Origin of the sequence: Microbispora sp. CL1-1 (assembly GCF_012034195.1) — a bacterium.
Classification (GTDB): domain Bacteria; phylum Actinomycetota; class Actinomycetes; order Streptosporangiales; family Streptosporangiaceae; genus Microbispora.
On the sequence record NZ_JAATEK010000030.1, the window covers coordinates 1 to 54302 of the forward strand.

General features: G+C 71.5%; 61 protein-coding genes and 1 pseudogene (1 of these 62 running past the window's edge). 31 read left to right on the forward strand and 31 right to left on the reverse strand.

Features of this window, described 5'->3' with window-relative positions; genetic code table 11:
* Positions 1–153 (forward strand): annotated as a pseudogene (locus tag HCK04_RS42810) (ATP-binding protein); the annotation flags it as partial.
* Positions 154–280: 127 nt separating this feature from the next.
* Positions 281–1828 (forward strand): signal recognition particle protein, encoded by a 1548-nt coding sequence (ffh, locus tag HCK04_RS28325; RefSeq protein ID WP_142650445.1) that lies wholly within the window; start codon positions 281–283, stop codon positions 1826–1828.
* Between the two features lie 280 nt (positions 1829–2108).
* On the opposite strand, the gene HCK04_RS28330 is transcribed toward ffh, so the two are convergent.
* Positions 2109–2810, reverse strand: a complete 702-nt coding sequence (locus tag HCK04_RS28330) for a DUF4232 domain-containing protein (protein WP_142650446.1) — start codon at positions 2808–2810, stop codon at positions 2109–2111.
* Between the two features lie 265 nt (positions 2811–3075).
* On the opposite strand from HCK04_RS28330, the gene rpsP reads away from it, so the two are divergent.
* The 10 genes from rpsP to HCK04_RS28380 all read left to right on the forward strand — a co-directional run bounded on the left by rpsP (position 3076) and on the right by HCK04_RS28380 (position 9737).
* Entirely contained in the window at positions 3076–3531 is a 456-nt protein-coding gene (rpsP, locus tag HCK04_RS28335; protein ID WP_142650447.1) for a 30S ribosomal protein S16, read from the forward strand.
* A 1-nt stretch (position 3532) separates the two neighbouring features.
* The gene (locus HCK04_RS28340; protein WP_030511730.1) at positions 3533–3775 is read left to right on the forward strand and encodes an RNA-binding protein; all 243 of its coding nucleotides are present in this window, start codon (positions 3533–3535) and stop codon (positions 3773–3775) included.
* A 135-nt stretch (positions 3776–3910) separates the two neighbouring features.
* The gene (gene rimM / locus HCK04_RS28345; protein WP_142650448.1) at positions 3911–4426 is read left to right on the forward strand and encodes a ribosome maturation factor RimM; all 516 of its coding nucleotides are present in this window, start codon (positions 3911–3913) and stop codon (positions 4424–4426) included.
* Positions 4427–4436: 10 nt separating this feature from the next.
* Complete coding sequence (trmD, locus tag HCK04_RS28350) at positions 4437–5306, forward strand: tRNA (guanosine(37)-N1)-methyltransferase TrmD (RefSeq protein ID WP_142650449.1); 870 nt, start codon at positions 4437–4439, stop codon at positions 5304–5306.
* 153 nt (positions 5307–5459) lie between these two features.
* Positions 5460–5825: a 50S ribosomal protein L19 gene (gene rplS, locus HCK04_RS28355; RefSeq protein ID WP_030511727.1), complete on the forward strand. Its 366-nt coding sequence runs from the start codon at positions 5460–5462 to the stop codon at positions 5823–5825.
* A 108-nt stretch (positions 5826–5933) separates the two neighbouring features.
* A complete protein-coding gene (gene lepB / locus HCK04_RS28360; RefSeq protein WP_142650450.1) occupies positions 5934–6788 on the forward strand; it encodes a signal peptidase I in 855 nt (284 codons plus the stop codon).
* A 20-nt stretch (positions 6789–6808) separates the two neighbouring features.
* Positions 6809–7540 (forward strand): signal peptidase I, encoded by a 732-nt coding sequence (gene lepB / locus HCK04_RS28365; RefSeq protein ID WP_142650451.1) that lies wholly within the window; start codon positions 6809–6811, stop codon positions 7538–7540.
* Between the two features lie 78 nt (positions 7541–7618).
* The gene (locus tag HCK04_RS28370) at positions 7619–8344 is read left to right on the forward strand and encodes a ribonuclease HII (protein WP_142650452.1); all 726 of its coding nucleotides are present in this window, start codon (positions 7619–7621) and stop codon (positions 8342–8344) included.
* 54 nt (positions 8345–8398) lie between these two features.
* Positions 8399–8722, forward strand: a complete 324-nt coding sequence (locus HCK04_RS28375; RefSeq protein WP_036327164.1) for a DUF2469 domain-containing protein — start codon at positions 8399–8401, stop codon at positions 8720–8722.
* A gap of 574 nt (positions 8723–9296) precedes the next feature.
* A complete protein-coding gene (locus HCK04_RS28380) occupies positions 9297–9737 on the forward strand; it encodes a M23 family metallopeptidase (RefSeq protein ID WP_240971895.1) in 441 nt (146 codons plus the stop codon).
* Between the two features lie 127 nt (positions 9738–9864).
* On the opposite strand, the gene HCK04_RS28385 is transcribed toward HCK04_RS28380, so the two are convergent.
* On the reverse strand, positions 9865–10785 hold the full coding sequence (locus tag HCK04_RS28385; RefSeq protein ID WP_260617436.1) for a tyrosine recombinase XerC: 921 nt from the start codon (positions 10783–10785) through the stop codon (positions 9865–9867).
* Between the two features lie 325 nt (positions 10786–11110).
* Here HCK04_RS28385 and HCK04_RS28390 point away from each other — a divergent pair, with 325 nt between their 5' ends.
* The 5 genes from HCK04_RS28390 (at position 11111) to HCK04_RS28410 (ending at position 13303) form a co-directional block, all read left to right on the forward strand.
* A complete protein-coding gene (locus HCK04_RS28390; protein ID WP_142650453.1) occupies positions 11111–11464 on the forward strand; it encodes a YraN family protein in 354 nt (117 codons plus the stop codon).
* Position 11465: 1 nt separating this feature from the next.
* Positions 11466–11741: a magnesium chelatase domain-containing protein gene (locus tag HCK04_RS28395; RefSeq protein WP_205830813.1), complete on the forward strand. Its 276-nt coding sequence runs from the start codon at positions 11466–11468 to the stop codon at positions 11739–11741.
* Positions 11742–11766: 25 nt separating this feature from the next.
* Positions 11767–11982, forward strand: a complete 216-nt coding sequence (locus HCK04_RS28400; protein WP_142650454.1) for a hypothetical protein — start codon at positions 11767–11769, stop codon at positions 11980–11982.
* Between the two features lie 116 nt (positions 11983–12098).
* Positions 12099–12776 (forward strand): hypothetical protein, encoded by a 678-nt coding sequence (locus tag HCK04_RS41430; protein WP_185949051.1) that lies wholly within the window; start codon positions 12099–12101, stop codon positions 12774–12776.
* Positions 12776–13303: a hypothetical protein gene (locus tag HCK04_RS28410; protein WP_142650455.1), complete on the forward strand. Its 528-nt coding sequence runs from the start codon at positions 12776–12778 to the stop codon at positions 13301–13303. The genes HCK04_RS41430 and HCK04_RS28410 overlap by 1 nt, the downstream gene beginning before the upstream one ends.
* 62 nt (positions 13304–13365) lie before the next feature.
* Here HCK04_RS28410 and HCK04_RS28415 read toward each other — a convergent pair whose 3' ends face one another.
* On the reverse strand, positions 13366–13626 hold the full coding sequence (locus tag HCK04_RS28415; protein ID WP_205830814.1) for a winged helix-turn-helix domain-containing protein: 261 nt from the start codon (positions 13624–13626) through the stop codon (positions 13366–13368).
* Between the two features lie 225 nt (positions 13627–13851).
* On the opposite strand from HCK04_RS28415, the gene HCK04_RS28420 reads away from it, so the two are divergent.
* Both HCK04_RS28420 and HCK04_RS28425 read left to right on the forward strand, forming a co-directional pair.
* Positions 13852–14178 (forward strand): hypothetical protein, encoded by a 327-nt coding sequence (locus tag HCK04_RS28420; RefSeq protein ID WP_142650456.1) that lies wholly within the window; start codon positions 13852–13854, stop codon positions 14176–14178.
* Entirely contained in the window at positions 14175–14348 is a 174-nt protein-coding gene (locus HCK04_RS28425) for a hypothetical protein (RefSeq protein ID WP_168066336.1), read from the forward strand. The genes HCK04_RS28420 and HCK04_RS28425 overlap by 4 nt, the downstream gene beginning before the upstream one ends.
* Positions 14349–14436: 88 nt before the next feature.
* On the opposite strand, the gene HCK04_RS28430 is transcribed toward HCK04_RS28425, so the two are convergent.
* The 16 genes from HCK04_RS28430 to HCK04_RS28500 form a co-directional block, all read right to left on the reverse strand.
* Positions 14437–14586 (reverse strand): hypothetical protein, encoded by a 150-nt coding sequence (locus HCK04_RS28430; RefSeq protein ID WP_168066338.1) that lies wholly within the window; start codon positions 14584–14586, stop codon positions 14437–14439.
* A gap of 9 nt (positions 14587–14595) precedes the next feature.
* Positions 14596–16104, reverse strand: a complete 1509-nt coding sequence (locus HCK04_RS41435; RefSeq protein WP_205830815.1) for a hypothetical protein — start codon at positions 16102–16104, stop codon at positions 14596–14598.
* 44 nt (positions 16105–16148) lie between these two features.
* Complete coding sequence (locus tag HCK04_RS28440) at positions 16149–19274, reverse strand: phage tail tape measure protein (RefSeq protein ID WP_142650457.1); 3126 nt, start codon at positions 19272–19274, stop codon at positions 16149–16151.
* A gap of 4 nt (positions 19275–19278) precedes the next feature.
* A complete protein-coding gene (locus HCK04_RS28445; RefSeq protein WP_142650458.1) occupies positions 19279–19593 on the reverse strand; it encodes a hypothetical protein in 315 nt (104 codons plus the stop codon).
* 2 nt (positions 19594–19595) lie between these two features.
* A complete protein-coding gene (locus HCK04_RS28450; RefSeq protein WP_142650459.1) occupies positions 19596–20312 on the reverse strand; it encodes a hypothetical protein in 717 nt (238 codons plus the stop codon).
* 9 nt (positions 20313–20321) lie between these two features.
* Positions 20322–20729, reverse strand: a complete 408-nt coding sequence (locus HCK04_RS28455; protein WP_168066340.1) for a hypothetical protein — start codon at positions 20727–20729, stop codon at positions 20322–20324.
* Positions 20730–20824: 95 nt separating this feature from the next.
* Positions 20825–21259 carry a hypothetical protein gene (locus tag HCK04_RS41440; protein WP_185949052.1) on the reverse strand — a complete coding sequence of 145 codons (435 nt, stop codon included), beginning with the start codon at positions 21257–21259 and terminating at the stop codon, positions 20825–20827.
* A complete protein-coding gene (locus HCK04_RS28465; RefSeq protein ID WP_142650461.1) occupies positions 21259–21585 on the reverse strand; it encodes a hypothetical protein in 327 nt (108 codons plus the stop codon). The genes HCK04_RS41440 and HCK04_RS28465 overlap by 1 nt, the downstream gene beginning before the upstream one ends.
* A complete protein-coding gene (locus tag HCK04_RS28470) occupies positions 21578–22291 on the reverse strand; it encodes a helix-turn-helix transcriptional regulator (protein ID WP_142650462.1) in 714 nt (237 codons plus the stop codon). The genes HCK04_RS28465 and HCK04_RS28470 overlap by 8 nt, the downstream gene beginning before the upstream one ends.
* Positions 22292–22297: 6 nt before the next feature.
* Positions 22298–22543: a hypothetical protein gene (locus HCK04_RS28475; protein ID WP_142650463.1), complete on the reverse strand. Its 246-nt coding sequence runs from the start codon at positions 22541–22543 to the stop codon at positions 22298–22300.
* Positions 22540–22758, reverse strand: a complete 219-nt coding sequence (locus HCK04_RS28480) for a hypothetical protein (protein ID WP_142650464.1) — start codon at positions 22756–22758, stop codon at positions 22540–22542. The genes HCK04_RS28475 and HCK04_RS28480 overlap by 4 nt, the downstream gene beginning before the upstream one ends.
* Complete coding sequence (locus tag HCK04_RS28485) at positions 22755–23087, reverse strand: hypothetical protein (protein ID WP_142650465.1); 333 nt, start codon at positions 23085–23087, stop codon at positions 22755–22757. The genes HCK04_RS28480 and HCK04_RS28485 overlap by 4 nt, the downstream gene beginning before the upstream one ends.
* A 177-nt stretch (positions 23088–23264) precedes the next feature.
* Entirely contained in the window at positions 23265–24920 is a 1656-nt protein-coding gene (locus HCK04_RS28490) for an AAA family ATPase (RefSeq protein WP_312845776.1), read from the reverse strand.
* Complete coding sequence (locus HCK04_RS28495) at positions 24848–25051, reverse strand: hypothetical protein (protein WP_142650467.1); 204 nt, start codon at positions 25049–25051, stop codon at positions 24848–24850. Before HCK04_RS28495 ends, HCK04_RS28490 begins: the two co-directional genes overlap by 73 nt.
* A complete protein-coding gene (locus tag HCK04_RS43800; protein ID WP_260617438.1) occupies positions 25041–25169 on the reverse strand; it encodes a hypothetical protein in 129 nt (42 codons plus the stop codon). The genes HCK04_RS28495 and HCK04_RS43800 overlap by 11 nt, the downstream gene beginning before the upstream one ends.
* Positions 25166–25378, reverse strand: a complete 213-nt coding sequence (locus tag HCK04_RS28500) for a helix-turn-helix transcriptional regulator (RefSeq protein ID WP_142650468.1) — start codon at positions 25376–25378, stop codon at positions 25166–25168. The genes HCK04_RS43800 and HCK04_RS28500 overlap by 4 nt, the downstream gene beginning before the upstream one ends.
* A gap of 97 nt (positions 25379–25475) precedes the next feature.
* Here HCK04_RS28500 and HCK04_RS28505 point away from each other — a divergent pair, with 97 nt between their 5' ends.
* On the forward strand, positions 25476–26099 hold the full coding sequence (locus HCK04_RS28505; RefSeq protein ID WP_142650469.1) for a hypothetical protein: 624 nt from the start codon (positions 25476–25478) through the stop codon (positions 26097–26099).
* Here the strand turns inward: HCK04_RS28505 and HCK04_RS28510 are convergent.
* Positions 26044–27564 (reverse strand): recombinase family protein, encoded by a 1521-nt coding sequence (locus HCK04_RS28510; protein WP_142650470.1) that lies wholly within the window; start codon positions 27562–27564, stop codon positions 26044–26046. The two genes, HCK04_RS28505 and HCK04_RS28510, sit on opposite strands and share 56 nt — an antisense overlap.
* Before the next feature lie 20 nt (positions 27565–27584).
* Between HCK04_RS28510 and HCK04_RS42815 the strand changes: the two genes are divergently transcribed.
* From HCK04_RS42815 to HCK04_RS41450, 8 genes are all read left to right on the forward strand, one after another.
* A complete protein-coding gene (locus tag HCK04_RS42815) occupies positions 27585–29126 on the forward strand; it encodes an ATP-binding protein (RefSeq protein WP_240971897.1) in 1542 nt (513 codons plus the stop codon).
* Complete coding sequence (gene dprA, locus HCK04_RS28525) at positions 29126–30409, forward strand: DNA-processing protein DprA (RefSeq protein ID WP_142650471.1); 1284 nt, start codon at positions 29126–29128, stop codon at positions 30407–30409. The genes HCK04_RS42815 and dprA overlap by 1 nt, the downstream gene beginning before the upstream one ends.
* A 425-nt stretch (positions 30410–30834) precedes the next feature.
* Positions 30835–32439: a CoA transferase gene (locus HCK04_RS41445; RefSeq protein WP_205830816.1), complete on the forward strand. Its 1605-nt coding sequence runs from the start codon at positions 30835–30837 to the stop codon at positions 32437–32439.
* A gap of 748 nt (positions 32440–33187) precedes the next feature.
* Entirely contained in the window at positions 33188–34063 is an 876-nt protein-coding gene (gene rpsB / locus HCK04_RS28540; protein ID WP_142650472.1) for a 30S ribosomal protein S2, read from the forward strand.
* 194 nt (positions 34064–34257) lie between these two features.
* Entirely contained in the window at positions 34258–35091 is an 834-nt protein-coding gene (tsf, locus tag HCK04_RS28545; RefSeq protein ID WP_142623556.1) for a translation elongation factor Ts, read from the forward strand.
* Positions 35092–35143: 52 nt separating this feature from the next.
* A complete protein-coding gene (gene pyrH / locus HCK04_RS28550; protein WP_030511713.1) occupies positions 35144–35914 on the forward strand; it encodes a UMP kinase in 771 nt (256 codons plus the stop codon).
* Positions 35915–35923: 9 nt separating this feature from the next.
* Complete coding sequence (frr, locus tag HCK04_RS28555; RefSeq protein ID WP_142650473.1) at positions 35924–36481, forward strand: ribosome recycling factor; 558 nt, start codon at positions 35924–35926, stop codon at positions 36479–36481.
* A gap of 107 nt (positions 36482–36588) precedes the next feature.
* Positions 36589–37716, forward strand: a complete 1128-nt coding sequence (locus HCK04_RS41450) for a phosphatidate cytidylyltransferase (protein WP_221889987.1) — start codon at positions 36589–36591, stop codon at positions 37714–37716.
* 376 nt (positions 37717–38092) lie between these two features.
* Here HCK04_RS41450 and HCK04_RS28565 read toward each other — a convergent pair whose 3' ends face one another.
* On the reverse strand, positions 38093–39127 hold the full coding sequence (locus HCK04_RS28565; RefSeq protein ID WP_142650474.1) for a suppressor of fused domain protein: 1035 nt from the start codon (positions 39125–39127) through the stop codon (positions 38093–38095).
* 104 nt (positions 39128–39231) lie between these two features.
* Here HCK04_RS28565 and rlmN point away from each other — a divergent pair, with 104 nt between their 5' ends.
* Entirely contained in the window at positions 39232–40344 is a 1113-nt protein-coding gene (gene rlmN / locus HCK04_RS28570; protein ID WP_142623553.1) for a 23S rRNA (adenine(2503)-C(2))-methyltransferase RlmN, read from the forward strand.
* A 126-nt stretch (positions 40345–40470) separates the two neighbouring features.
* Here the strand turns inward: rlmN and HCK04_RS28575 are convergent, their stop codons facing one another.
* A complete protein-coding gene (locus HCK04_RS28575) occupies positions 40471–41142 on the reverse strand; it encodes a hypothetical protein (protein WP_142650475.1) in 672 nt (223 codons plus the stop codon).
* Positions 41139–41894 (reverse strand): ATP-binding cassette domain-containing protein, encoded by a 756-nt coding sequence (locus HCK04_RS28580; protein WP_142650476.1) that lies wholly within the window; start codon positions 41892–41894, stop codon positions 41139–41141. Before HCK04_RS28580 ends, HCK04_RS28575 begins: the two co-directional genes overlap by 4 nt.
* Positions 41895–41984: 90 nt before the next feature.
* Between HCK04_RS28580 and HCK04_RS28585 the strand changes: the two genes are divergently transcribed.
* Positions 41985–43004, forward strand: a complete 1020-nt coding sequence (locus HCK04_RS28585) for a DivIVA domain-containing protein (protein ID WP_142650477.1) — start codon at positions 41985–41987, stop codon at positions 43002–43004.
* 25 nt (positions 43005–43029) lie between these two features.
* Here the strand turns inward: HCK04_RS28585 and HCK04_RS28590 are convergent, their stop codons facing one another.
* From HCK04_RS28590 to HCK04_RS28620, 7 genes are all read right to left on the reverse strand, one after another.
* Positions 43030–44574, reverse strand: a complete 1545-nt coding sequence (locus tag HCK04_RS28590; RefSeq protein WP_142650478.1) for an FGGY-family carbohydrate kinase — start codon at positions 44572–44574, stop codon at positions 43030–43032.
* Positions 44571–46247 carry a glycerol-3-phosphate dehydrogenase/oxidase gene (locus tag HCK04_RS28595; protein WP_142650479.1) on the reverse strand — a complete coding sequence of 559 codons (1677 nt, stop codon included), beginning with the start codon at positions 46245–46247 and terminating at the stop codon, positions 44571–44573. The genes HCK04_RS28590 and HCK04_RS28595 overlap by 4 nt, the downstream gene beginning before the upstream one ends.
* Before the next feature lie 64 nt (positions 46248–46311).
* Positions 46312–47199 carry a 3-hydroxy-5-phosphonooxypentane-2,4-dione thiolase gene (lsrF, locus tag HCK04_RS28600; RefSeq protein ID WP_142650480.1) on the reverse strand — a complete coding sequence of 296 codons (888 nt, stop codon included), beginning with the start codon at positions 47197–47199 and terminating at the stop codon, positions 46312–46314.
* Complete coding sequence (locus HCK04_RS28605; RefSeq protein ID WP_142650481.1) at positions 47192–48217, reverse strand: ABC transporter permease; 1026 nt, start codon at positions 48215–48217, stop codon at positions 47192–47194. The genes lsrF and HCK04_RS28605 overlap by 8 nt, the downstream gene beginning before the upstream one ends.
* Positions 48214–49173, reverse strand: coding sequence for an ABC transporter permease (locus HCK04_RS28610; protein ID WP_142650482.1), 960 nt, complete (start codon positions 49171–49173; stop codon positions 48214–48216). The genes HCK04_RS28605 and HCK04_RS28610 overlap by 4 nt, the downstream gene beginning before the upstream one ends.
* Positions 49173–50684: a sugar ABC transporter ATP-binding protein gene (locus HCK04_RS28615; RefSeq protein ID WP_142650483.1), complete on the reverse strand. Its 1512-nt coding sequence runs from the start codon at positions 50682–50684 to the stop codon at positions 49173–49175. Before HCK04_RS28615 ends, HCK04_RS28610 begins: the two co-directional genes overlap by 1 nt.
* Positions 50685–50732: 48 nt before the next feature.
* Positions 50733–51854 (reverse strand): ABC transporter substrate-binding protein, encoded by a 1122-nt coding sequence (locus HCK04_RS28620; protein ID WP_142650484.1) that lies wholly within the window; start codon positions 51852–51854, stop codon positions 50733–50735.
* A gap of 247 nt (positions 51855–52101) precedes the next feature.
* Here HCK04_RS28620 and HCK04_RS28625 point away from each other — a divergent pair, with 247 nt between their 5' ends.
* Positions 52102–52839 carry a GntR family transcriptional regulator gene (locus HCK04_RS28625; protein ID WP_142650521.1) on the forward strand — a complete coding sequence of 246 codons (738 nt, stop codon included), beginning with the start codon at positions 52102–52104 and terminating at the stop codon, positions 52837–52839.
* A gap of 12 nt (positions 52840–52851) precedes the next feature.
* Here HCK04_RS28625 and HCK04_RS28630 read toward each other — a convergent pair whose 3' ends face one another.
* Positions 52852–54302, reverse strand: partial view of a PucR family transcriptional regulator gene (locus HCK04_RS28630; protein WP_142650485.1) — the 3' portion only. It continues 7 nt past the right edge of the window; the window shows 1451 of its 1458 coding nt (coding positions 8–1458); the start codon falls outside the window, past its right edge; its stop codon occupies positions 52852–52854.

A 54302-nucleotide genomic window follows, 5' to 3' on the forward strand; every position in this document is an offset into this window, starting at 1 on the left:
ACCCACGGGGAGGAGGAACTGCGCGAAGCCCTCACGTTGTCACCCCAGGTTCCGATCGTCCGCACTGACGCCCGTGACCGCGAATCGGTCAAGAGCACCCTCATCACGCTGGTCGAACACGCGCTGTCATCCCATGTGAGCGCGTTCCGGTGAGACCCGGAAACGGGCCGGACCGGCGATCTCGCCCCGGCGGCACGGGCGTGAAGGGCGCGCGGGCGGATAGTCTGGGGAGACTGATGGTTCACCGACCCGTCCACTCGCTTCGAGGCTGGCCAAACACGTGTTCGAGACGCTTTCCGACCGGCTGACTTCGGTCTTCTCCTCCCTACGGTCCAAAGGCAGGCTTTCCGACGCCGACATCGACGCGACCTGCCGCGAGATCCGCATCGCGCTGCTCGAGGCGGACGTCGCGCTGCCGGTCGTGAAGGATTTCGTGGCCCGGGTCAAGGAGCGGGCCCGCGGCGCCGAGGTCTCCCAGGCGCTCAACCCCGCGCAGCAGGTCGTGAAGATCGTCAACGACGAGCTCATCGAGGTGCTGGGCGGCGAGACGCGGCGGCTGCGCTACGCCAAGACCCCACCGACCGTGATCATGCTGGCCGGTCTCCAGGGCTCCGGCAAGACGACCCTGGCCGGCAAGCTCGCCAAGTGGCTGCGCGACCAGGGGCACGCTCCCCTGCTCGTCGCCTGTGACCTCCAGCGGCCCAACGCGGTGCAGCAGCTCGCCGTCATGGCCGAGCGGGCCGGTGTCGCTGTGTACGCCCCCGAGCCGGGCAACGGCGTGGGCGACCCGGTCGCGGTGGCGCGGCAGTCGGTGGACCACGCACGCCGCCAGCAGCACGACGTGGTCATCGTCGACACCGCCGGCCGCCTCGGCATCGACCAGGAGCTGATGAAGCAGGCCGCCGACATCCGCGACGCGGTCACGCCGGACGAGGTCCTGTTCGTCCTCGACGCGATGATCGGTCAGGACGCGGTCAGCACGGCCAGCGCGTTCATGGACGGCGTCGGCTTCGACGGCGTGGTGCTGACCAAGCTCGACGGCGACGCCCGGGGTGGCGCCGCCCTTTCGGTGCGGCACGTCACCGGCCGGCCGATCATGTTCGCCAGCACCGGTGAGAAGCTCGAGGACTTCGACGCCTTCCACCCCGACCGCATGGCGGGCCGGATCCTCGACATGGGTGACATCCTCACCCTGATCGAGCAGGCGCAGAAGACGTTCGACGAGCAGGAAGCCGCCAAGATGGCGGGCAAGCTCGTCTCCGGCGACGGCTTCACGCTGGAGGACTTCCTCGAGCAGATGATGATGGTGCGCCGCATGGGGCCCATCAAGAACCTGCTCGGCATGATGCCCGGCATGGGGCAGATGCGCGACCAGCTCAACCAGGTCGACGACCGCGACCTCGACCGCATCGCGGCGATCATCCGTTCCATGACGCCCGGCGAGCGCCAGGACCCGAAGATCATCAACGGCTCGCGCCGGGCGCGCATCGCCAAGGGCTCGGGCGTCACGGTCACCGAGGTGAACAACCTGGTGGTCCGCTTCTTCGAGGCGCAGAAGATGATGAAGCGGATGACCCAGGGCATGGGCATCCCGGGCATGCCCGGCGGCCGCAAGCAGAAGGCGCAGAAGCCCAAGAAGGGCCGTCGTGTCAGCGGCGACCCGCGCAAGGCCGCGCTCGGCAAGGCCGGTGCGAACGCGTCGTCCTCGGACGCCCCGAAGCTGCCCAAGGGCCTGCTCGGCAACCTCGGCGGCGGCCAGCTGCCCCCCGGTCTGGAACTGCCGCCCGGCTTCGACCCGTCGAAGCTGAAGCTGCCCGGCCAGAACTGACCCGCCCGCCCGCCGGTTTCCCGGCGGGCCGCGGCGCGGTCAGGGCTCGTGTGCGGCCTCCTCGCTGTTCACGGGGTGTCCGCGGAGGTTCGCGTGCGGCGTCCACAGCGGTGGCGTCCGGAGAGGCCGCGCGGCGTTCACAGGAATGACGCGGCGTCCGCGGAGGTTCGCGTGCGGCGTCCACAGCGGTGGCGTCCGGAGAGGCCGCGCGGCGTTCACAGGAATGACGCGGCGTCCGCGGCGGCTCGCCCTGCTTTGTGCCGGGGCCGCTGTCGTCGTGTCAGAGGCTCGTGCCCGGGGCCATCGGCCTGGCGTCGATCCTGCCGTCGTCGCACACCGTCGCCTTGAACGGGACCTCCAGGTGTGCCACCTCGTCCGGCGGGATGATCATCAGCCGGGCCGAGGATGGGCAGCGGGTCTCGTGCCCGGTCGGCACCACGGTCCAGTGGAGCCGGGCGTGGGCGCTCGCCCCGGGACGCAGCGTGACCCGGTGCGGGGTGACGCTCTCGCGGCGGGTGCGCGTACGCAGCGCGTCCCCCCGGCCGTCGATCAGGACGAGCCCGACGAAGCCGTACACCCAGCAGGTCTTGCCCGACGTGTTGGTCAGCACGAGCGGGGCGTAGCGGTTGCCCGCCCCCGCGTCCTGCCGGCCCACACGGGCCCGCAAACCGGTCGTACGGCACCGCGCGGGGGCGGCGCCCGTGGTCCGTGCGGCCGTGGTCCGTGTGGCCGGGGTCCGTGTGCCGGCGCTTTGCGCCGCGGAGCCGTACCGGGCGGACATGGCGCTCGCGGCGGTGGCCCGGCCCGCGTCCGCGGCGGCCGCCGTTGTCGTGTGCTGGGTCGTGGTGGTGGTCGTGGTGGTGGTCGTGGCCCTGGCAGGGGGAGCGGCGGCGGCCGAGGGCGTCGTGCCCGTGCCGCAGCCGGCGGCCAGCAGGGCGAGGGCCGCCGCTCCGGCCGTGAGGGTGGTGTTCGTGATTCGCATGACCATTGGACGGCGTGTGCACGCGATCAGTTCGCGGGCCCGTTCCGGAGGCATGGGCACATCCGTGCCGAAATCAGGGCGGCGATGGAACCGTCCTTTGCGGAGCATGGGGAATCATCTGGCAGAATGTCAGGCTGGAACATCGTGGCCAGGCGGGTGCCCTCTCACCCCCGCCGGTCGCGCCTGTCCCTCGGGCGGGCTCCCATCGTGCCCCACTCGATGAGACACCGCTCACCCACGCTCTAATGCAGGAGAGACCACACCCGTGGCAGTCAAGATCAAGCTCAAGCGGCTCGGCATGATCCGCAACCCGCAGTACCGCATCGTCGTCGCCGACGCCCGGAGCAAGCGGGACGGCCGTGCCATCGAGGAGATCGGCCTCTACCACCCGAAGGAGAACCCCTCGCGCATCGAGGTGAACTCCGAGCGGGTGCAGTACTGGCTGGGCGTCGGCGCGCAGCCGACCGACCCGGTCCTGAAGATCTTCAAGCTGACCGGCGACTGGCAGAAGTTCAAGGGCGAGCCCGCCCCCGCCACGCCGCTCCTGGTCGCCGAGCCCAAGCCGGACCGGCACGCGGCGTACGAGGCCGCCGCCAAGGAGTCGCTCTCGGGTGACACCGGCGCCGCCGCCACCACGCCGAAGAAGGCCAGGAAGACCGTGAAGGCCGAAGAGACCGCCGAGGCCCCGGCCGCGGAGGAGAAGCCGGAAGGCGAGGCCTGAGGTGCTCGAGGAGGCCCTCGAGCACCTGGTCAAGGGCATCGTCGAACATCCGGATGATGTCCGGGTCCGCGCGCGGCGCATCCGCACCGGGCGCGTTCTCGAGGTCCGGGTGCACCCCGACGACCTCGGCAAGGTCATCGGCCGTGGCGGCCGTACGGCGAAGGCGTTGCGCACCGTGCTCAACGCGTTGTCGAACGGCAAGTACGTGCGGATCGACCTGGTCGACCTGGAAGAGGCGCGCTGAGCCGAACGACGCGTCCGGGGGGCCCCGCATCGGGGTCCCCCGGCGTGTTTTCCGGGTTCGAACCGGTCCGTCCCGGGCGGTTCGCAGTGACAGACGTGGCAGTCGCGTGGAAGCGGTAGCGGAGGTAGGCGACAAGTGCAGCTAGTCGTGGGCAGGATCGGCCGCCCGCACGGCGTGCGGGGCGAGGTCACGGTCGAGGTGCGCACCGACGAGCCCGACCTGCGCTTCGCTCCGGGTGCGACGCTGGCCACCGACCCGGCCTCGGCCGGTCCGCTGACGGTGGAGCGGGCCCGGTGGCACAAGGGCATCCTGCTGCTGACCCTGGCCGGAGTGGAGGGCAGGGACGCCGCGGAGGCGCTGCGCGGCACGCTGCTCGTCGTGGACTCCGCGGACCTGCCGCCGATCGAGGACCCCGACGAGTTCCACGACCACGAGCTGATCGGCCTGACGGTGGTCACCACCGAGGGGGAACGGGTCGGCGAGGTCAGCGACGTCCTCCACCACGGACAGGACCTGCTGGTGGTGGCCCGTCCCTCCCGCGACGAGGCGTACGTGCCGTTCGTCAAGGCGCTCGTGCCCGAGATCGACCTCGGCAAGGGGATCCTCGTCGTCGACGCACCGCCCGGCCTGCTCGACGTCGAGGCCGAGTAGGGGGCCGCCGATGCGCGTCGACATCATCTCGATCTTCCCCGAGTATTTCGCCCCGCTCGACGTCTCCCTCATGGGCAAGGCCCGCGAGCGCGGCATCCTCGACATCCATCTCCACCAGCTCCGCGACTGGACGCACGACGTCCACAAGACCGTGGACGACACGCCGTACGGCGGCGGCCCCGGCATGGTGATGAAGCCGGAGGTCTGGGGCGAGGCCGTCGACGCGGTGATCGACGGCGGACGCGCCGCCCTCGGGGCGGACGCGCTGCCCCGGCTGATCGTCCCCACACCGAGCGGCCGGCCGTTCACCCAGGAAGTGGCGCTGGAGTACGCCGGGGAGCCGTGGCTGCTGTTCGCCCCGGCGCGCTACGAGGGCATCGACTCCCGTGTCGTCGCCGAGTACGGCGAGCGGCTGCGCGCCGACGAGGTGAGCATCGGCGACTACGTCTTAGCCGGGGGAGAGGCGGCCGTCCTGGTGATGGTCGAGGCCGTGGGGAGGCTGCTGCCGGGCGTCCTCGGCAACGCGCGCTCCGTCGCCGACGACTCCTTCGCCCCGGGGGCCATGGCCAACCTGCTGGAAGGCCCCGTCTACACCAAGCCGCCCGTGTGGCGGGGGCACGAGGTGCCCGAGGTCCTGCTGTCGGGACACCACGGCAGGATCGCCCGCTGGCGGCGCGACGAGGCGCTGCGCCGTACGCTGGACCGCAGGCCGGAACTGGTCGCCCGGCTCGACCGTGACGGCCTCGACAAGCACGACCGGCGCGTCATCGAGGAGTTCGAGGAACGCCTTGATGAGCGCCGTTCGGCCGCCTCCCAAAGCGCGTCTCCCACCGGAGTTCGCACCGCGTTTCGCGCGGAGCCGGAAGATATGGCAGACTGAATCGCTGCTGCCTACTTCTGCATGGCCGGGTGCGCCCGGCCGAACACGGCAGACAAGACGTATCAAGCCAAGCACGCGTGTCCCCCTCGTCGCCGCGCCCTCGGGCCGGCCGGGTGGACCTCCGCGTGCCCATGTCAATGAGGAACCGCCGCCATGCACACGCAGATCCAGGAGATCGAGAAGGCTGCCCTTCGCAGCGACGTACCGGCCTTCCGCCCGGGTGACACGCTGGAGGTCCACGTCCGCGTCGTCGAGGGCAACCGGTCCCGCATCCAGGTGTTCAAGGGCTTCGTCCTGCGCCGCCAGGGCGGTGGCATCCGTGAGACGTTCACGGTCCGCAAGGTCAGCTACGGCGTCGGCGTCGAGCGCACCTTCCCGGTTCACAGCCCCGTGATCGAGAAGATCACCGTCGTGACCCGCGGTGACGTCCGCCGGGCCAAGCTGTACTACATGCGTGACCTGCGCGGAAAGGCCGCCCGCATCCGCGAGAAGCGCGAGGCGCAGCCGGCCGCCAAGTAAGGCTTTGGAGATCGTGGTCCGCGCCCCAGGCGCGGGCCACTTTCTTTTTGCCGGTGATGCGGTGTCCCCGGCGCCCGCCGTCGCGGACATCATCTAGGCTCAGCAGCGATGACTAGCGAGGGACAGGGGCCGGGCACGCGCAGCCCTGCCGAGGACGGGGTGGACGTGGTCGCCGAAGACGTCAAGCAGAACGCCGAGGACGGGAAGAAGAAAGGCTCGTTCTGGCGGGAGTTGCCCGTCCTGATCGTGGTCGCCCTCGCCCTTGCCCTGCTGATCAAGTCTTTCGTGGTCCAGGCGTTCTACATCCCGTCCGAGTCGATGGAGGACACGCTCCTCATCAACGACCGGGTGCTGGTGAACAAGCTGGTCTACCACGTACGCGACATCGAGCGCGGCGACATCGTGGTGTTCTCCGGTGTGGACTCCTGGGACCCCGAGGTGAAGCTCGAAGAGCCGTCCAACCCCATCTCGGCCGCGCTTCGCTGGCTCGGCACCGCGTTCGGCGTCGTGCCGGGGGAGAAGGACTACATCAAGCGGGTCATCGGCGTTCCGGGCGACAAGGTCAAGTGCTGCGACGCGCAGGGCCGGGTCACGGTGAACGGCGTGCCGCTGAACGAGAAGTCGTACCTCTATCCCGGCGACGAGCCGTCCGGGCGCGAGTTCGAGGTCACCGTCCCGCCGGACCGCCTGTGGGTGATGGGCGACCACCGCTCGGTGTCCTGGGACTCCCGCTTGCACATGGGCGACCCGGGCGGCGGCACCATTCCGGCCGACAAGGTGATCGGCCGCGCGTTCGTCATCGTCTGGCCGTTCAACCGGGCCAAGATCCTGCCGATTCCGGAGACGTTCGCGCAGCCGGCGCTCCAGGTGGCCCTCGGGTCCGCGCCGTTCGTCGCGGGCTTCGCGGGAGCCGTGCCGCTGGTGGCCCTGCGCCGCCGGCTGGTGAGGCGACGTAGGACGTGACAGAGCCGGAGGAACCAGCCGTGGGAGAGTCCGACGAGAGTCGCTTAGACACCGCGGAGCCGGCCGGGTCCGCGGACCGCGCCCCGGGAGAGCCGGCGAAACCGAAGGAATCGGCGGAGCCGGCGGCGACGGGCGAGGCGGAGGAGAACGAGGGGGCCGCCGCGGGGAAGAAGGACCGGGCCGCGAAGAAGAAGCGCTCCGGCCTTCTCGAGACCCTCGCGTACGTGCTCGGCGGGGTCGTCGTCGCCCTGCTGGTGCACACCTTCCTGCTGCAGTCGTTCTGGATCCCGTCGGAGTCGATGCAGAACACGCTCCTGGTCAACGACTACGTGGTGGTCAACAAGCTCGCGTACAAGTTCGGGCCGGTGGAGCGCGGCGACATCGTGGTCTTCAAGGGATGGAACGGCGAGGACACGATCAAGCGGGTGATCGGGGTGGGCGGCGACCACGTGAAGTGCTGCGACGCCAAGCAGCGCATCACCGTGAACGGGACGCCGCTGGACGAGGACAAGTACCTCTATCCCGGGGCCAAGCCCTCCGACCGTGAGTTCGACATAACGGTCCCCAAGGGGCGGCTGTGGCTGATGGGCGACCACCGGAACAACTCGGCGGACTCGCGCTTCTACACCGACGACGGGCACCAGGGCACGATCTCCGAAGACGATGTCACCGGGCGGGCGTTCCTGCGCTACTGGCCGCTGAACCGGATCTCGATCCTCTCCCGGCCCGGCACTTTCTCCGCCGTACGCTGATCTCACCTGCGGCTTTGCCGTCGGTGGTGGTTTCGGCCGTATCGCCGGTCCCGAATGGGGCGTAATCTGCTTGTCGTCATGACAGCTGCCTATCGCCCGCGCCCGAGCGTCGTACGACGGGACTCCGGACTCTACGGCTATGAGCGGGCCCTGGCCCGGCGGGGGTTCACGCCGGTCGCCGGGGTGGACGAGGCCGGTCGCGGCGCCTGCGCCGGGCCGCTGGTCGTCGCCGCGGTCGTGCTGGGGCGGGAGATCGACGGGCTGAGCGACTCCAAGCTCCTGACCGAGGCCGTGCGCGAGCGCCTCTACGAGCGGATCACGGCGACCGCCCGGGCCGTGAGCGTGGTCGTGATCCCACCGGAGGAGATCGACTCGCGCGGCCTGCACAAGTGCAACATCGCGGGGATGCGGCGGGCCGTGGCCGGGCTGGGGATCGATCCCGGCTACGTCCTCGTGGACGGCTTCCCGGTGGCGGGGCTGCCCGCGCCGTCGCTGGCGGTGTGGAAGGGCGACCAGGTCGCCGCGTGCGTGGCGGCGGCCTCGATCGTGGCGAAGGTGACGAGGGACCGGCTGATGCACGGTCTCGACGAGGTTTATCCGCAGTACGGCTTCGCCCTGCACAAGGGCTACGTGACGCCCGGACATCGGCGGGCGCTGGCGCGGCATGGGCCGTGCCCTCACCATCGGTTCTCGTTCGTGACGGTGGCCAGGGTGACTCGTGGGACAAGGATCCCGGCCGGGGGCCTGTGGACGGGGCAGGATGAGGACATGCGCGAGAATGAGGTTAAGACCGGTGTCGTCTGAACAGGTCGGCCTCGACGGTGGGTTCCCGACGGGGAGTGGAAGAGGAGGACCGGGATGAGCGCGGAAGATCTCGAAAAGTACGAGACCGAGATGGAGCTGCAGCTCTACCGGGAGTACCGCGATGTGGTCGGCCTGTTCACGTACGTGGTCGAGACCGAGCGGCGCTTCTATCTCACCAACTCCGTCGATCTCGACGTCCGCACCGCGGAGAACGGCGATGTCTTCTTCGACGTGAAGATGCAGGACGCCTGGGTCTGGGACATGTATCGCCCGGCCCGCTTCGTGAAGAACGTGCGGGTGGTGACCTTCAAGGACGTCAACATCGAGGAACTGGCCAAGCCCGACCTCGAGATGCCCAAGGAGGGCTTCTCGAGCTGATCGTGCGCGGTCTGTCCACAGAACGACGTTCGGCCGCTCGGCGTGAGCTTCAGGGGTGCATCGTCGTGGCATGCGTCTCGTCGCGTACGTGCTCGTCCTGGCGCTGCTGACCGCGGCTTCCGATCGGTTGTCCGGCGCCGTCCGGCCCGTAGCCGCCAAAGGCTCCCCGGAACCGTCCACGGGGCCGTACGCGGTCGCGTCGGCGAGTGCGCCCCCGCCCACGGATCCGCTGCCGGCCGGGGCGCCCAGGTCTGCGGACGCATCGCCGAGGAGGGCATCGCGATCCGCGGGCGCTGGAACGGCCGGACCGGCTCGATCCAACGGGCCGGCAGGCGGATCGCCGGACCAGGCCCAGGCCGCCGTGCCGCTGTGGACGACCCTCTCTGCTTCTGCCGGGAGGGCCCGCCCTGGTTCCGGCGGGACGGCCCGCTCTGGGGTGGCCGTCCGACCTGCTGGGGCCGCGCAACCGGTGGGGGCGGTCGCGCCGGACGTGCTGGGGTCGATGGGGCCGCCAGGGGTGGCCGTCCGCTCTTCTGGGGCCGGGCGGCCGGTGGGGACGGTTCCGCCGGACCCGATGGGGCCTCCTGGGGAGGCGTCCGGCTGGCGCTGGCCGCTTTCCGGGCCCGCACGTCCGACGAGGCGCTTCGATCCGCCCCCGCAGCGGTGGCTGGCCGGTCACCGTGGTGTGGACCTGGCCGCGCGGCCCGGAGACAAGGTCGTGGCCGCCGGACCGGGAATCGTCGGTCTGGCGGAGCGGGTCGCAGGCCGCGGGGTCGTGACGATCTCGCACTCCGACGGCCTGCGGACCACCTATCTGCCCGTCCGAGCCTTGGTCAGGCCTGGTGAGGCCGTCACGGCAGGTCAGGTCATCGGCGTCGTCGAGGAGAACGCCGCCGCTCACTGCACTGCTCCCTGCCTGCACTGGGGGCTCCTGCGCGGCCGTCTCTACCTGGACCCGCTCCTGCTGTTCGGCCGGGGGCAGGTCCGTCTCCTGCCCCGCTGGCCCGTCGGCTGAGCAGCCCGCCGGGCGTCGCGACGACCGGGAGGCCCGTGGCAGCCCGGGCCGGGGGCGCGTGATCGAGTGCTGTGCCCAGGCGCGCTGCTCAAGGGCTGTGCTCGGGCACTGTGCTTGGGTGCTGTGCTCAGGCGCGGGGATGGGCCTGGCGATAGGCGGTCCGCAGCCGCTCGATGGACACGTGCGTGTAGATCTGTGTGGTGGCCAGGGATGCGTGCCCGAGCATCTCCTGCACGGATCGCAGGTCGGCCCCGCCTTCGAGGAGGTGGGTGGCGGCGGTGTGGCGCAGCCCGTGCGGGCCCATGTCGGGGGCTCCCTCGACCTGGGCCAGGTGGGCGTGCACGACACGCCGGACGGTGCCCTGGTCGATCCGGCCTCCTCGGACGCCGAGGAAGAGCGCGGGGCCGCTACCTTCGCGAATCCACAGGGGCCTGCCCCGCACGCACCACGCGTCCAGGGCGTGCAGGGCGGGCAACCCGAAGGGCACGGTCCGCTCCTTGCGTCCCTTGCCCAGCACGCGGACCGTCCGGCGGTCCCGGTCCACGTCGTCCACGTCGAGGCCGCACAACTCGCTCACCCGCATGCCGGTCGCGTACAGCAGCTCCAGCATCGCCCGATCGCGCAGGTCCCTGGCGTCGCCCAGCCCCTGCGTGGACAGGACGGCCTCGGCCTCGGCCTGGTCCAGCACCTTCGGCAGCCGGCGTTCGGCCTTCGCCGTGCCGAGGAGCAGCCCGGGGTCGCTCGCCAGCCATCCCCGCCGATGGCAGAACGCGGTGAAGACCCGGGCGCAGGCCGACCGGCGGGCCAGCGTCGCCCTCGACCGTCCGGCCTGGTGCTGGTCTCCCAGCCAGTCGCGCAGGACGACGACGTCAAGAGCGGACACGTCGGCGTGCCCGGCGGCCTTCATGTGCGCGAACAGCGAGGAAACGTCGCCGAGATAGGCCCTGAGCGTGTGCGGCGACAGGTCCCGTTCGAGCCGCAGATGCCGTTCGAACTGATCGAGGACGACGTCGAACTCCCCGGCTCCCCGCTCTTCGCCCGCTCCCACGATCCGCATGCTATCCACCGGCCTCCTGCCGCTATGCGGTATGAGTCCGGTACGTAGGCCAGACCGGCGTGCGCGGCGCCCGCGTGCCGGTGGGGTTGGTGCCCGCGAGTCGGCACGCGCCGCTCCGCCCGGCCGTCGAGGAGCCTCGCTGGGAGTTCGGCTGGTGTCAGGCCGCGGCAGCAGGGTCCGCACCCCCCACCGGGCCCACCTGCGATTTCTTCCGTTCTTCCACAGCCACGATCGCGAGGCGGCTTATCCACAGAACGAGGTTCGGTGGCTTGGGCCGGGGGCCGCTTCGGCGAATGTCTGCGGCGGAGGTGGTCCCATGGCGGCGAAAGATCGGCTGGGCAGACAGGGTGAACAACTCGCCGTGACCTTTCTGACGGCGAAGGGCATGCGCATACTCGACCGCAACTGGCGCTGCGCGGAGGGCGAGATCGACATCGTCGCCCGTGACGGCGACGCGCTGGTGATCGTGGAGGTGAAGACCCGCTCCGGGCGAAGCCATGGCACCGCCTTCGAGGCGGTGACCGCTGAGAAGCTGCAGCGCCTCCGGACGCTGGCCGTCAAATGGCTGACCATGCACACGGAGCGTTTCGACACCATACGGGTCGACGTGATCGCGATCGAACGGTTCGCGGGCGACTTCTCGCTCAGGCACGAACGCGGGGTGGTCTGAGATGCCCGTCGCCCGGACCCATTGCGTCGGCCTCGTGGGTGTCACCGGACGCCTCGTGGAGGTCGAGGCCGATGTGGGCCCCGGCATCGCCGGAACGCACTTCATCGGGCTTCTCGACACCGCGATCAGCGAAGCACGGGGTCGCGTGAGATCCGCACTGATCAACAGCAGGCTCGCCTGGCCCGACGCGCGCGTCACCGTGAGCCTGTTTCCGGCCACCTTGCCCAAGCGAGGATCGATCTTCGACCTCGCGAAAGGCAAGATGGGACTTACTTAGAGGGCAGGCAGACAGGGAGCACGAAATGGCCACCATCACCCGCGAGCAGCTCACCGAGAAGATCGTCGCCACCGCGAAGGACAGCGGCGAGGTCTACGACCTGATCGAACAGCTGTGGGAGATGGCCCGCCAGGACGGCATGAACGACCTCGTCATCGACCTCTACGACGCCGAGGAGCTCACCGACGACGCCGTCGAGTTCGCCATCGAGAACAACGGCGTCGCCGACCCCCGCCGCTGACCCCAGCGGCCCGGGCTCCGGCCCGGGCCTCGCCACAACGAAGGCGGGCCGCCGCAGTGCGCCAACACCGCGGACGGCCCTTGATCCCCTCCCTGCACAACCAGGAAGAAGACCCAATGCAGAACCGTAAGGGCGTCGCCGCCGGCGTCGCCACCCACTCCCGCACTCTGGACGCCTCCACCTTGACCCCCGCGCAGCGCGACGGCTGGGCGTGCGCCGTCTGCGGGCGCGACTACATCCGCCCCGGCGAGACCACCCCCAGCGTTCCCGTCGCCACGCTCGACGGCGGCCAGGTGTTCGCCTGCGTCGGCTGCTGGCCGGTCGCGGCCGGCGCGCCGTACTGGCAGACCGAGCCGTGCCCGGCGTGGTGCCGCGAGGAGCACCGCGACGACGACATGCCCGACGAGCGCGAGCACCACAGCGGCTACCGGGCGGTGCCGCTGCGCGAGATGCCGCCCGTGGAGCTGGCGGCCGGCGCGGTGCCGCCGGACTTGAGGGCGAGCCTCGTGCAGGGCGTGCGGGAGGCTGGGCCGGTCGTCGAGCTGGCGACCGGTGACTGCGCGCCGGTCCGGCTGCGCCTGGCGGAGGTGGCCGAGCTGACGGCCGCGCTCGGCGGCCTGGCCGCGCTCGCCGAGGGCGGGCACGCCACGGTGGAGGACGCTCGCGCCACCCTCCGGGCCCGTCTGCTCGACCTGACGCCGGACGAGCGGCTGTTCGCGCTGGCGTGGCTGCTGCGTGAGGTGCCGGCCGCGGCGGCGCGTGCGTTCGACGAGGCGCAGCGGGGGGAGGCGTGATGGACGCCGACCGCCGCCGGGCCTTCATCGAGAGCCTGACCGCCGACGAGGCGCGCATGTTCGCGACGTACGTGGCCGGGCTCGCGCCTCGCTCGTTCGCCGTGGCGGCCTCGCTCGTCGAGCGTGACCGCGTCGCCTTCGGTCACGGCCTCGCGGCCGTCCACGCGCCGCTGAGCACCCCGCAGGCGGCCTGCACGCCCGCACCGGTGGTCGTTCCGCCCGGCGTCACGCCGCTGTACGACTGGGCGGCCGAGGGCGACTTCCCGCCCGTGGCCGATCGGGTCGAGGCCGGCGACGAGCAGCGCGTCGAGGACGCCCCGAACGAGCCATCGGCCGGCGACGGCGGGCCCGGGTACGTACCCGAGGCGCTCGCCGAGGACCTCGCCAGGCAGGCGACGAGCCGGTTCCTCGCCGACGTGATGACGGGCGAGGTGCCCGGCGTCCGTCGCATCAAGACGGAGCTCAACATCGGCCAGGACAAGGCGCAGCAGGTCAGGGCGTACCTGAGTCTGCTCGCCGAGAGCTGATGGTGTACCCGCCCCGGGGCGGCGCTCGTCGAGTGCCGTACCCGGGGCGTTGCCGTTCGGGGCTATCCGCCGGCGCTCTGCGTGCTGTCCTGCTGGGCGGAGACGAACGTGCCGACGCCGCGCACCGAGTAGGCCACGCCCTCCTGCCGGAGCCGGGTGAGGACCTTCTGGGCGGTGTTCGCGGCGATCTCGAACTCGCGCACCAGCTCATGCTGCGAGGGGAGCTGGGTGTCGGGCGGATAGGTGCCGTCCGCGATGCGCTTCTTGAGCACCTCGGCCACCTGTTCCCACTTCGGCGCGTTCGGCCGCCATTCGATCCCCACGGCCGCACCATAAGCACCCACACTGACGTGCGGATACGCATGCTCTACCAAGGATAACCATGGTTAAGCACGGGTAAGAGAGCTACGCTGGCAACGAGTCCTAATGACAGATCGGGCCCGCCAGGCGCGGGAACGCCACGACGGGCCCTTGATCGGACGGTGGAGGTCCGACCCATGCAAGAGCCTACGGCCCATCGGCCACTCGTTCAGGTTCGCCAGCCCACCGTGACCCCCGGCGACGGCCGCCCGCACCCGCGGCGCAGGCCGAAAGGCCGGCACCGCGAAGGGGCCGCTCCGGGCGCGTGGAAGCCCCGCGCCTGGGACCTCGACCAGCACGCCGAGGCCCGGCGCCTGGCCGGGCAGTGGCCCGGGTGGACGGTGCTGTACGGCACCGGATCCCGCTGCTTCTACGCCCTGACGGCCTGGCCCGTTCCTGAGCCGCTGATCCTTCGGGCGCGTACGGCAGCCGAGCTGGAGGCCGCGCTGCGGGAGGAGTCGGCGGCGCTGGCCGCCCGGCGCCAGGCGCCCACGATGTCGGGGGTGTGGCGGTGACCGGGCCGGTGCCGCGCCGGCGGTTCGACCGGCAGTGGGATGCGCTGCTCGGCGTGCCGACCACCCCGGCCGAGCAGGAGGCGCTCGACCGGCTGATGACCAACGCCCGCCGGGTGCTGGTCAAGCTGCTCGACGGCGGCCGCCAGGAGCAGCGCGACGAACAGGCCTGACGGCGGCCAGGGCGGCGCCAGAGCCGCCCCGTCGTCGCATGAGACAGTCCGCCCGTCACCTCCGGGGGTGACGGGCGGACGTGTCTTCTCAGGGCTGCTGTGCGGCCCGTTCGAGCTCGGCGAGGCGCTCGGCCTGCTTGCGGTTGGCCAGCGTCAGGAACGCGATCTCGTACTCGCGGGGGAAGCGCTCGCGGACGATGTCGAGCAGCTCGTCGGCGGTCGCGGTGAGGTCGGTCACGGCTTGTCCTTACGCCGGGGCGATCGTGGTGACGGTGCCGGCCGAGCCGCGCCACTTCAGCGCGCCGCCCTCGGCGAACATCACGCCGCCGCCGGTCGGGTTGGAGGTGGGGACGACGGAGGCGTTGGCGATCGCGACGACGCCGGAGCCGCCGCCGAGGCTGGTCGAGCGCACGCGCAGGTTCCCATCCACGTGCAGGCTGTCGTCGGTCTTGAGCACGTCCGCGCTGGACCGGTAGAGGGTGACGTCGCGGGCGGCCGCGCCGGATCCCCACTGCAGGGCGCCGTCTGCGCCGACCGCGAACCGGCCGAAGGTGTCGCCGGTCACCTGCACCTGAAACGCACGCGTCGCGGTGTCGGCACCGAACAGGTTGAGCACGGTCGCGCCGGCGGCGAGCTGCGTCACCGACAGCGCCGTGCCACCGTTGCGGAGCACGTCGAGGCCCTGAGCGCTGCCGGAGGTGCCGCCGATGGTGACCTTGCCCGTGCCGCGGTCGATCGCCAACGGGGCGTCCTGCAGAGTCCCGGTGTCGTCGTAGCGCAGGATCTGCAGGTCCGCATCGGTCGAGGTTACGCGGATCCGCCACCGCTGCGAGGCGTCGGCGCCGTCGTGGTCGAGGTTGAACTGGATGTCCTTGTTGTGGGAGTCGTTCGCCGACAGGCGGAGCACCTGACCGTTCGTGCAGCGGACGGTGAAGTCCGCGGCGTTGGTCAGGATGTTCGTCTTGTCCATGCCGTACTCGCCGGTCGCCGGATTCCAGATCTTCATCTCGAACCGGGTCTGCAGGGCGCCGGTGGTGTCAGGCACCTCGCACGACCAATGCCCGTGCACCGAGCCATGGTCGTTGGCCTCGTAGTGGGCGCCCATCCAGAACCACGGCTTGTCGTTGCCGATCGGCGCGCGGGTGGTGTCGTCGAAGTCGGTCGGCCCATACCAGGCGATCATCTGCTTGGAGTCGGCGCGGCGCGAGTAGATGCGCAGCACCTCGCCGTAGCTGTTGAAGTCGGCCCGCTGGTAGGACTCCAGGTTGATCCTGGAGGTCGAGTCGAACTGCCCGGCCTCGCCTTCGTCCTCGCCGCCGGCGAACGACGAGCGCATCGTCAGGGAGCGCGAGACGGCGCCGTCGCCGATGACCAGGTCGCCGGTCATGGTGTCGCCGACACGCCGCAGGAACTCCTCCAGGGCGTGGTGGTCGATGGTGGTCTGCGCGGCAAGCAGCGTGTACGTCCCCGCGCTGCTGAACGTCTGCTGGGGCAGTGCCGCGCCGCCGTAGTCGACACCGACAGCCAGGGTCGAGTATCCCCGCCACCCGGCGACGGTTGCGCCGGCGGGGATGTCGAAGACCAGGTTGGCGGTCGGCTTGATCACGCCGTTGACGGAGTCGGTCCAGGTGACCTCCTGCCGCTCGTACCCTTCGCCGGTGATCTCCGTCCCGGTGTCGTCGACCAGGCCGAGGTGGGTGATTACAGCCGCTCCGGCGTCGGCAATGGAGTCCAGGTATGAGGTGGCCATGGCCATGGTGTGCGCTCCTGTGGGGTGGGTTCAGGGGTGTGCGGGGGACGTCAGCCGCGTGCGCGGTACTTGAAGGCGAACTCGGCGCCCAGGCGGCCGATGTCGGCCTCCTCGCGGACCACCGGATCGTGCATGTGAACGACGACGCCGCTGCCGGCCGATGGCTGCACCAGCCCGGGTGCGCCGTACGCGCCGCCGTACGCGGGCGCCGAGCTCGGCCCGGACATGGGCCCGGGCGTCAGGCCGGGCACGCGGGACGCCGTCGCGGCGGCCTTGCCGACGACTCCGGCGACGGCGGACACGGTCGCCTGCTGCTGGCCGAGGACGCCCTTGATGTAGCCGAGCATGGTGTTGTCGCCGATGCCCATGAACACCCGGCTGGGGCTCTTCACGCCGAGCTGCTTCTTCGCGGCGTCGACGACGGCCTTGGCGATCTTGGCCATCATCGACTCGGTTTCCTTGAGTTTTCCTTCGAGGCCCTTGAGGAAGCCGTCGCCCGCCTTCTTGCCCACGTCGTACAAGGCGTCCGCCGAATTCTTGCCCATCTGCTTGGATACCTTGTCGATTTTCTTCTGGGCGGAGTTGATGGCCTTAATCTCGGAGCCGTCCGCGCCGACCAGCATTTCCGCCAGGCTCAGCCCTTTCTCGGGCCCGGCGTCGATGATCTGCTGCAGAGTCGTTTTATTGAGCCCGCGCTCGGCCAGGGTTTTGATGTCGTTGGCGAACTTCTTGATGGCGTTGAGCTTCTCGTTGAGCCCGCTGATCATGTCCTCGGGCCCGTCGGTCTTCTCCAGACCGAGGTTCGCCACCGAGGCGAAGTCGACCATCTGTTTCGCGAGGTCGTCGGCGTACTTCTTCGCATCGGCGATCGTCTTCATGATCTCGGCGCGCTTGTCCGCCAGATCCTTGAGCTGGTCGTTGTTCTTCTTCACGAACTCGACCAGGGGATCAGGTGCGCCCTTGAGGTCAACGGCGAACGCGTCCTTGACCAGCTTCGCGAACTGCTTGGCGGTCATCTGCGCGCGGGGCTGCTGCTGGAGCACGCCCTGCACGAAGCCGGTGACGGTGTCGCCACCGATCGCCGCGAACACCCGCGACGGGGAGTGGGAGTCGAGCGCCTTCTTCACCCAGTCCGGCACCAACGTGCCGAAAAAGCTGGTGACCTTGGACTTGATCCAGCCGCCCATGCCCTGGATCCCGGACCACAGGCCGGACACGATGTCCTTGCCGGTCTTGACCAGCCAGTCCTTCGCGCCCTTCACCGCGTCAAGGACTTTATCCTTCAGCTGGGAGAAATACTTTCCGGCGAGAGAAATCTTCTCCGATATTCCGTCGGTGAATTTCCCGAGCGCGCCGAAAGTCATTGAATTCAGGGTTTCCCAAAGGCCGGAGCCGATAGAGAGAATCCCTTCCTTGAATTTCTCCCAGTCGCCGGTCAGTAGCCCGATCGCGGTGTCCCAGACGCCCTTGACGAGCTGCCAGCCGCCGGAGAACTGGCTCACGACGCCGTCGACCAGCATGCCCGCGCCTTCGAGGATGCTCGAGCCCCACTCGTCCCAGAATGCGCGGACGTCGGACAGGATGCCCTTGATGTCGTCTGCCGCGCCGCCGATCTTGTCCGACCATTCGTCGATCTTGTCCTGGTGGTCCTCGATCCACTGGCCGATGTCGCCGAACACGCTCTCGAACAGGCCGCGCACTTCCTGAAGCGCGGGGCCGACCTTCTCGCCCAGCCCTTCAAGGTCGAACTTGTCAGCGAAGCCCTGAACAGCGGGCAGGACGGTCCCGCCGAGGAAGTCGACGAGACCGGCCTGGAGCGCCCGTTTGAACTGCTCGATCTTGTTCGCCGCGGTGTCGTGCAGCTTGTCCCCGGCGTCTTTCGCGGCCCCGCCGACCTTGCCGATCTCCTTGCCCGCCTTCGACAGGTCGAGCTCGTTAATGCCCTTGGCCATGTCCTCGGCCTTGGTGCCGAACAGGGCGACGGCGAGCTGGTAGCGCTCGGTGGGGTCCTTCACCTCACGGAGCCGCTGCAAGATGGTGCCGAACGCGTCGTGCGCCTTCTTGCCCCCGGCGGAGAAGGCGTCCGCCATGCCCTTCGCGTTCAGCCCGAGCTTCTGCAGGGCGGGGACGGCGTTGGTGTCCATGCCGCGGACCCGGAGCGTGAGTTCTTTCAGCCCGTCGGCAACCTGGTCGCTGTCCCGGGCGCCTCCCTTCAGTCCCTGCATCATGAGACCGAGGGACTCCTTGGCGGTCAGGCCAAGATCGCGGAAGTGCGTCGGGTACTCGTTCAGCGTGTCGAGCAGGTCTTGGCTCTTGTCGGCGCCGAGCTGCGCGCCGCGCACCATGACGTCGAACGCCTCCTCGGCGTTCTTCGCGAGGCCGGTCCGCATGAGCTGTGAGACCGAGCTGGTGACCGCACCGACGTCCTCGTCCATGATCGTGGCGGTGTCCATCGCCCTCTCGGCGATGGACTTGAGCGTGTCCTCGGACGCGCCCCGCATGCCGTCGATGTTCTGGACCACGCTCTTGATCGCATCCGTGACGTCCGACATGCTCTCGCCGTACGCGTCGGCCCAGACCTTCCCCGCGGCGCCGCCGAGACGCTTCATCTCCGGATCGGTCGCGCCAACCTGAGCGAACAGCTTGGCCTTGGCCTCCTCGGCGTCCATCGCGCCCTCAAGGCCCTTCATCAGCAGGCCGCCGATCGCGGCGCCGGCCGCGAGCCACCCGGCGGCCTTCAGCGACCCGATGAACTTGTCGCCGATGCCGCCCATCCGGGACCGCCCGGCGCCGTCGACGCCGTCGCCGAAGCCCTTCCCGGCGTCCTCGCCCGAGCGGCGCGCGACGTCCCCGGCGTCGTCGAGCGCGCGCTCAAGCGCCTCGACGATGCCGCGCCCGCCACGGCTGGCCTCGGCCTCCATGCGGTCCATGTCCTGCGCGAACCCGGCGACCAGGCGGTTGACGTCGGCGAGCGCCTCAGCAGGATCGAACGCGTCGCCGAGCTCCGAAGCGACCCGATTGAGGTTCTGGATTGCCTCCTGCTCGACGGACTGCAGGGAGCGGGTGGCGACGGACTGGAGCCTGCCGAGGTCCTTGCCTGCGGCGTCGAGGCCCTTGCCGAAGCCGCGGTCGTCGAGGTCGATGAAGCCGACCAGCTCACCGATCGACATGGTCATGCGGTTACTCCGTTCCTCGGCCGGTCAGCGCGACCAGCTCGGCCAGGTAGGCGGACGCGGGATCGCCTGCCGTGCCGGCGTCCCAGCCATCGGCGAGGCGTGCGGCGATCCTGGCCTGGGTGAGGCTCAGCTCCCGCATGATGGCCATGCCGAGCCCCGGGCCGTGGTCTTGCCCTGCCTCGCGGTACAGCTCGACCAGGGCGCCGTTCAGGAGCGCGGTGACGGCCTGCTCGTCGAGCCCGGCGCGGGCGGCCTGGACGAGCTGCACGGCCGCCGCGGTGATGCGGGGGGCAAGGTGGGGCGGGAGCTGAGCCGCCATGGTCAGTCCCTCCTGACCGGGGGAAGCTCCACGACGGCAGGCCGGCGGGTGGTGCGGCCGGTCGGCCGCGACTGCCCCGGCAGCACGCTCCGCTCGTAGTTCGCCTGCAGCATCGGAAGGTTGACCGCCTCGGTCGGCTTCTGCAGCGGCCGGAAGTCCTGCGAATCCCAAAGGTGCAGCGAGCCCCAGTTGGCGAGTGCCTCGCGCAGCGCTCGAAGCTCATCGAGGAGATCGGCCTTGTCTGAGTGCAGGGCCGTCCAGGACTTGATGAGGTCCATCTGGCCCTGGTCCAGCGCGGCGGTCAGGACCGCGCGGCGCATCGCGTCGTCGCCGAACCGCTCGGCCTCGGCCAGCAGCCCCCGGCGCTCCTCGTGGGACGCCTCCTTCGCGGTCGCGAACGCCGTACGGAATGCGGTCATCAACACCGCGGCATCGGCCGGGCTCGTACCCTTCGGGATGCCCGGGCCGATGGGGAGCAGCGATTCGAGGTACTCCGCCCGGGCGCGGCGCCGCGCGATGAGGCGCTCGTACGCGGCGGCGGTCTCCTTCACGTGCGTGTCGTACGCGGCGGCGATCTCCTCGGCCTTCGCGAGGTCCGACAGGCGGAAATTCTCGCGGGCGGCCTTCGCAGCCGCGGTGAAGTCCGCCTTCGACTGCCGGGCGGCCAGGTTGTCAGGGTCCTCGTTCGGGTGCGGGAGCGGATCGGGCGGCAGCGGCATCGTTTCTCCTCAGGTCGGCCAGGTGCGCGACGTCGTCCCGATGCCAGGCGTTCCGCGCCGCCGGCCTGATCCCTGCCAGGGAGGCCAGGCGCCGCGCGTGGCGCTCCGACACGCCGAGACGAACGGCGAGCTGCTCGGTGGTGAGCAGCTCACGATCCGACGATGCGCCGATGTCCGCGAATGTCCGCGAGGGACGTCCGTTCGCGGACAGGTGGCGAGGCCGGCCGCGCGCAACGCGTCGAGGGCGGCGGCGATCTCGGGGCGAACCTGCCCGCCGTCCGCGCGCTGCCGGTCTATCTGGGCGCGCAGGGCCAGCCACAGCGGATGGCAGACGCCGCCGGGAAGGAAGACGCCGCCGGCGGCGATGATGGCGGGCGCGGCCTGCGGAAATTCGGCCCGCTGCAGCCTGTCCGGCATGGTCTTCAGCTCCTTGATCGTCCCGCGCAAATCCTTCTAGTTGCGGCGCCAGCGATTCGCCTCCCCCGCGTTCCGGCCCCCCGGGCCGGAAGGGGTCATCCCCCACCCGGGGGCGCCGGAGTTTCGTCGTGCACCGCGGCGGCCGTGGCCACGTCACGGAACCCGGCGGTGATCGCGGCATGTCGGTAGTCGACGACGAGGCGGCGGTGATCGCGTGCGGCGCTGGTCACCTGGTCGGCGAGGCGGGCACAGCGCGCGGCGAGGTCCTCGACGTCCTGTTCCCATCCCGTGTGCATCTCGTCGTCGTGGTCCTGGTCGAGCGGGCGGGCTGCGTCGGCGAGCTGCTCGACGAGAGCGGCCAGGCGCTCGACGTGAGAGGCGACACGGCCACGTGTGTGGGCTGCCTGCTCGCGTGCCTGCTCGGCGCGCAGGCGGGCACGGTGGGCGGCCTGACGGCATGCGGTGCCGCAGTAGATCGGGGGGCGCCCGGTGCGGGCGGGGATGATCGGGCCTCGGCAGACGGGGCACATCAGGTGCCGTCCGGGGTTTCGTCGGTTACTCGAGGTGTCGCCGGCGGGCGACGCAACGGACGCCCGGGTTTCGTCGGCTGAGGCCTCGGCGCGGCCGCCGCTACGGAACTCGCATCGCCCTCGCCGGTCTGCTCGTCGGCGATGCCGAGCCGGTTCCGCGCGCCCCGGATCCACACGTCCATCTCGGCGCGCGTGCGCGGCCTCCCCTTGCCCTGGGCGAGCCGTACGATCCGCTGCGCCTTCTGGAAGTCGCGCAGCCACTGCCGCATCTCCTCGACGCTGCGAGGGCGCTCGTCCGGCGTGCTGGTGTCGGGGGTGTCAGGCATCGAGCTTCGTCTCCAGGGGGTGATGCGGGCGGCTGAGGACGCGCTGCAGGTGGTCGGCGCGGTTGTGCAGGCGGCGGGACTCGTCGAGCGCTTCGTGGTGGGCGGCGAGCTGCGCGGCGAGGCGGTCCAGGTCGGCCGGGGCGAGGTCGGATCGCCACGGGTCGAGCGGCAGCTTCCGCAGCGCGTTGAAGGTGACGACGATTTCCGCGTGCCGCGCCTGCTCGGCTTCGCGCTGGAGACGCCACCTCACAACACCAGCCACGCGGCGCGCCTTGGCCGTACGGCGTGCGCGGCGGCGGATCCCGCCAGGGGTGTCGGGCCGGAGCGAGTCGCCGGCCGCCGTGGCGAGCAGCTCGGCCAGCTCGTCGACGCGGCCGGGGTCGAGGCCGTAGGCGATCGCGGCGAGGATCGCGGGGCGTGGCCGGCGCTGTCCGGACTCCAGGCGGGTGATCGTCGAGCGGGCGACGGTGGAGCGCCTGGCGAGCGGGCGCGTGCCGATGCCGTACTCGGCGCGCAACGCCTTAAGGGCGGCGCCGAGCGTGGCGGCCAGGCGCTCACGCTCGGCGGGCTCCGGCAGGAACTTCGACCACTTATCGCACTGCTTTGACCGGTCGAACGAACCGGGGTCGCCTGACGCGCGCCTGTGCGCGAGGGCCCCCGGTGGACGCGCGCCCACGTCCTGCCTGCGCAGGCCATCCGTGGCCATCGGCGGTCACTCCTCCTTCGTGTCGCAGGCCGGCGGCGGCTGCTCGGCTGCCCAGTAGTGCCAGGTGGGGCCGACGAGATGGACGAGGAGGTCCCGGAGGTAGGAAGCGGTGTATGCGGCGTAGAGGGCGTGCACCGGGTGGCCGTCGCGGCTCTGGGTCACGATGTCGGCCTCGAGTTCGGCGATGTGCTGGGCTATGACGCGCGTGGCGGTGCGCAGCCCGGGCTCCAGGGTGTGATCGTGCGGTGTCATGCGGGCGTCTCCATGTCGTCGGCCGGCGGCTGCTCGGCGGTCGTACGGGCTTCCTTGGCGGCGTGGCGGCGGCGTAGGCCGTAGGCGCGCCTGATGGCCATCTGGCGGCGTAGCTCGGCGGTGCGTGCCCGTTGCTCCCGTGCGCGGGCGATGAGGTCGGCGATTCGGTCGTCGACGGTGGCACCGGGCTCGCCGGTCCCGGGGATGGGTCTCACCGCCCGTGTCCCGCTCGGCGGCTAGCCAGTTCCTCGGCGGCCTGCTCCGCTGTGGGTAGCGGCTGGTCCGGGCTGATGACGCACCAGAAGCCGGAGAAATCGGAGACCGGCTCAAGCTCGGCGCCGTCCATGTAGGAGGCGACGACGCGCCGGTATCCCGTGGGGCTGATGTCCTCGAAGGTCTCGGCGTCGAACTCGATCTCCTCCTGGATGAGCCATCCGGGCATGGGCTCGGTCGTGATGGTCCCGTCGTCGGCGAGGAAGACGCTGCGCCAGCCGGGCGGGGCGGGGTGGAAGTCGACGGAGCGATACGAGGTGCGGGTCTTCATTCGGTCCCCTTCGGCGGGTTGTTGGCGTGGACAGTCATGGCGTGAGCGGTGCGCGCGCAGGGTGCGCACGCACGCGCACGTCCTATAGGTGGACGTGCGTGCGTGCGCACCTGCGTTCCCGCCGCGCACAAGTCCGCATGCGCGGCGCATGCGCGACGTGCGCGCAGGTCAACGGGGTCATGTCGGCTCTTCCTGTGCGGCGTCCGCGATCCAGACAGGAGCGCCCGCCCGCGCTCCCGCTTCGTGCGCCAGCTCGGCCGCCTCCAGTGCCTTGAGAGCGTCCTGGATGGTGCGCTTTTTCAGGGGCGGGTTGCCGTTGCCCTCCTTGGCCAGGAGGTCGCCGATCTGGCTCACGGTCAGCGGCGAGGCACTGTTCTGGAGCACGGTCAGGACGCGTCGGGCCGCGGGGCGCAGCGGTACGGCCTCCTCTGTCGTGTCGCCGGTCACGGTGTCGTCGGCCCGCTTGATCTCGTAGTTGAGCGCGCTGTTGAGGTCCTCGGGCTTGTCGGCCCACACGCGGCGAACGAAGGTGTAGTCGTCTTCGGGGATCTCGTCGCCCTTGAATGACCATTGCAGGCGAACGACGGTCTCCTTGGTGGCAGGGTCGGTTCGGCTGTTGAGTACGGCCACGCTGATGAGCACGCGCCCCCATGCACCGGGGCCGACTCCGCTGGAGCGGTTGTGACCCCTGCCTTCGCCGGTCTTGTTCCAGTGATGGCTGATAAGGAGGCTGGTGCCGGTGGCCTGGGCGACGTGCTGGATTCCGCCGAGAAGTTCCCCCATGGAGTACAGGTCGGCCCCGTTGGCCCCGCCGGCGGCGAGGTACAGCGGATCGACGATCGCGAGGACCGGGCGGTGCCGCTCCAGGTCGGCGGCGATGACGGCCAGGTGGTCATCGCGGGAAAGCCGCGGGGCTCGCAGGCACAGCCGGATCGGCAGGGCGTCGATCTCTTCTCGGGTGAGTCCTTTGTGGGCGCCGATGGCTCGGATGCGGCGCAGCATCTTGGCGTCGCTTCCCTCGCCGAGGAAGGCGAGTACGCCCCCGCTGGTTTGGCAGGGGAATTCGCCCAGCCAGGGCAGGCCTGCGGCGGCGCTGACCGCGGCGTCGAGGATGGCCCACGTCTTGCCCGCCTTGTCCTGGGCACTCATCACGCCGTAGTCGCCGGCGGCCCATACGGGTTGGAACAGGAAGGGGCGCGGGGGTCGGGCGTCGACCTCTGCAGCGATGTCGGCGAGCGACCGGATCGGCAGGGCGCTGGCCGCCTGTGCGGCGACAGCCTGGCCTGCGGTGACGTCGGCGAGCGCCTGGGCGGCCTCGTCGCGGATCGCGGCCAGCAGTGCGGGCAGGTCGTCATGGTGGGCAGGGTTCTGCACCCACGCCTGGCCACGGTCGAGCGCGGCGGTGATGCGCCGAAGGTTGGCCTCGCGGGCGATCATCCGCGCCTGATAGGTCGGATCGGTGGCGTACTGTCCGGCCCGGTAGACCTCGACCAGGTACAGCGCGCCGCCGGCCTGTGCGAGGTTCCCGGTCTGCTCCAGGTGGTCCTTGAGCGCCTGGGCGTCGGTTGGGTCGCCGCGTTCGGCGAGTTCGATCAGCGCCGCATAGATGACCTGGTGCCGGGGGTCGCTGAACCGGTCGGGGGCGGGCAGGACGTCCCGGATGATGCCGACGACGGCCGGAGCCTCCATGCATCGCCCGAGGACAGACTGTTCCACTCCCTTCGGGCTGAGGGGTTCTACCGTGCCAATGGGTCCTGCCGTCACGACCGTCCCTGCTCGTCGTCGCCCTCGCGGCGGATGGCGGCGAGGTCGACGAGGACCTCGACGACGCACTCGGCGAGGGAATGCATGCCGGGCCGGCGGGGGTGCCGTACGCTGTGGGCGTGGGCGGCCTGGTGGGCTGCTGATCTTGCGGGGCGGCGCTTCTGGGCGGGGGCGCCGCCCTTCGTCGTGTCAGGCGGCATCGGCCGCCTCCTGGACGCTCGCCCCGGCGAAGATGAGGCGGAGCCGGGCGATCTGCTCAGGGGTGGGCGGGCCGAGTTCGCGGACTACTGCGCGGATGTGCGCTTCCATGTCGATCACGCGACGTTCGCCTCACTGATCTCCTCGACCTCGAACAGGTCACGGATACGCACGCCGAGACGACGGGCGACCTTGGCCTTGGTGAGGGGAGAGAGCCGCTTCTGGCCACGCTCGACGCGGCTGATCATGGACACGCTGATGCCGCTCAGATCCGACACGTCTTGCAGGCTCAGACCGTTCGCGAGTCGCCACGCACGAAGGGGGGACATTGACCACTTCCTTGAGTGCAAGCTGCATTCAACACAGCAAGCATCTCACTGTTTGGTCACTTAGGTCAAAGCAGCGTGCAGTGATACGGTTCACGGCATGGCAGGAGACGAGACAACGAAGGTCCCCACGATCGGGCAGGTTGTCGGCAGGAACCTCGCCGAGTTGCGGACGCAGTGGGGGCAGACGCAAAAAGAGGCCGCCGAGGTCCTGCGGGCTGACGGGCTTGCCTGGACGGCGGCGAACGTCGCCTCGATTGAGAGCGGCCGGCGGGAGTCGATCGACCTGGGGGCGCTGACCCTGCTCGCGGGCTCCTACGATGTGCCGCTGTCCCGGTTCTTCCACGGGAACGGCGAGATGCGCCTGTCTGCGGAGGTGACCGTCGATCTGCGCGACTATCGGCAGTGGCTCGACGGACAGGCGCGTCTGAGCCTCACGCACACGCTCAGGGGAAGCGCGGCCCAGCGCTGGATCAACTCGCTGTCCAGCGAGGTGGTCTCCTTCCAGGCCGACGCCGAGCTGGCGGCACGCCTCGGCCTGCGGCCGGAGGACGTCTACACGGCGGCCGAGAAGCTATGGGGTCGGAACCTGCATCAGGAGCGCGACCGGCGTCTGGCCGAGTTCGGCGACATGACGCCGGCGCAGCGACGTACGCGGCGAGGGCACATCACCCGGCAGTTGGCGAAGGAGCTGGAGCCTCACCTTCCCGCCGCTCGATCCTGATGCTCGCGGGGTCGAAGTACCCCCACTTCTTGCCGTGCTCCGGTGTCCAGCCCTTCGGCTTGCCGCGCTTGGCCGGCAGTACGACGACGCGCATGATCTCGGCGATCACGGCACGCCGCCGGTCGACGTCGAGCCCCTCCCACACCTGCCGGGCATCGCCGTTGCGGAACGGGTCGAGCGCCGAGCGGCGGGCGGTAGCGGCGTCCGCGGCGTCCAGCTCGAACCGGCGCGCCGCCCAGGTCGCGTTCATCTCGGCGAGCTGGGCGCCGGTGATCTGCCCAGCGGCGAACATCTGCGCGGCCTCACGCTCCCGGGCGCGGAGCGTTTCCCGCTCTACGGCGCGAGCGTGAGCCGTAGGGTCCTCGCCGCTCGTCGTGAACAGCTCGACTGCGCCGGGCTGCGACAGCCACTCCACGGCCACCATGGACACGTACTTGTCGAGGTGCTCGGCGTTCCGGATGACGTGGCTCGCCTTGTGCTCGCTGCACCGGTAGGCCGGCACGCTCGCGCGGTCGCCCTTGCCGCCCATGCCCGAGGTGCCCGCGATTACCGTGACGGGGCGGCCGTGCTGGTCGCGCTCGCCGAGTTCCTCGCAGATGCCGCACTCGAACTGACCCGAGCCGAGCCAGCGCCGGGCGTTCCCTGGGCTGGTGCGGCGGGCGGGATCGGTCAGGAGCGCGCGCAGGGCCCGCCACTTCGTCTCTTCGATGATGGCCGGCCACTCGGCGCGCCCGATCTCCTCGCCGCGGTGCTCCATGATCCCCGCGTTCCGCGGGCGTAAGAGCATGCGGCGCAGGGTGACCTCTGTCCACTTGCCGCCGGTCGAGGTCGTGATGCCGCTCGCGTTCCACTCCTTCGCGATGCTGTTCAGGGTCCGGCCGCCGAGGGCCTGGTCGGCCGCCTGGTCGGCAGCGGCGGCCTCGGCCGGGCGCACGGTGACGCCGTCGGCCTCGTACCCGAACGGGCGCCGGCCGCCGAGCCAGCGCCCTTCCCGGGCGGCCTCCACCTTCATGGACTCGATTCGCTCGATCATGTGGTCCACCTCGTAGGCCGCGTCGACAACGTCAGTGCGGAAGCGCTTGCGGCCGGTCGGAGTCGTCAGGTCGTAGTTACCAGAGCGCGCAGTCTCTACGGGGTGATGCCCGGAGGCACACACGGTCAGGAAGGTCTCGGCTTCGCTGGGGTCGCGGTGCAGGCGGTCGGCGTGCCAGGCGAGCACGCCGAGGGGGAGGGGCCGGGTGTCGGCACGCAGGAAGTCGAGCATGGCCTGGTAGTCGTCGCGTTGGGAGGGGCCGGCGCCGACCTTGGCGAAGGCGGTGCGGTCGGTGTCGACGAACTCGGCGACGATCCGGCCGCCGAGGCGCTCGCAGTGGGTGGTGGCGTCGCGGCGCTGGCGGGCGATCCCGGCGCGGCCTTTGGATTTGCGCAGGTAGAGGACGTAGTCGCGTGGGGTGGGGGTGCTCATAAATCTAAGTATGCCACGGCTTGACAATCGCACTGGCCATCGCGATCGCGGTGCTCGGTGCGGCCGGTGCTGTGCCCGCGCAGCGGATCGCGGCGCCGGTGTTCGTCGGCGAGCTCGGTCTCGACGGCAGGGTCCGGCCGATCAGGGGCGTGCTTCCGGCCGCGCTCGCCGCCGCGGAGGCGGGGGTGCGCACGATCGTGGTGCCCGCGCTCAACGCCGCCGAGGCCGCTCTCGTGCCCGATCTCACCGTGGTCCCGGTCGCCGCTCTCGGCGAACTGGTGGGGTGGCTGCGCTCGGGCGACCTGCACCGGCTTCCGGTGGTGGACGACGCCGCCTCGCTCGCGCAGGACGCCGAGCACACAGGAGACGTCGGACAGCCCGAGCACGGCGGACATGGCGCGCGCACCAAGCAGAACGCTCATACCGAGCATGAGGGGCACGGCGGGCGCGGTGCTCGCACAAAGCAGGGCGAGCACGCCGATCACGGCGGACACGGCGCGCGCACCAAGCAGAGCGCTGTCGCAGTACATGGCGGTTACGCCCGGCGGGTCGAGGACGCCTCGCGCCCGGCAGGCCCGTACGGCGGCGACGGCGGCGCGCCGGGACCGGATCTGTGCGACGTGGCGGGGCAGCCGATGGGCCGCAAGGCGCTGGAGGTGTGCGCCGCCGGAGGACACAATCTCTGGATGCTGGGCCCACCCGGGAGCGGCAAGACCATGCTCGCCGAGCGGCTGCCGACCCTTCTGCCGTCACTCGACCAGGAGAAGGCGCTGGAGGTGTCGGCCATCCACTCGGTGGCGGGAACGCTGCCGCCGGGGCGTCCGCTGCTCACCCGGCCGCCTTTCGTGGCCCCGCATCACAGCGCCACGATGGCTGCCGTCGTAGGCGGCGGGAGCGGAGGCGTCGTGCGGCCCGGAGCGGTGTCGCTGGCACACCGGGGCGTGCTCTTCCTTGACGAGGCGCCGGAGTTCGCGACGACCGTGCTCGACTCCCTGCGGCAGCCCCTCGAGTCGGGCACGGTGACCATCGCGCGAGCCGTCGGCACCGTCACCTTCCCCGCCCGGTTCATGCTGGTCATGGCGGCGAATCCGTGTCCATGCGGACTGCAGGGAACGGTCGGGCACCCCTGCAAGTGCACACCCGCGGGCCGGCGCCGCTATCTCGACCGGCTTTCCGGGCCGCTGCTGGATCGCGTCGACGTGAAGGTGAAGATCGGCCGGGCCACCCGTGCCGAGCTGCTCGCGGACCGGCACTTCGTGGAGACCAGCGCGACCGTGGCCGAGCGGGTGAGACTGGCGCGCGAGCGGGCCGCCAAACGGTTGGCCGGCACTCCCTGGCGTACCAACGCGGAGGTGTCGTCATCCGCATTGCACCGTGATTTCCGCCTGCCCGACGCCGCGATGGCCCCGCTCCACCGAGGTCTCGACGTGGGCACGCTCAGCGCCCGCGGCCTTGATCGTGTGCTCCGCATCTCCTGGACTCTCGCGGATCTCTCCTGCAAGGACCGCCCGGACCAGGCCGAGACGTCGGCCGCCCTCGCACTGTGGCTGGGAGTGGATTGATGGATACGACCGAATTCTCCACTGCCGGCGACGCGCCGGCCCGTGAGACCGCCTCTCAGGCAGCGGGCGTCCGCGGCAGCTCGGCCGGGGACGCCGAGGGCGCGACCGGACAGGGCAGGGCGGAGCGGCTGGCCCGCGTGGCGATCATGCGGATGGCCGAGGCAGGCGATGCGGTGATGAGCCGGCTGATCGCCCGCTATGGCCCGGTCGGTGCCATGGAGCGGGCGAGACGCGGCGTGCTCGACCCTGACTTCGTGCGTGACGAGAAGGACCACGCCGAGGCGTCCCGGCGCCATGTCGATCTCGGCCGCCACGCGGCGGCCTGGGCGGCCCGTTACACGGACCCCGCGGGCGACCTGGCGCAAGGCATGCGGGGAGGAGCCCGGCTCGTCGTTCCGGGCGACGCCGAATGGCCCACCCAGCTCGACGACCTCGGCGACGCGCGGCCGTTCGGACTGTGGGTGGACGGACATGCCAACCTGCGCTTCTCCTGTCTGCGCTCGGTCTCCGTCGTCGGGGCCAGGGCAGCGACGGCGTACGGCGCGACCGTGGCGGCCGAGTTCGCGATGAGTCTCGGCGGACGCGGATGGACGGTGATCAGCGGTGGCGCCTACGGGATCGACGGCGCTGCCCACCGGGGCGCGCTGGCGTCCGGAACGCCGACGGTCGTCGTGCTCGCCTGCGGGACGGACGTGTGTTACCCCAGCGCTCATGAGGACCTGTTCCGTGCCGTGCGCCGGCAGGGCGCGGTGATCAGCGAGTGGCCGCCGGGCGCACACCCCACACGGCTGCGGTTCCTCATCCGCAACCGGGTCATCGCCGCTCTGTCCCGGGGGACCGTCGTGGTGCAGGCGGCCGTGCGCAGCGGTGCGCTCAACACGGCCACGCACGCCTGGGGCTTGAACCGGCATCTGATGGCCGTGCCCGGTCCGATCACCGCGGACGTCTCCACGGGCTGCCACGTCCTTATCCGCCAGGGCAAGGCCGTCTGCGTCACGTCACCTGAGGAGATCATCGAGCTGGTCGGCTCCATCGGTGACGATCTCGCGCCGGAGCAACGCGGGCCGATCCGGCCTCGCGACGGGCTGAACGATGAGACCAGGCGTGTGCTCGAAGCGATCCCCGCGCGCGGCGCCACAGGACCCGCCGCTATCGCGGTGGCCGCCGGTGTGGACATCGGGACGACACTCGCCTGTCTCGGCGCCCTGGCCGCCGCGGGATTCGTCGAGAACGTGGACCGAGGGTGGCGGCTGCGACGTGCCGCGCGCGGATGGACGGGCTGAACGCGCCATCGGGGGCGCCCGGCGGGGTTCTCGGCGGAATGCCGTCGGCTGGGCCACCCCGGCGACGGCATCGTCGCGGTGGCGCAGGCTCGGCGGCGAGACCCCTCGTACGGCTGCGACAAGGCTCATGCCGTCCACAACCGAGGCCGGGAGCCGGAGTGGGGAGGGCCGTCATGGGCGGATAGCGACCGGTATGGATACTGGCCCCGGTAGCCGGCAGGCGGCTTCGCCGTGGTGGAGCACGTGGCCCGGCATCGCCACAGAGCATGAACGCACGGCATGAACGCAGGGCATGAACGCAGGGCATGGGCGCAGGGCATCGACCCAGTGCGTCGGCGCAAGGCATGCCCCTGGGCCAGCGCTACGACGCAAGGCATCGACGCTGCACGGCATCGCAGTGAGGCATCGGCAGTGAGGAGTCGGCAGTGACCGCGAAGCTGATCGGGGCGCTGATCGGGGAGCTGGGGACGGACGTCGGGGTCGCCCTGCCGGAGGTCCGAGTCGTCGGTGAGGACCCCGTCCTGCCGTCCGTCTTCCCCATCGGCACGATGGCCGCGGCCTCGGCCGGGGCCCTGGCCGCCGCCGTCGCGGCGTACGCCGGCCACATGGGGGAGAGCGTCGGGGGAAGACCCGGAGGCCGGGAACCGGCTCGCGACGCGTACGGCGATCCGGACGTGACGATCGATGTGCGGCACGCTGCCGTGGCCTTCCAGAGCGAGAGGCATTTCCGCACAGACGGGAAGGCCATGGATACCTGGGCCGCCTTGTCGGGGGACTACCGCACCTCGGGCGGGTGGGTCCGGCTCCACTGCAACTTCGACCATCACCGTGACGCCGCCCTGCGCGCGCTCGGGCTGCCGCCCGGCTCGGGCAAGGAGGATGTCGCCAGGGCGTGTGCCGCTCGTACGGCGGTGGAGATCGAAGACGCGGTCATTCGCGAGGGCGGTTGCGCGGCGGCGATGCGGAGCAGGGCCCAATGGCTCGCGCACCCTCAGGCGGGGGCGCTGGCCGAACTTCCCCTTGTCGGCCTCTCCCGGTTGTCGGGCCGGGACGGGCAGGCCGATGCGGATTCTGGCCGGGACGGCGAGGCGGATGGGGATGCCGGCTGGGCCGGTCAGGCGGATGGGGACTCCGGCTGGGCCGGTCAGGCGAGCGAGGCCGTCGGCGGCGAGACCGGCAGAGGGGCCGGCCGCGCGCAGGCCCGCCATATGCGCGGCGACCTCGGCACCAGCGCCCCGACGGGGATGAAACGGCCGCTGGGCGGCGTGCGGGTGCTCGATCTGACCCGGGTGATCGCGGGGCCGGTGGCCGCGCGAGCGCTCGCGGCGTACGGCGCTGACGTGCTGCGGGTGGGCGCCGCGCACCTGCCGGAGGTGCCGGGACTCGTGGTGGAGACGGCGTTCGGCAAACGGTCGTGCCACATCGACCTGCGTTCGGAGGCGGACAGGCTGAAAGAGTTGGTCCGCCAGGCCGATGTGGTCATTCAGGCATACCGGCCCGGTGCCCTGCGGGCCAGGGGGTTCGGGCCGGACGATCTCGCCGCCCTGCGGCCCGGCATCGTCTGCGTCGACATCTCCGCGTACGGCTCGCGCGGGCCATGGGCATCGAGGAGGGGGTTCGACAGCCTCGTCCAGATGGCATGCGGGATCGCCCACGAGAACGGCGACGGTCTGCGACCGAGCCCGCTCCCCGCGCAGGCTCTCGATCACGGCACCGGCTACCTGGCCGCGTTCGGCGCGGTCGCGGCGCTGCTCCGGCGGGCGGCCGAGGGCGGCTCCTGGCACGTCGAGGTGTCGTTGGCGAGAACCGCCGCGTGGCTCGACGATCTCGGCAGAATCGACGGGGTCGGGATCGACGGGGCGGGGGTGCGGCAGCCCGTGGTGGATGATCTGCTGGCGACGATGGACAGCCCCTTCGGCACGCTCACCTATGTCACCCCGCCCGGTGCCATCAACGGGACGCGGCCGCACTGGACGAGCCCGCCGCCCCGCCAGGGGGAGCACCCGGCGGCGTGGGCCCCGTCCTCCTGACGCACCCGGCGGCGTGGGCCCCGTTGTCCTGATGCACGGGGTGGCGTGGGCCCCGTTGTCCTGATGCACGGGGTGGCGTGGGCCCCGTCGTGCTGACGGCAGTGGGTGGCATGGGCCCCGTCCTCCTGACGGCCGACCCCGCCCCCTCACCCGCAGCACCATCACTCGCACCCGCGCCCCGCGGACTGTCACCCGCCGGCCCCCGTTCTCCCACGACAACCTCGCAGGCACCACAACAGCCGGGGCTCGGCAGGCGTCGGGTAGGGCGGCGCGGTGACCGCGTGTGGCGCCGTGCGCTTCTGGGAGGCCCACGGGCACCACGGCGCGGCTGGATGGGGGTGCTGTGCGTGTTCCAGGATGCCCCGCAGGGCAGGGCAGGGCGTGGGGGGTGAGGCGAGGCAGTCGCGCGCTGGTTCGGGAAGGCGGCGGTGGCCGGTGGGGCCCAAGGTGAGTTGACGCACGCCGATCCGGCAAGGGGCAACTGGTGGTGTGACGCGTGTGATCCGGCAAGGGTCGACTGGTGGTGTGACGCGTGCCGATCCGGCAAGGGTCAACTGATGGGACGGATCCGGGTAGACTGTTCGACGGCCTGCTAGGCGGGCCGAATTCGCACGCCCACTCACGAGCCGCCTTCTCGGTCCGGACCGCGTCCGGTGAAAGCGGCCCGGGGCGTCAGGGCGCGGGCAAGACGCCCGCGTGACCAACCGAGACCGTGCCCAAGGGCACACGACCATGGAGGACCATCACCATGGCCCCTGTCGTCACCATGCGGCAGCTGCTGGAGAGCGGCGTCCACTTCGGCCACCAGACCCGCCGGTGGAACCCGAAGATGAAGCGCTTCATCTTCACCGAGCGCAACGGCATCTACATCATCGACCTGCAGAAGTCGCTGTCGTTCATCGACCGTGCCTACGACTTCGTGAAGGAGACCGTCGCGCACGGCGGCACCATCATGTTCATCGGCACGAAGAAGCAGGCGCAGGAGTCGATCGTCGAGCAGGCGTCGCGCGTCGGCATGCCGTACGTGAACCAGCGCTGGCTGGGCGGCATGCTCACCAACTTCTCCACCGTGCACAAGAGGCTCCAGCGCCTGAAGGAGCTCGAGGAGCTCGACTTCGACAACGTGGCCGGCTCCGGGCTCACCAAGAAGGAGCTCCTGATGCGCCGCCGCGAGAAGGAGAAGCTGGAGCGCACCCTCGGCGGTATCCGTGACATGGCCCGCGTCCCGAGCGCGGTCTGGGTCGTGGACACCAAGAAGGAGCACATCGCGATCAACGAGGCCAAGAAGCTCGGCATCCCGGTCGTCGCGATCCTCGACACCAACTGCGACCCGGACGAGGTCGACTACCCGATCCCGGGCAACGACGACGCCATCCGCGCCGTCAGCCTCCTCACGCGCGTGATCGCCGACGCGGTCGCCGACGGTCTCATGACCCGTGCGGGCGCCGGCCGCGGTGACGAGAAGCCCGCGGGCGTCGCCGCCGCCGAGCCGCTGGCCGAGTGGGAGCGCGAGCTCCTCGAGGGCGGCGAGGCCGCTCCGGCCGCCGAGGCTCCGGCCGCCGAGAACGCCGAGGCTCCGGCCGCCGAGCAGCCCGCGCAGGGCGAGCAGGGCGAGCAGGCCTGACGTACGACCACGGATTCCCGCCGGGCGCTGGCGCCTCTGGCAGGCCGCGACGGCGGGAATCTGCCAGGCAGCGACCTGGTTTCGGTGCGGTAGGGCGACGCCCGCCGCGCTGAGGGCTTCACCGGGTGGGCGCTCGGCACGGGTGCCCACCCCCCAGACGATTCGCATCCGGGTCCCGAAGAGGAAATTGGACAATGGCTTCCGTAAACATGGCCGACGTCAAGCGGCTTCGCGAGCTGACCGCCGCCGGCATGATGGACTGCAAGAAGGCGCTCGAGGAGTCTGAGGGCGACTTCGACAAGGCCGTCGACATCCTGCGCCTGAAGGGTGCCAAGGACGTCGGCAAGCGCGAGGCCCGCACCGCGTCGAACGGCCTGGTCGCCGTCAAGCACGAGGGCGACTCCCTCGCGGCGCTGCTTGAGCTCAACTGCGAGACCGACTTCGTCGCCAAGAACGAGCGTTTCCAGGAGCTCGCCGCCGACATCGTCGCGCACATCGTCGCGACCAAGCCCGCCGACGTGCCGACCCTGCTCGAGTCCGAGCTGAACGGCAAGACCGTCAAGGAGCTGCTCGACGAGGCCAACGCGGCGCTCGGCGAGAAGATCGAGATCCGCCGGTTCGCGGTGCTGGAGGGTGGCTTCATCACCTCCTACATGCACAAGACCGACCCGCAGCTTCCGCCGGCCGTGGGCGTGCTCGTGCAGCTCGACACGCCGAACGCCGAGGTCGCCAAGGACATCGCCCAGCACACCGCCGCGATGGCGCCGAAGTACCTCAGCCCCGCCGAGGTGCCCGCCGAGGTCATCGAGAAGGAGCGGTCGCTGTTCGAGCAGATGACCCGCGAGGAGGGCAAGCCCGAGGGCGCCATCCCGAAGATCGTCGAGGGCCGGGTCAACGGCTGGTACAAGGACTTCACCCTGCTGGAGCAGGCGTTCGTGAAGGACAACAAGAAGACGATCGCGAAGGTCGCGGACGAGGCCGGCGTCAAGGTCCTGGCCTTCACCCGCTACAAGGTCGGCCAGGCTTAGGCTTACTGCCAGGAGCTTTTCGACCCGCGCTACATACGAGGAGGCCGCCGCCGTGCAGGAGAACACCAGACCCGCCACGCCGGCGGCTTCGTCGTACGACGGGCCGCTGCGCTGGAAGCGGGTGATGCTGAAGCTGTCGGGCGAGGCGTTCGCGGGCGGCGAGTCCCTCGGGATCGACCCGCGTGTCGTCGCCCAGCTGGCCGACTCGGTCGCAGAGGCGGTCCGTGAGGGCGTCCAGGTGGCGGTCGTCGTCGGCGGCGGCAACATGTTCCGCGGCGCGGCCCTGTCGCAGGGCGGCATGGACCGCGCCCGTGCCGACTACATGGGCATGCTCGGGACCGTCATCAACTGTCTCGCCCTGCAGGACTTCCTGGAGAAGCGCGGCATCGACACCCGTGTGCAGACCGCGATCACGATGCAGCAGGTGGCCGAGCCGTTCCTGCCGCGCCGCGCGATCCGCCACCTGGAGAAGGGCCGCGTGGTCATCTTCGGCGCGGGGCTTGGCTCGCCGTTCTTCTCGACCGACACCTGTGCGGCGCAGCGCGCACTGGAGATCGGCGCCGAGGCGCTGCTCAAGGGCACCCAGGTCGACGGCGTGTACGACTCGGACCCGCGCAAGAACCCCGACGCGGTCCGGTTCGACCAGCTTGATTACGGTGAGGTGCTGACGCGGGGCCTCGGGGTGATGGACGCCACCGCGATCAGCCTGTGCATGGACAACGGCCTGCCCATCGTGGTCTTCGATCTCATGGGCGAGGGCAACATCCTCCGGGCGGTCCGTGGTGAGAAGATCGGCACGCTGGTGAGTCCGGCAGGGAAGTAGGGAGCCGCAGTGATCGACGAAACCCTCCTCGAGGCCGAGGAGAAGATGGACAAGGCGGTGACGGTCGCCAAGGACGACTTCGCGAGCATCCGCACCGGCCGTGTGACGCCCTCGATGTTCAACAAGATCAGTGTTGACTACTACGGATCGCAGACGCCGATCCAGCAGCTTGCGTCGTTCCACGTCCCCGAGGCGCGCATGGTGCTCGTGCAGCCGTACGACAAGGGCTCGCTGAACGCGGTCGAGAGGGCCATCCGCGACAGTGACCTCGGCGTCAACCCGAGCAACGACGGCACCGTGATCCGCGTGGTGTTCCCCGAGCTGTCGGAGGAGCGCCGCAAGGAGTACATCAAGGTCGCCCGCAACAAGGCCGAGCACGGCCGGGTGTCCATCCGGAACATCCGCCGGCACGCCAAGGAGATCCTCGACAAGCTCGTCAAGGACGGCGAGGCCGGCGAGGACGAGGTCCATCGTGCGGTCAAGGAGCTCGACGACCTCACCCAGAAGCACGTCGCGAAGATCGACGAGCTGCTGAAGCACAAGGAAGCCGAGCTGCTCGAGGTCTGACGTCGCGGCCCGGAAAGCGGGCCGTACGGCACGACCGTGATCCTTGTGCCGCATCCGCGACAAGTGGGGCGGCACAAGGATCACGCGCATATAGAGAGTGGGACGCTGTGGACGGAACCGCTGCCGCCGGCGACCGGAATCCGGCGGGGAGCCCGGCAGGGAACCCGGTCGGGGGCCCGGCGGGCACTTCCGATGCCGGACACGGCGCCGAGGCGGGTGGTCGCAGCGGCGCCGATCAGGCGTCCGCGCCGAACGGCCTCGGCCGTGGCGGTGCGGGCCGTGACGCCGGTCAGGGCGGCAGGACCGAACCCGGCACCGGTTCCGCCGCCGATTCCGCTGCCGGGGCAGGCCGGGCCGCCACGTCGAACGGCCTCGCGGACCCACCGGGCACCGGCGCGTCCGGCGATCCCGCCAAGAAGCCCTCGGGCCGTACGGGCCGCAACCTCCCGGCGGCGGTGGGGGTCGGCGTCGCGCTCGGCGCGGCGGTCATCGCCTCGCTCTACACCGTGAAGGCCGCCTTCCTCGTCGTCGTCCTGCTGGCCGTCGGCGTCGGCATCCACGAGCTCGTCAAGGCGTTCGGGGAGTTCGGCATCCGGGTGCCGCTGCCGCCCCTGCTGGCCGGCATGGCGGCCATGGCGGTCGGGCCGTTCTGGGGCGGCACGTCGTTCCTGGTCGGCGCGTTCGGCGTGACCGTGATGGTGCTGCTGGCCTGGCGCATGTTCCAGGGCGCGGAAGGCTTCGTCAGGGACGCGACCGCCGCGGTGTTCGTCGCGGTCTACCCGGCGCTTCTCGCGGGGTTCGTGCCGTTGCTGCTGGCCCCCGAGGACGGGCCCGATCGCGTGATCGTCTTCATCGCGGTCACCGTGTGCAGCGACATCGGCGGATACTTCGCCGGGATCTTCTTCGGCAAGCACCGGATGTCGCCGCTCATCAGCCCGAAGAAGACCTGGGAGGGCTTCGCCGGGTCCACCCTCGCCTGCGTCGTGGGCGGTGCGTTACTGGTTCACTTCCTGCTGCAGGGTGAGTATTGGGAAGGCGCCGTCGTCGGCCTGGCGGGAGTCGTCTGCGCGACGCTCGGCGACCTGGTCGAGTCGGTGATCAAGCGGGACATCGGCATCAAGGACATGGGCACGCTGCTGCCCGGCCACGGCGGGGCGATGGACCGCCTCGACTCGCTGCTGTTCACGCTCGTCCCCGTGTGGCTGCTGCTCACGCTCCTGGTCCCGGTCGCCTGACAGCCCGGTCCGCCGGCAGCCGAGTCCGCGGACGCCCCGGTCGTCTGACCGCGCGACCTGCCGACAGCCCGGCCCGCTGACTGCTTGGCCTGGTGACGGCCGTGCCCGCTGACGTCCCGGTCGCCTTGACGGCGCGACCTGCCGACAGCCCGGCCCGCTGACTGCTTGGCCTGGTGACGGCCGTGCCCGCTGACGTCCCGGTCGCCTTGACGGCGCGACCTGCCGACAGCCCGGCCCGCTGACTGCTTGGCCTGGTGACGGCCGTGCCCCCTGAACGTCTCGGACCGCTGATGCCCGGGTCCGCTGCCGGTCCGACCCGCTGCCGGTCCGACCCATTGGCGGCTCGATGCGTGTTCCGGCCCAGCGTGCGGACGCGTCAGATCCGGCTCGTCAGCGCCAGTCGCTCACTGATCACCCGATGGCCGTGATCGGCCACGAGGCGGAGCTCCGACTCGTTGAGCGGAAGCAGCCACAGCCACCGTACGGCGTCGCCGCCGAACATGAATCCCGACATGTCGGGTAGCCCGGGCGGGTCCATCAGCATGAGCACCCCCTGGTGCCCGCCGTCCAGCGGAAACGTGGCCGGATCCTGGAACCAGCGGGCCGTGTGCCCATGCCCCAGCCAGGTGACCGACCGCCACGGATACTGCCCCAGCCAGGCGAACAGCCGTGCGGCGGCCCTCGGATCCTGCCTGGTCGCCAGCGCGAGTTCCACCCGGCACGCCGTGTCGTACATCTCCGCGGCGGGCATCCGCTGGCAGCTCATGCCGACGGTGGACAGCACGGTGTAGTCCCGGGTGAACGTCGGCGGGCGCTCGCTGACGCCCACCAGCGGGAACCGGTCGCCGGAGACGTCCCAATAACGGCCGGGCGGCCCGAGCCTGCTGTCCAGGTGCCCGAGCACGAACTGCTGGTAGGTGGCCCAGCTGCCCTCCGCCTGCCGCCACTGCCAGTACGCGCGGGCCTTGGCCACGCGGGGAGACAGGCCCTCCAGCGCCTCGCCCAGCGGCCAGGCGAACGGCGACTCCCCGACGGCGTCCCGCGCGTACCCGGGCAGGCCGTGCTCCAGGTCGGCCCACGCCGGAATGACCGCCAGGAGCGCGTCGTTCTCGTACAGGGCGACGCCGTCGCCCTCCTCGAACCACAGCACCGACAGCGACTCCGCGTCCAGGGGCGGGCGGCCCGAGGGGTGCGCGGTGTGCGCCTCGGGCATCACCGGCGGCAGCCCTGCCCCGGCGCGGCCCGCATCGGCCTCGGCGGGCGCCGGGACGTGGTTGGCCAGCCAGACCGCTCCGTGGACGATCCCCTTCGCGTCACGAAGGTAAGCTACGGAGGAGGTCCGGTCGGCTTCGATCGTCAGTGTGCGGCTCCCGTAGGGGTTGGTGCTGGTGAGCACGACAGTGGTGTCCACACCTCACCTCTCGTACGCCTCCGGGATTCGACCGCCAGACAGAATGTAAAGCCGCGTGCGCCGGTCGTTAAGACCACGGCCGCGGATGATGGAAAGGGTTTTGCGTGAGCGAGCAGCCGAAGACCGGGCAGCTGACCTTCGTGGCGCCCCGCAGGGCCAAGCCGCAGCGCCACCTCGCCGACCTGACCATGGCCGAGCGCCGGGCGGCCGTGGCGGAGCTGGGGGAGAAGCCGTTCCGCGCCGACCAGCTCTCCCGCCACTACTTCACCCGGCTGACCGGCTCTCCCGAGCAGATGACCGACCTGCCGGGCGCGCTGCGCGAGCGGCTGGTCGAGCAGCTCATGCCCCCACTGCTGACCTCCGTACGCGAGATCACCTGTGACGACGGCATGACGCGCAAGACGCTGTGGAAGCTGTTCGACGGCTCGCTGGTCGAGTCGGTCCTGATGCGTTATCCCGACCGCGTCACCATGTGCGTCTCCTCCCAGGCCGGATGCGGCATGAACTGCCCGTTCTGCGCGACGGGGCAGGCCGGGCTCACCCGCAACATGTCCACGGCCGAGATCGTCGAGCAGGTCGTCGCGGGCGCCCGGGCGCTGGCGCGCGGCGAGGTTCCGGGCGGTCCCGGCCGGGTGACCAACGTGGTCTTCATGGGCATGGGCGAGCCGATGGCCAACTACAAGGCCGTCATCGGCGCCGTACGCCGCCTGGTCGACCCCGCGCCGGAGGGCCTGGGCATCTCGGCGCGCGGGATCACGGTCTCGACGGTCGGCCTGGTGCCCGCGATCGGCAAGCTCGCCGACGAGGGCCTGCCGGTGACGCTCGCCGTCTCCCTGCACGCCCCGGACGACGAGCTCAGGGACACGCTCGTGCCGATCAACACCCGGTGGAAGGTCGCCGAGGTGCTCGACGCGGCCTGGAGCTACGCGGCCAAGACCAAGCGGCGCGTGTCCATCGAGTATGCCCTGATCAAGGACATCAACGACCAGGAGTGGCGGGCCGACCTGCTCGGCCGCCTGCTCAAGGGCAAGCTCGTGCACGTCAACCTGATCCCGCTCAACCCCACGCCCGGCTCGAAGTGGACCGCTTCGCGTCCCGAGGACGAGCGGGCGTTCGTACGCCGCCTGGAGTCCCACGGCGTCGCCGTCACCGTACGGGACACCCGGGGGCGGGAGATCGACGGGGCGTGCGGGCAGCTCGCCGCGGCGCCCCAATAAGGCGCGGCACCCGCGTCCCGATACCCGCGTCCCGATACCCGCGTCCCGAGACCGCGCTCCGACGATCGGTGCCTTGGTGTCCGGCACCCTGACGACCGGCACCTCGGCGACCGGCGTGGTGGTGCCTCAGGGGCGTGTGCGGCGCAGCCACGTGTAGGCCGCCAGGCCGATCGCGGGCCACAGCAGCGACTGTGCGGTGATCAGGGGCAGCCCGGACAGCAGCACCCCGTGATGGGCGTCCCGCATCCAGCCCATGACCGGCACGGTGAGCCAGCGGGCCCCGGCCATGCTGAGCACCAGCATCGACAGGTAGCCGAGGATCAGGGCGATCGTGGACACCGCCGGGGAGGGCAGGATCGGGCGGCTCGTCAGCGCTCCGAGCGTGAGGCCCGCCGCCGCGGACAGCAGATGCAGCCACACGCCCACCAGCAGCACGGTGAGGGTGGGGGAGCCGGCGAGGCGGAGGAGCAGCGCGGCCTCGCCGATCGCCGCCAGGACGAGCAGCGACGCGTACGCCGCCAGAAGGCCGCCGGCCAGTTCCTTCGCGCCCAGGGCCGAGATGGCGACGCTGCGCTGCTCGTCGGGCTCGGTGTCGAGCAGGCCGCGCGCGGCCCAGGCGAGCACCGGCACGAGCATGGCCGCCGAGTCCGCGGTGGCCGCGATCTCCTGCCCGGCGGGAATGGGGCTCGCGTAGAGGATCGCGAGCAGTGCCAGCAGCGCGATCAGCGGTTGCAACGCCCGGTGTGAGGCGACGTAGCCGGCCAGGCGGAACCTCGCCAGCGCCATCACGGCGGTCATCCGGCGACCTCCCGGGTGGCGCGGGCCGTGATGTTCACCGTGCAGCCCTCGGCACGCAGACGGTCGGCCAGGTCCTGCGCCTTCGACGCGGCCACCGCCACCTCCAGCACGGTCAGGGCCGGCTCCCCGGTGCCCTCGATCGGATCGATCGGATCGAGTTCCCGTAGGGCCCGGTCGCGGACCTCGCAGCGGCGCAGGCCGGGGAAGGAACGCAGATCGCCCTGGTGGTCGCTCATCACGACGATGCCGCCGCGCGCGCTGATCTCCCCGATGATCCGGGGGAGCTCGGCCCGGGTGGCGGCGTCGAGACCGGCGAAGGGCTCGTCGAGCACGAGCAGCCCCGGCTCGGCGAGCAGCGCCTGCGCGAGGCCCACCTTGTGGGCGCTGCCCTTGGACAGGTCGGGCAGACGCTGCCCGAGCAGATGGTCCATGCCCAGCCGCTCGCTCCACCGGCCGATCGACTCCGTGCCCACCCGCCGGACCGCCGCCATGTGCCGCAGGTAGGCGGCCACGGTGAACGGCTGGTCGGCGGGGAACCGCTCTGGGGCGTACCCGACGACCCGGGGGCGGTCCTCGACGCTTCCGCGCGTGGGCCGGAGCAGCCCGGCGACCAGCCGCAGGAGGGTGGACTTGCCGGTGCCGTTGGGCCCGGTGACCTCGACCACGTCGCCCGCGTCCAGGACCAGACCGGCGTCGGAGAGGATCCAGGGGGCGCGCCGTCCGTACCGGAAGGAGAGGCTGGCGATCCGCATAGTCATTTGAGCCTATCCGGATTGTTCCTCCCCGCGTGCGGACATCGGGCGATCTTTGGGTCTCGCCTTTTTGTTCGGAGTCCCGTCAGAATGGACGGGCTTGAGCAACGGGCAGGGAGGTGTGGTGTGAACCGCTTTCCCCGTGTCATGGCCGTGCGTTTGGGCTACGACCCCGCGCAAGTCGACGAATTCGTGCGCAGGATCGAGCGGACGCTCGGCCTCGGTCCGCTCGATGGGCCGCCCGTGACCGCCGACGAGATCAGGAATGCCAGGTTCGCCGTCAAGCGCAAGGGTTACAACGAGACGGCCGTGGACTTCGCGCTCGACGCGTTCATCGTGGCGGTCGAGGCCAGAGGAGACCGGGACACCGCTACACCCGCACCGAAGCCGCCCACCACTCCGGCCGTGCCACCGCCGACCGCCCCCGTATCAAAGCCGCCGCTCACCGCCCCGGCCGTGCCAGCGCCGCCCGCAGCCTCGGGGGCCACCGGCTCCGGATCCGCTGCCCCGGAGGCCTCCGACGAAGAGTTCGCACCGGCCGTCCGGTGGCCCGCCGGACAGGCCGCTGCCGGAACGTCCCGGTCCGCCGCGTCCGCCCCCGCGTCCGCCGACGTGTCCCGGCCCACCGGGGCCTCCGGGCCCGTCGGGCAGGCCGCTGCCGGAACGTCCCGGTCCGCCGCCTCCGCCGCCGTGTCCCGGCCCACTGCCGCCCCGGCCTCGGCGGCCCCGCTACGCCGTACGCCTGCCGAGGACCGCGCACGCCCGCAGACGCCCTCCGCGAAGGCCGCCGTGGGCGCCGGCCGTGAGGAGAGGACGGGCACGCTCCCGCCGGAGCCGGGCTCCCCGAGCTGGCTGGAGACGCAGGCGGCGCGGGTGGAGCGGGTGGCCTTCCGCCCCGGGCGGCTCGGCATGGGCTACCGGGAGGAGGAGGTCGACGACTTCCTCGACCGGATCGTGGCGACGCTGCGCGGGACGGCGGCCGAGCCGCTCACGGCGGAGCAGGTCAGGAAGGCGACGTTCGCGACCGTGGTGTTCCGGCCCGGCTACGCGGTCGGTGAGGTGGACGGCTTCCTCGCCGACATGGCGAACGTGCTGGAGCGCCGCCCCTGAGGCGACTCGCAAAGCTCGTGGCCTGTCAGCGGCCGGTGGGAGCCGGTTCGAACCCCGCCGTGCGATACCGCTCGACCTCCGACCATGCGGCGGACATCCCGGCCAGGCACCGGTCGAACACCTCCGCCTGCCGGACGTATGCCTCGCGGGCGGGACCGGGGCGGACGCACAGGTCGTCGGTGTCGCTGACCGACCACGGCACGTCGCTGTGCCCGAGCGCGGCGGGCAGCAGCGAGGCGACCCCGCGTGCGCCGAGTTCGCTGGTGAGCTGACGGCGGACGGGACGGCCGAGCACGTCGGCGAAGATCTGCGCCCAGACCTCCGACCGTGCGCCGCCCCCAGCCAGCCGCCAGGGACGGTCGCCCACGTCGGCCCCGCTGGCCAGGACGCGGTCGAGCTGCACCCGGTGATACTGCGCGACCCCCTCGATGACCGCACGGGTGAGATGCCCGCGACGGTGTACGGCGGAGATGCCGAGGAAGGTCCCTGAGGCCGCCGGGTGCTCGGGGGCGCCGTTGACGAACGGCAGGAACAGCAGCCCGTCCGCGCCCGGCGCCACCGTCGCCGTCTCGGCCAGCAGGTCCGCCGCCGGAACGCCGGTGGTCGCCCGGTGCGGCACCGACGCGGTGCTCAGCCAGTCGAGGTTGGCGGCCGACGTGGGGGCGACCTCCATGGCGAGCATCGTTCCCGAGTCGGGCATCAGCGCGCTGAGCGTGACCTCGGGCGCGGGGGTGGCGGCGGGGACGACGACCCCGTTGATGGCCCAGGTGCCCACGATGATCGTCACGTCGCCCGGCGCCCGGCCGCCCGCGCCCAGAGTGGCGGCCACGCAGTCCATGCAGCCCGCGATCACGGGCAGCCCCTCCGGCAGTCCGGTCAGCTCCGCGACCCGCGCGCTGAGTCCGGCCACGACCTGCCCGGACTCGCGTAGCGGCGGGAAGCGGTCGAGGTCGCCGGCCGGAAGCCCCACCAGTTCGAGCGCCGTCGGCGTGTATTCGCGGGTGTCCAGCGCCACCATGCCGAACGCGCTCGCGTCGCTGTAGTCGGCGCTCGGCACGCCGGTGAGCTGCGAGGTCACCCAGTCCTTGCATGACAGCGCCCACCGGGTCGCGGCGTACGCCTCGGGGTCGGCGTCGTGCATCCAGCGCAGGAGCACGGACGGCTGGGCCGCCCAGGGGATGGAGCCGGTCTCGGCGGCCAGGCGGCGGGCGGCCTGCGGCTCGATCGCGTCCACGATGTGCTGGGCCCGGCTGTCCGACGACGCGATGGCAGGTCCGACCGGCCGCAGCGACGCGTCGACCGGGTAGAGCCCGTTGCCGTGCGCGGCCACGCCGATGCCGGCCGGCGCGTACCCGTCGGCGGCGAGTTTGCCCGCGAGGTCGCCGAGCAGTGACACGACGGTGCCGGCCAGCCCGGTCATGTCCACGTCGTGCCGGTGGGCGGTCACGCTGGTGCGGGGAGTGCGGGCGTGCACCACCCCCACCTCGCGTCCCTCGGTGTCGAACGCGGCGGCCTTCGACGCGGTCAGGCCGACGTCGACCCCGACGTAACACGTGGCCAGGTTCGTCATGGTCTCCTCCCGTCGTTGTCCATGCCTGCGCCCGCGCCTCCACCCGCCGCGGCGGCCAGCGCCCGGGGACGGTGGCGCCGCAGTTCGTTCTCGTAGGCGGCCACCTCGGCGCGGGCCCGCCCCTCGTCCCAGCCGAGGTGGCGTACGGCGACGTCGGCGCAGGTCGCGGCGCTGGAAAGGCCCATGTCGCCGTTGAGCCCGACAAGGATACGTCGCAGCATGACGTCGGCCAGGGTGACCGCGCCCTCCTCGCATACGGCCATGACGACCTCGGCGGCCAGGGCGCCGGTCTCCCTGTCGACGACCTCGGCGAGCGAGGGGTTCTCTGCCGCCAGGTCGAGCACCCGGCGGGCGCGCACGCCGTAGAGCTGCAGCAGCCTGCGGGAGGACGCACCGTCCAGCGGCGACTCACGCAGGAAGTCGCGCACGAACTCCGGCCAGTCCGAGGTGTCCGCGCCGGGGAACGGCCGGGTCCGGGTGACGCACGGGCGCGGCCGCTTGCCGAGCACGCGCAGCACCTCGTCGGTCACGTCCTCCGCGAGCGCCCGGTGGGTCGTGAGCTTGCCGCCGATGACCGTTAGCAGGCCCCGGTAGGCGGGCGCGTGGTTGAGCACGGTGTGTCCACGGCTGATCTTGGCGTTGTCCGACACCCCGGCCGTGTACGGCAGGGGCCGGATCCCGGCGACGCTCCACAGCACGTCGGCGGGTGTGAGGTTCGCCTGCGGGAAGATCCGGTTGGTCTCGGCGAGCAGGTAGTCGATCTCGGCGTCGCCGGCCACCACCTCGTCCAGGTCGCCCTCGTAGGTGAGGTCGGTGCTGCCGAGCATGTAGCGGCCCTGCCAGGGGAAGACGAAGATGGGCCGGCCGTCGGCCGCCGCCTCGAAGAAGATGCAGGTGTCGGGGGCTCCGGGGAACGGGTCGAGGACGACGTGGCTGCCCTTGGTGCCGCCGTTCAGCCGCCGGCTCTCGATCTGCCCGTCGAGGATCCGGTCGATCCACGGCCCGGCGGCGTTGACGGTGACGGCGGCCCGGATCTCCCCGCGCTCCCCGGACCGCACGTCCTCGGTGTGAAGGCCGGCGACCCGGTCGCTCTCGACGATCAGTCCGGTGACGGAGGTGTAGGTGAGGACGCGCGCGCCCAGGCGGCGGGCGTCGAGGAGCAGTTCGACGCAGAGCCGCTCCGCCCACGGCACCTGCGCGTCGTGGAACAGCGCCGCCCCGCGCAGGCCCTCGCGTGACAGGGTGGGCCACCGGCGGGCCACCGTGCGGACCGGTACGCCGCGGCTGAGCCCGCGTCCCCGGCCCAGGGCCATCGTGTCGAACGCCAGCAGGCCGAGCCGGATCAGCGCTCCCGGCCGGGTGTTCCCCTCGTAGAAGGGGATCAGCATCGGGTAGTCGCGGATGAGGTGGGGCGCGGTGCGGAACAGCAGGTGCCGCTCCCGGATGGATTCGTGCACGAGCGTGAAGTCGTAGCGCTCGAGATACTTGAGGCCGCCGTGGATCAGCCGGCTGGAGGTGCTCGACGTGCCCGAGCCCACGTCGGCGCGGTCGACGACGACGACGCGCAGGCCGCGTGCGGCGGCGTCCCGGGCGATGGCGAGCCCGTTGATGCCGGCTCCGATGACGGCGAGATCGACGACGTCGGTCTCACCGAAGGGGACGTGTTGCGACATGGGTGGCTCCCGGAGGGTGACGGGCGCGGGTCCGCGGGCGGACCCGCGCCGGAGAAGGATCGGACTAGGCGGCGGAGCCGCGCGCCCTCTCCTTGTAGATCTCGTACGCCTCCTCGGGCTTGAGCCCGTCGTGCACGACCGCGCGGACCGCGGCGAGCATGCCGGCGGGGCTGTCGCTCTGGAAGATGTTGCGGCCCATGTCGACGCCGGCGGCGCCCTCCTGGATCGACCGGTAGGCCATCGTCAGGGCGTCGATCTCGGGCAGCTTCTTGCCCCCCGCGACGATGATCGGCACCGGGCAGCTCGCGGTGACGGTCTCGAAGCCCTCCTCGACGTAGTACGTCTTGACGATGTGGGCGCCCATCTCGGCGCTGATCCGGGTCGCGAGGCGGAAGTAGCGGGCGTCGCGGACCATGTCCTTGCCGACGGCGGTGACGCCGAGCACGGCGACGCCGTGCCGCTGACCGGCGTCCACGAGCGCGGCCAGGTTGGCGACCGACCGCGACTCGTGCTCGCCGCCGATGAACACCTGGATGGCGACGGCGGCGGCGTTGAGGCGCAGCGCGTCCTCCATGTCGAGCGCGATGTGCTCGTCGGACAGCTCGCGCAGGATGCTCGGGCCGCCGCTGGCGCGCAGCACGATCCCGGCGTCGGTGGTCGCGGGGATGCTGGTGCGCAGCGCGCCGCGGGTCATCATGATCGCGTCGGCGTCCGGGACGAGCGGGGCGATCCGGGTGTCGAGGCGCTCCAGCCCGGCCATCGGGCCCACGAAGTAGCCGTGGTCGAACGCCAGCATGACCGTGCGCCCGGTGTCCGGCCGGAAGATGCGCGACAGGCGGTTGCGCAGGCCCCAGTCCTGCCCGTGCGCGCCCTTGACGTGGAAGCCGCTCGCCGCGGGCCCGGCGGACGTCCCGAAGTCGCGGGCGTCGAGCAGGCCGTCGGTGTCAGCCATCAGTGTCGTCTCCTGTACTAGTGGTGGTGGCGGTCGCGGTGCGCGATCGCCGTCTGAACAGAGATGCCGTACGGTCGCCTCCACCGGCGAGGAAGAGGACGAAGAGCACCAGGCCGCCCTTGAGCAGGTTCTGCGCCGCGGTGCTCCAGCCGACGAGGTTGACCAGTCCGTCAAGCAGGATGAAGAAGACGGACGCGCCCCACACGCCCACCGGGACCGCGCGACCGCCGGAGATGAGCGTGCCGCCGATGACCACAACGGCCACGGAGTCGAGCAGGTAGCGGGTGCCGAGATCGGCCGAGGGCGCGATGTAGGCGGCGAGCAGCGCGCCGGTCAGCCCGGCCAGCGCCCCGCTGAGCAGGTAGGTCGCCCCGATGATCCGGGCGACCGGGATGCCGGCCCGCTCGGCCGCCCGGCGGCTCTGGCCCACCGCGATCAGCGACCGGCCGTAGACCGTGCGGCGCAGCAGCGCAACGACGAGCACGGTCAGCACCGCGATCGCGAGCGCGAGGAGCGGGATGCCGACAGGGCGCAGGTTGAGCGCCGAGCGCAGACCGGGGTCTGGCACGGCGGTGAAGCCGTTGGCCGTCGACAGCGTGATCGACGAGGCGACGAGCCCCGCGGCCAGCGTGGCGATGATCGGGGGGACGGACAGGCCAAGGATGGCCACGGCGCTGACCGCCGCGACGAGGACGCCGACGCCGATCCCCGAGAGGATCCCCACGGCCGCGGAGCCGGTCGCGGAGGCCGCCGCCACCGAGACGAACCCGGCGAGCGAGATGACCGACCCCACCGACACGTCGATGTTGCCGGGGCCCGCGCTGATGACCAGCATCTGCCCAAGCCCGACGATGACGAGGTACGGCGCGAGCGACAGGGCGAGGGAGACGGTCTGCCCGCCGCCCTGGCCCGAGATGGCCAGGATCACCAGCCACACGAGCGCGGCGGAGGCGAAGCCCCAAATCCAGGGGGCACCGTTCCAGGGGCCGCTCCACTGGCGGGTCACGCGGATGTTCATCGCAACACCTTCCCCACGACGACGCGGCCCGCGAGCACGGCCAGGACGATCACGCCTTGCACGGCGGACTGCATGTCGGATCGGACGTCGAGCAGGCTGAGAACCACGCTGACCAGCCCCAGCGTCACTCCGCCGATCGCGGCGCCCCACGGCACGGCGTTGCCGCCGGAGAAGGAGCCCCCGCCGAGGATCACCGCGGCCACGGTTGTGAGCGTGTAGCTGGAGGCCGACGACACGTCTCCGCCGCCGGTCTGGGAGGCCAGGACGAGGCCGGACAGCACGCCGAGCGCGCCCGCCGTCGCGTAGGCGACGACGCGGGACGTGAGCGGCCGCAGGCCGGCCCGCCGCAGCGCGACCGGGTTGCTGCCCAGACCGCGCATCCGCACGCCTGCGGCGCTGCGTGCGGTGAGCAGGTAGACCACCAGCGCGACGACCAGGATCGGCAGCAGCGGCGCCGGGAAGCCCGCGGGTTGCCATGCGCCGAACGACGCCAGCCACCCGGGGGTCATGCCGCCCGGCGTCGGCAGCAGGAACAGGCCGAGCCCGAGCCAGACGAACGAGGCGCCGAGGGTCGCGATCAGCGCCGGCACCTCGCGCAGGTGGATGAGCAGGCCGAGCACGGCGTACGCCGCGACCAGCCCGATCAGGACGAGCACGCCGAGGAGAGGGGACGACACCAGCAGGGTGGCGGAGACCACCGTGATCAGGCCGACGAAGTTGCCGATCCCGAGGTCGATGTCGCCGACGGCCATGAGCGTCATCTGCGCCTGCGTGGCGATCACCAGCGGGACGGTCGCGGACAGGACCAGCGTGAGGCCCTCCACGGTCAGCACACCCGGCTGGAGCGACGAGCAGACGCAGAGCATCGCGACCAGGGCGACGGCGCTGACCGCGGCCGGGGCCGAGCGGCGCATCCGCGCGCGGTCGGGCAGCGCCGGGGCGAGAAGCTGGGCCATCAGTCGTTTCCTCCGTCCTCGTTGAAGGAGACGGCGATGATGCGTTCCTCGGAGATCTCCTCGCCGGTCAGTTCGGCCACGATCCGGCCGGCACGGAAGACGTAAACCCGGTCGCAGTGGGCCATCTCGGCGTTCTCGCTGGAGTACCAGACGATGCTCCGGCCCTTCGCCGCCTCATCCCTGATGAGGCGGTACAGATCGGTCTTGGTGTGCACGTCCACGCCCCGGAACGGGTCGTCGAGCAGCACGAGCCCGGAGGCGGAGGCGAAGGCGCGGGCGACGATGACCTTCTGCTGGTTGCCGCCGCTCAGCTCGGTGATCCCGGCCTCCGCGCCGCCCCTGATGGCGAGGCGCTTCACCCAGTCACCGACCACCGCGCGCTCCTCGGCCGGGCGGCGCAGCCCCCGGCGGGCGATGCCGCGCAGCGCGGTCACGATCAGGTTGTCGCCCACGCTCCACAGGGGCAGGACGCCCGAGCGTTGCCGGTCGCCCGGCACGTACGCCCGCGTCACGTTCACCGTGGTGTCGCGCCGCACCGGTCGCCACAGGCGTTCGAGCACTTCCTGCTGGCCCTGGCCGGCCAGCCCGGCGAGGCCCACGACCTCGCCCTTGCCGACCCGCAGGGTGACCTCCCGCAGGCCGGGTCCGATGGCGCCGCGCAGCTCGGCCACCGTCTCCCGCGCCGCGGCCCCGGCGGCGGCCGTCCGTGTGCCGGTCGCCGAGGGAGCGGCGACGTGGGCGCCCATCAGCTCGAGGACGTCCGGCTCGCCGAGCCCGGCGGCCGGCCGTTCCGCGGTGACCGCACCGTCGCGCAGCACGGCCACCCGGTCGGCCACCGAGAGGACCTCGCGGATGCGGTGCGAGATGAGCAGCACGGCGGTGCCGGCCCCGGTCAGCCTGCGCACGTAGGCGTACAGCGACCGGGCGGCGTCCGGGCCGAGCGACTCGGTGGGTTCGTCGAGGATCAGCAGGTCGAGCCGGTCCACCAGGCAGGCCCGGGCGATCTCCACCATCTGGCGCCGGGCCAGCGACAGGTCCTCAACCCGGTCACGCGGGGAGACGCCGTGGCCGGGAAACATCTCGTCGAGGCGGCGGCGCACCGCGTCGCTCGCCGCCCGCCGCCACCGCAGGCGGGGCAGGCAGTGCCGCGAGGACACCCACATGTTCTCCGCCACGGTGAGGTCGGGGCACAGTGACGTCTCCTGGTAGGCCATCCGCACCGACCGGAAGTCCCCGGCGGAGGCCTTCCTCCCGTGCACGAGGACCGTGCCCGTGTCGCAGGCCTCCAGCCCGGCGAGCACGCGCATGAGCGTGCTCTTGCCCGCGCCGTTGTGACCGACCAGCCCGAGCACCTCGCCCGCGCGGACCTCCAGGTCCACGCCCGTCAGGGCCCGGGTGCGCCCGTACGCCTTGGTCACGCCCCTGGCAGTGACGACGGGCGGCCGGGCGGCCGGTCCGGTGCCCGTCTGCGGCGGCGCCGTGCCGCCGGCCGGGAGATTGTCGACGTGCATGCCCGGTCTCCTCCGTCTCCTCCGTGCCGTGGTCGTTGCGAAGCCGGGTCAGCTCGCGGCCGACGGGATCGGCGGCTGGATCGGCTTGCCGCCGGTCTTCACGGCCTCCACCTGCTGCCGGAACAGCTCCCGGGTCCACGGCCAGGCGGCGTACTCGTCGGGCTTGAGCACCGAGGCCCAGGCGTCGCGGTCCTTCTGCTCGATCAGGACGATCGGGAAGGTCATCTGCTTGGGCACGTCCTTGCCGTCGAGCAGGTCCAGGGCCTCCCAGAGCGCGGCGACCGACTGGCCGGGGTCGGACATGACCGCGACCGAGCCGTTGTCGATCTTGTTGTCCCGCCAGTAGCTCAGCGCGCGGCCGTTGGTCTCGAAGTCGACCGCGGGCACGGGCTTGCCCGCCGTGGCGAACGCCTGGGCCACGCCGTAGCCGTCGCCGCAGCCGATGACGCCGTCGACCTTCGGCACGCTGGACAGCACGCCGAGCACGGCCTTCTGCGCGGTGGCGCCGTCGCACATGCCGGTGACCGTCGCCACGGTCTTCACCCCGGGGTAGCCCGCGAGGATCTTCTTGGTCGTGTCGAGCATCTCGGCCTCGGGCTGGGAGCCGACCACGCCGCGGCTCACGATGACCGAGCCCTTGCCGCCGATGCCTTCGAGCAGCGGCTTGGCGGCGTACGTCGCCCAGTCCACGAAGCTGTTCTGCAGCACGTGGGCGCAGGGCGCGTCGATGGCGGAGTCGAAGACCACGACCTTGACGCCGGCCGTACAGGCCTGCTGGATCACCGGCTGCAGCGCGGTGGGCGAGGCGGGGTCGATGAGCAGCGCGTCGGGCTTCTGCAGCAGCAGGCTCTTGATCTGGGCGACCTGCTCGGTCGCCGAGTTCTCGCCCGGCGCGTTCACGACCTTGTACTTGCCGATCAGCCCGTCGGCCTTGGCCTGCTCGGCGGCGGCCTCGAACTTGGCGATCATCGTCTGCCGCCAGCCGTTGCCGATGAAGCCGTTGCTCAGTGCGATGAAGGGCTTGTCACCGCCGCCGCCCGCGGTCCCGCCAGCGGCGTCCGCGGTGGCGCTACCGGAGCCGGAGCCGCAGCCCGCGGCCAGTACGGCGAAAGCGGAGATCGCCGCGGCGGAGGCGGCGCGCCAGGACCGGCGTGTGGGACGCATGTGCATGGTGTCTCCAGACAGAGCGGGTTCGCGAGGGGGGAGAGTCGGCGTCAAGGCTTCGCTCGATCGACCTGTCATTACAGGCCTGTAGTGACAAGCAAACTAGGCGGGCGTTACGGGCCTGTCAAGAGCGTGTTTTCGGTCGCCTCGGACCGCCAGTGACGATTAATCTTGGTAACAGCCGGGCCAACTTGTAGTTACAGGTTCGAGTGGGGCATCCTGCTGCGGTGCCGCCGAGGAGGTTCCCGTGACGATGACCTATCCGCCTCTCAACCGCGACGGGGCGGAACCGCTGTGGATGCAGCTCATGCGGGCGTTGCGCGCGGAGATCGAGAGCGGCGTGCGCGGGCCCGATCAGCCGCTGCCGTCCGAGGCCGAGCTGAGCGACCTGTTCGGCGTCTCCCGCACGGTCGTCAGGGAGGCGCTGCGTGAGCTGGTCCAGCAACGCCTGATCTACAAGGTAAAGGGCAAGGGAGCCTTCGTCGCGCCCCGCAAGACCGAGCTGAGGTTCGTCGGATCGATGTCAGGGTCGGCCGACGACCTGCGGGAGTCGGGGCGCCGGGTGACCACGCAGACCGTCCGCCAGGCGCTCGGCGAGGCCGACGAGCGGGAGGCCGCGCTCCTGCGCATACCGCTGGGGGAGCAGGTCGTCCGGCTGCGCAGGCTCCGCCGGGTCGACGGCCAGCCGTGGCTGCTCGTCGACACCGCCCTGCCCGCCCGGCTCGTCCCCGGGCTCGAACGCGCCATCATGGAGAACCAGTCGCTGTACGACGTGCTGCGCCGCCGGTATGGCATCGAGCCCGCCGCGGCCGACCGCTGGATCGAGGCGGTCTTCCCCAACCGGGAGGACGCGGCCCTGCTCGAGGTGTCCACCTCGACGCCTCTGCTCGGCATCGAGTCGGTCGCGTGGCTGGAGGACAACACCAGGTTCGAGGCGTACTACGCCCTCCACCGAAGCGACCAGACGCGCTTCTACGTCGGCATCCGCTGACCTGCCGGGCGTTCAGACCCGGCCGAGCTGTCCCGCGGCGCGGAGGGCCAGCCACACCTCGGCGAAGTCGCCCGTCGCCGACAGGTCGCGCCCGGTGAGCGCCCCGAACCGGCGCAGCCGGTACGCCAGCGTGTTGGGGTGCACGTGCAGGGCCCGCGCGGCGTCGTCGACGCGGCGGTCACGCTCCATCCAGGTCCGCACCGACGCGACCAGTTCGGATCCGTGCTCGGCGTCATACCGCAGGACGTCACCGAGCACGTGCTCGACGAGGGCGGTCAGCACGCCCACGTCGGCGGGCAGCCACCGGCCGGTGGTGTCCGCGCCGTAGGCGACCAGCGGCCGGCCCGACTCGGCGGCGCGGGAGGCCGCCCACAGCGCCTCGCGCTGGGCGACCCGCAGCGACGATCCGGGTGCGATAGCGCGGCTGACACCGGCCGCGATCCCGGGCACCGCCTCCAGCTCCGCCGTGTCGGCGTCCGCCGCCGTCAGCACGTACAGGTCGCTCTGCCGGCGGAGCATGAGGTGCGGATGCTCGCCGAGCGCCTGTACGACGGCTTCGTCGGCGGCGTCGCGCACCACGAGCAGCACGACGTCGCGGTCGGCCGCCAGGCCCGCCAGGGCGAGCCTGCGCCGCGCGGTCTCCGGGTCGAGCACGTCCTGCAGCAGCTCGGCCAGCGTCTCCGCGCCCTGCCGCCGCAGCGTCTCGCGTTCGCTGCGCACCATGGCCACCCGCAGGGCGGCGACGGTCGCGATGTGCTGGACGACGGCGAGCCCGGCGGGCCTGGCGCCCTCCCGCTCGAAGGCGACCAGGAACCCGGCGGGACCGCCGGGAGCGGGGACGGGGAGCGCGAATCCGCCGGGGATCGTCGGCGGGGCCTCCAGCGAGGCGGGCAGGCGTACGCCCGGCGGGGGCGCCGGCACGCCGGGCAGCAGCGGGCGGCCCTGCGGCGTGGTCAGGTAGATGTCGTAGCCCGACAGCCGTTCGAGCCGCCGGAACAGTCCGGCCGTGTCCAGGCTCTCCGAGGCGAGCCAGCGCAGCGCGCCGAACACCTGGAGCTGTGCCCCGAGCCGCTGCCGGGCGTCCGCCTGCACCGCGGCCGCGACCTCCTGGGCGATGGCGATGAACGGCACGGCCAGCGGCACCTCAAGCACGGGGAATCCGCGGTCCTCGGCGGCGTCGAGGAAGGCTCGGCGCAGCGGGGGGACGTGCAGGCCCGCGCTGAGCGCGAGCGCGGCCACCCCGGCGTCGTCGAGCCGTTCCAGGTACGCGCGCTGGGCGGCGGCCGCGCGCGGCACTCCGATGCCGGTGGTCATGATGACCTCGGCTCCGAGCAGCCAGGGCGTGGGGTCCTCCAGCTCGCTGACGTGGGCCCACGACACCGACCTGCCGAGTCCGCGCTCGCCCGCCAGCACTTTCAGCTGCAGCGCGGGGGAGCGCACCAGGTCTTCCACCGTGTTGTGCC

What these genes read in the sequence shown, in the direction of transcription:
- HCK04_RS28330 (WP_142650446.1), bottom strand. Translation starts at nt 2,810, where the DNA reads ATGCGAATCACGAACACCACCCTCACGGCCGGAGCGGCGGCCCTCGCC.
- trmD (WP_142650449.1), top strand. Translation starts at nt 4,437, where the DNA reads ATGCGCGTCGACATCATCTCGATCTTCCCCGAGTATTTCGCCCCGCTC.
- rplS (WP_030511727.1), top strand. Translation starts at nt 5,460, where the DNA reads ATGCACACGCAGATCCAGGAGATCGAGAAGGCTGCCCTTCGCAGCGAC.
- lepB (WP_142650450.1), top strand. Translation starts at nt 5,934, where the DNA reads ATGACTAGCGAGGGACAGGGGCCGGGCACGCGCAGCCCTGCCGAGGAC.
- HCK04_RS28370 (WP_142650452.1), top strand. Translation starts at nt 7,619, where the DNA reads ATGACAGCTGCCTATCGCCCGCGCCCGAGCGTCGTACGACGGGACTCC.
- HCK04_RS28375 (WP_036327164.1), top strand. Translation starts at nt 8,399, where the DNA reads ATGAGCGCGGAAGATCTCGAAAAGTACGAGACCGAGATGGAGCTGCAG.
- HCK04_RS28380 (WP_240971895.1), top strand. Translation starts at nt 9,297, where the DNA reads ATGGGGCCTCCTGGGGAGGCGTCCGGCTGGCGCTGGCCGCTTTCCGGG.
- HCK04_RS28390 (WP_142650453.1), top strand. Translation starts at nt 11,111, where the DNA reads ATGGCGGCGAAAGATCGGCTGGGCAGACAGGGTGAACAACTCGCCGTG.
- HCK04_RS28395 (WP_205830813.1), top strand. Translation starts at nt 11,466, where the DNA reads ATGCCCGTCGCCCGGACCCATTGCGTCGGCCTCGTGGGTGTCACCGGA.
- HCK04_RS28400 (WP_142650454.1), top strand. Translation starts at nt 11,767, where the DNA reads ATGGCCACCATCACCCGCGAGCAGCTCACCGAGAAGATCGTCGCCACC.
- HCK04_RS41430 (WP_185949051.1), top strand. Translation starts at nt 12,099, where the DNA reads ATGCAGAACCGTAAGGGCGTCGCCGCCGGCGTCGCCACCCACTCCCGC.
- HCK04_RS28410 (WP_142650455.1), top strand. Translation starts at nt 12,776, where the DNA reads ATGGACGCCGACCGCCGCCGGGCCTTCATCGAGAGCCTGACCGCCGAC.
- HCK04_RS41435 (WP_205830815.1), bottom strand. Translation starts at nt 16,104, where the DNA reads ATGGCCATGGCCACCTCATACCTGGACTCCATTGCCGACGCCGGAGCG.
- HCK04_RS28440 (WP_142650457.1), bottom strand. Translation starts at nt 19,274, where the DNA reads ATGACCATGTCGATCGGTGAGCTGGTCGGCTTCATCGACCTCGACGAC.
- HCK04_RS28445 (WP_142650458.1), bottom strand. Translation starts at nt 19,593, where the DNA reads ATGGCGGCTCAGCTCCCGCCCCACCTTGCCCCCCGCATCACCGCGGCG.
- HCK04_RS28450 (WP_142650459.1), bottom strand. Translation starts at nt 20,312, where the DNA reads ATGCCGCTGCCGCCCGATCCGCTCCCGCACCCGAACGAGGACCCTGAC.
- HCK04_RS28455 (WP_168066340.1), bottom strand. Translation starts at nt 20,729, where the DNA reads ATGCCGGACAGGCTGCAGCGGGCCGAATTTCCGCAGGCCGCGCCCGCC.
- HCK04_RS41440 (WP_185949052.1), bottom strand. Translation starts at nt 21,259, where the DNA reads ATGTGCCCCGTCTGCCGAGGCCCGATCATCCCCGCCCGCACCGGGCGC.
- HCK04_RS28465 (WP_142650461.1), bottom strand. Translation starts at nt 21,585, where the DNA reads ATGCCTGACACCCCCGACACCAGCACGCCGGACGAGCGCCCTCGCAGC.
- HCK04_RS28470 (WP_142650462.1), bottom strand. Translation starts at nt 22,291, where the DNA reads ATGGCCACGGATGGCCTGCGCAGGCAGGACGTGGGCGCGCGTCCACCG.
- HCK04_RS28475 (WP_142650463.1), bottom strand. Translation starts at nt 22,543, where the DNA reads ATGACACCGCACGATCACACCCTGGAGCCCGGGCTGCGCACCGCCACG.
- HCK04_RS28485 (WP_142650465.1), bottom strand. Translation starts at nt 23,087, where the DNA reads ATGAAGACCCGCACCTCGTATCGCTCCGTCGACTTCCACCCCGCCCCG.
- HCK04_RS28495 (WP_142650467.1), bottom strand. Translation starts at nt 25,051, where the DNA reads ATGCCGCCTGACACGACGAAGGGCGGCGCCCCCGCCCAGAAGCGCCGC.
- HCK04_RS28500 (WP_142650468.1), bottom strand. Translation starts at nt 25,378, where the DNA reads ATGTCCCCCCTTCGTGCGTGGCGACTCGCGAACGGTCTGAGCCTGCAA.
- HCK04_RS28505 (WP_142650469.1), top strand. Translation starts at nt 25,476, where the DNA reads ATGGCAGGAGACGAGACAACGAAGGTCCCCACGATCGGGCAGGTTGTC.
- HCK04_RS28510 (WP_142650470.1), bottom strand. Translation starts at nt 27,564, where the DNA reads ATGAGCACCCCCACCCCACGCGACTACGTCCTCTACCTGCGCAAATCC.
- dprA (WP_142650471.1), top strand. Translation starts at nt 29,126, where the DNA reads ATGGATACGACCGAATTCTCCACTGCCGGCGACGCGCCGGCCCGTGAG.
- rpsB (WP_142650472.1), top strand. Translation starts at nt 33,188, where the DNA reads ATGGCCCCTGTCGTCACCATGCGGCAGCTGCTGGAGAGCGGCGTCCAC.
- tsf (WP_142623556.1), top strand. Translation starts at nt 34,258, where the DNA reads ATGGCTTCCGTAAACATGGCCGACGTCAAGCGGCTTCGCGAGCTGACC.
- HCK04_RS28575 (WP_142650475.1), bottom strand. Translation starts at nt 41,142, where the DNA reads ATGACCGCCGTGATGGCGCTGGCGAGGTTCCGCCTGGCCGGCTACGTC.
- HCK04_RS28580 (WP_142650476.1), bottom strand. Translation starts at nt 41,894, where the DNA reads ATGCGGATCGCCAGCCTCTCCTTCCGGTACGGACGGCGCGCCCCCTGG.
- HCK04_RS28585 (WP_142650477.1), top strand. Translation starts at nt 41,985, where the DNA reads ATGGACGGGCTTGAGCAACGGGCAGGGAGGTGTGGTGTGAACCGCTTT.
- HCK04_RS28590 (WP_142650478.1), bottom strand. Translation starts at nt 44,574, where the DNA reads ATGACGAACCTGGCCACGTGTTACGTCGGGGTCGACGTCGGCCTGACC.
- HCK04_RS28595 (WP_142650479.1), bottom strand. Translation starts at nt 46,247, where the DNA reads ATGTCGCAACACGTCCCCTTCGGTGAGACCGACGTCGTCGATCTCGCC.
- lsrF (WP_142650480.1), bottom strand. Translation starts at nt 47,199, where the DNA reads ATGGCTGACACCGACGGCCTGCTCGACGCCCGCGACTTCGGGACGTCC.
- HCK04_RS28605 (WP_142650481.1), bottom strand. Translation starts at nt 48,217, where the DNA reads ATGAACATCCGCGTGACCCGCCAGTGGAGCGGCCCCTGGAACGGTGCC.
- HCK04_RS28610 (WP_142650482.1), bottom strand. Translation starts at nt 49,173, where the DNA reads ATGGCCCAGCTTCTCGCCCCGGCGCTGCCCGACCGCGCGCGGATGCGC.
- HCK04_RS28615 (WP_142650483.1), bottom strand. Translation starts at nt 50,684, where the DNA reads ATGCACGTCGACAATCTCCCGGCCGGCGGCACGGCGCCGCCGCAGACG.
- HCK04_RS28620 (WP_142650484.1), bottom strand. Translation starts at nt 51,854, where the DNA reads ATGCACATGCGTCCCACACGCCGGTCCTGGCGCGCCGCCTCCGCCGCG.
- HCK04_RS28625 (WP_142650521.1), top strand. Translation starts at nt 52,102, where the DNA reads ATGACCTATCCGCCTCTCAACCGCGACGGGGCGGAACCGCTGTGGATG.